General features: G+C 35.5%; 36 protein-coding genes (1 of these 36 running past the window's edge). 17 read left to right on the top strand and 19 right to left on the bottom strand.

The genetic code is table 11. The annotated features are described in order from the left end of the window. From QMO11_RS12740 to QMO11_RS12695, 10 genes are all read right to left on the bottom strand, one after another. Nucleotides 1–447 carry the 5' end (the start) of an aldo/keto reductase gene (locus QMO11_RS12740; protein ID WP_282037637.1) on the bottom strand. The gene continues 1020 nt to the left of window position 1, outside the view, so the window shows 447 of its 1467 coding nt (coding positions 1–447); its start codon is at nucleotides 445–447; its stop codon lies off the left edge, out of view. 210 nt (nucleotides 448–657) lie between these two features. After that, on the bottom strand, nucleotides 658–1896 hold the full coding sequence (locus QMO11_RS12735; RefSeq protein ID WP_282037636.1) for a TraB/GumN family protein: 1239 nt from the start codon (nucleotides 1894–1896) through the stop codon (nucleotides 658–660). A gap of 10 nt (nucleotides 1897–1906) precedes the next feature. Next, entirely contained in the window at nucleotides 1907–4216 is a 2310-nt protein-coding gene (locus QMO11_RS12730; protein ID WP_282037635.1) for an ABC transporter permease, read from the bottom strand. A gap of 24 nt (nucleotides 4217–4240) precedes the next feature. After that, entirely contained in the window at nucleotides 4241–6580 is a 2340-nt protein-coding gene (locus QMO11_RS12725; protein ID WP_282037634.1) for an ABC transporter permease, read from the bottom strand. 25 nt (nucleotides 6581–6605) lie between these two features. Beyond that, nucleotides 6606–8945 carry an ABC transporter permease gene (locus tag QMO11_RS12720; RefSeq protein WP_282037633.1) on the bottom strand — a complete coding sequence of 780 codons (2340 nt, stop codon included), beginning with the start codon at nucleotides 8943–8945 and terminating at the stop codon, nucleotides 6606–6608. Between the two features lie 21 nt (nucleotides 8946–8966). Further along, entirely contained in the window at nucleotides 8967–11318 is a 2352-nt protein-coding gene (locus QMO11_RS12715) for an ABC transporter permease (protein ID WP_282037632.1), read from the bottom strand. 55 nt (nucleotides 11319–11373) lie between these two features. Next, nucleotides 11374–12075: an ABC transporter ATP-binding protein gene (locus QMO11_RS12710; RefSeq protein WP_282037631.1), complete on the bottom strand. Its 702-nt coding sequence runs from the start codon at nucleotides 12073–12075 to the stop codon at nucleotides 11374–11376. A gap of 184 nt (nucleotides 12076–12259) precedes the next feature. Then, entirely contained in the window at nucleotides 12260–13468 is a 1209-nt protein-coding gene (locus QMO11_RS12705; protein ID WP_282037630.1) for a S41 family peptidase, read from the bottom strand. Between the two features lie 758 nt (nucleotides 13469–14226). Further along, on the bottom strand, nucleotides 14227–15474 hold the full coding sequence (locus QMO11_RS12700; protein ID WP_282037629.1) for an efflux RND transporter periplasmic adaptor subunit: 1248 nt from the start codon (nucleotides 15472–15474) through the stop codon (nucleotides 14227–14229). Between the two features lie 93 nt (nucleotides 15475–15567). Further along, nucleotides 15568–16890, bottom strand: coding sequence for a TolC family protein (locus QMO11_RS12695; RefSeq protein WP_282037628.1), 1323 nt, complete (start codon nucleotides 16888–16890; stop codon nucleotides 15568–15570). A gap of 179 nt (nucleotides 16891–17069) precedes the next feature. Here QMO11_RS12695 and QMO11_RS12690 point away from each other — a divergent pair, with 179 nt between their 5' ends. The 11 genes from QMO11_RS12690 (at nucleotide 17070) to QMO11_RS12640 (ending at nucleotide 40106) form a co-directional block, all read left to right on the top strand. Next, the gene (locus QMO11_RS12690; RefSeq protein WP_282037627.1) at nucleotides 17070–18437 is read left to right on the top strand and encodes a sigma-54-dependent transcriptional regulator; all 1368 of its coding nucleotides are present in this window, start codon (nucleotides 17070–17072) and stop codon (nucleotides 18435–18437) included. A gap of 23 nt (nucleotides 18438–18460) precedes the next feature. Then, nucleotides 18461–19762 carry a sensor histidine kinase gene (locus tag QMO11_RS12685; protein WP_282037626.1) on the top strand — a complete coding sequence of 434 codons (1302 nt, stop codon included), beginning with the start codon at nucleotides 18461–18463 and terminating at the stop codon, nucleotides 19760–19762. 541 nt (nucleotides 19763–20303) lie between these two features. Further along, a complete protein-coding gene (locus QMO11_RS12680) occupies nucleotides 20304–23414 on the top strand; it encodes a SusC/RagA family TonB-linked outer membrane protein (protein WP_282037625.1) in 3111 nt (1036 codons plus the stop codon). 18 nt (nucleotides 23415–23432) lie between these two features. Further along, complete coding sequence (locus tag QMO11_RS12675) at nucleotides 23433–25331, top strand: RagB/SusD family nutrient uptake outer membrane protein (protein ID WP_282037624.1); 1899 nt, start codon at nucleotides 23433–23435, stop codon at nucleotides 25329–25331. 7 nt (nucleotides 25332–25338) lie between these two features. Next, nucleotides 25339–26967: a hypothetical protein gene (locus QMO11_RS12670; protein WP_282037623.1), complete on the top strand. Its 1629-nt coding sequence runs from the start codon at nucleotides 25339–25341 to the stop codon at nucleotides 26965–26967. Nucleotides 26968–27038: 71 nt separating this feature from the next. Next, a complete protein-coding gene (locus QMO11_RS12665; protein WP_282037622.1) occupies nucleotides 27039–27695 on the top strand; it encodes a hypothetical protein in 657 nt (218 codons plus the stop codon). 448 nt (nucleotides 27696–28143) lie between these two features. Next, nucleotides 28144–31236, top strand: coding sequence for a SusC/RagA family TonB-linked outer membrane protein (locus QMO11_RS12660; protein WP_282037621.1), 3093 nt, complete (start codon nucleotides 28144–28146; stop codon nucleotides 31234–31236). A gap of 75 nt (nucleotides 31237–31311) precedes the next feature. Continuing rightward, a complete protein-coding gene (locus QMO11_RS12655; RefSeq protein ID WP_282037620.1) occupies nucleotides 31312–33261 on the top strand; it encodes a RagB/SusD family nutrient uptake outer membrane protein in 1950 nt (649 codons plus the stop codon). A gap of 33 nt (nucleotides 33262–33294) precedes the next feature. Further along, nucleotides 33295–35070, top strand: a complete 1776-nt coding sequence (locus QMO11_RS12650; RefSeq protein ID WP_282037619.1) for a hypothetical protein — start codon at nucleotides 33295–33297, stop codon at nucleotides 35068–35070. 114 nt (nucleotides 35071–35184) lie between these two features. Then, a complete protein-coding gene (locus QMO11_RS12645) occupies nucleotides 35185–35712 on the top strand; it encodes a hypothetical protein (RefSeq protein ID WP_282037618.1) in 528 nt (175 codons plus the stop codon). Nucleotides 35713–36017: 305 nt separating this feature from the next. Further along, nucleotides 36018–40106 carry a hybrid sensor histidine kinase/response regulator transcription factor gene (locus QMO11_RS12640; protein WP_282037617.1) on the top strand — a complete coding sequence of 1363 codons (4089 nt, stop codon included), beginning with the start codon at nucleotides 36018–36020 and terminating at the stop codon, nucleotides 40104–40106. A 137-nt stretch (nucleotides 40107–40243) separates the two neighbouring features. Here QMO11_RS12640 and QMO11_RS12635 read toward each other — a convergent pair whose 3' ends face one another. Next, complete coding sequence (locus tag QMO11_RS12635; RefSeq protein WP_282037616.1) at nucleotides 40244–42103, bottom strand: sulfatase family protein; 1860 nt, start codon at nucleotides 42101–42103, stop codon at nucleotides 40244–40246. A 179-nt stretch (nucleotides 42104–42282) separates the two neighbouring features. Next, nucleotides 42283–43551 (bottom strand): glycoside hydrolase family 117 protein, encoded by a 1269-nt coding sequence (locus QMO11_RS12630; protein WP_282037615.1) that lies wholly within the window; start codon nucleotides 43549–43551, stop codon nucleotides 42283–42285. Nucleotides 43552–44169: 618 nt separating this feature from the next. Here QMO11_RS12630 and QMO11_RS12625 point away from each other — a divergent pair. The 6 genes from QMO11_RS12625 (at nucleotide 44170) to QMO11_RS12600 (ending at nucleotide 51336) form a co-directional block, all read left to right on the top strand. After that, nucleotides 44170–45183 (top strand): zinc-dependent alcohol dehydrogenase, encoded by a 1014-nt coding sequence (locus QMO11_RS12625; protein WP_075602115.1) that lies wholly within the window; start codon nucleotides 44170–44172, stop codon nucleotides 45181–45183. 154 nt (nucleotides 45184–45337) lie between these two features. After that, on the top strand, nucleotides 45338–46102 hold the full coding sequence (locus QMO11_RS12620) for an SDR family NAD(P)-dependent oxidoreductase (RefSeq protein WP_171973131.1): 765 nt from the start codon (nucleotides 45338–45340) through the stop codon (nucleotides 46100–46102). A gap of 91 nt (nucleotides 46103–46193) precedes the next feature. Then, on the top strand, nucleotides 46194–47642 hold the full coding sequence (gene aldA / locus QMO11_RS12615) for an aldehyde dehydrogenase (RefSeq protein ID WP_282037614.1): 1449 nt from the start codon (nucleotides 46194–46196) through the stop codon (nucleotides 47640–47642). 251 nt (nucleotides 47643–47893) lie between these two features. Then, nucleotides 47894–48985 carry a mandelate racemase/muconate lactonizing enzyme family protein gene (locus QMO11_RS12610; protein WP_282037613.1) on the top strand — a complete coding sequence of 364 codons (1092 nt, stop codon included), beginning with the start codon at nucleotides 47894–47896 and terminating at the stop codon, nucleotides 48983–48985. A 203-nt stretch (nucleotides 48986–49188) separates the two neighbouring features. Next, nucleotides 49189–50235, top strand: coding sequence for an aldose epimerase family protein (locus QMO11_RS12605; RefSeq protein ID WP_282037612.1), 1047 nt, complete (start codon nucleotides 49189–49191; stop codon nucleotides 50233–50235). Nucleotides 50236–50328: 93 nt separating this feature from the next. After that, complete coding sequence (locus QMO11_RS12600; protein WP_282037611.1) at nucleotides 50329–51336, top strand: L-rhamnose/proton symporter RhaT; 1008 nt, start codon at nucleotides 50329–50331, stop codon at nucleotides 51334–51336. A 127-nt stretch (nucleotides 51337–51463) separates the two neighbouring features. On the opposite strand, the gene mnhG is transcribed toward QMO11_RS12600, so the two are convergent. The 7 genes from mnhG to mbhE are packed head-to-tail and all read right to left on the bottom strand — an operon-like array spanning nucleotide 51464 to nucleotide 56991. Then, entirely contained in the window at nucleotides 51464–51793 is a 330-nt protein-coding gene (gene mnhG / locus QMO11_RS12595; protein ID WP_282037610.1) for a monovalent cation/H(+) antiporter subunit G, read from the bottom strand. Next, entirely contained in the window at nucleotides 51784–52059 is a 276-nt protein-coding gene (locus QMO11_RS12590) for an MrpF/PhaF family protein (protein WP_075602122.1), read from the bottom strand. The genes mnhG and QMO11_RS12590 overlap by 10 nt, the downstream gene beginning before the upstream one ends. Then, nucleotides 52056–52382, bottom strand: a complete 327-nt coding sequence (locus QMO11_RS12585) for a Na+/H+ antiporter subunit E (protein WP_282037609.1) — start codon at nucleotides 52380–52382, stop codon at nucleotides 52056–52058. Before QMO11_RS12585 ends, QMO11_RS12590 begins: the two co-directional genes overlap by 4 nt. 46 nt (nucleotides 52383–52428) lie before the next feature. Continuing rightward, the gene (locus tag QMO11_RS12580; RefSeq protein ID WP_282037608.1) at nucleotides 52429–53919 is read right to left on the bottom strand and encodes a complex I subunit 5 family protein; all 1491 of its coding nucleotides are present in this window, start codon (nucleotides 53917–53919) and stop codon (nucleotides 52429–52431) included. Nucleotides 53920–53943: 24 nt separating this feature from the next. Continuing rightward, nucleotides 53944–54282: an NADH-quinone oxidoreductase subunit K gene (locus QMO11_RS12575; protein ID WP_282037607.1), complete on the bottom strand. Its 339-nt coding sequence runs from the start codon at nucleotides 54280–54282 to the stop codon at nucleotides 53944–53946. Next, the gene (locus QMO11_RS12570; protein WP_282037606.1) at nucleotides 54273–54698 is read right to left on the bottom strand and encodes an MnhB domain-containing protein; all 426 of its coding nucleotides are present in this window, start codon (nucleotides 54696–54698) and stop codon (nucleotides 54273–54275) included. Before QMO11_RS12570 ends, QMO11_RS12575 begins: the two co-directional genes overlap by 10 nt. A gap of 1 nt (nucleotide 54699) precedes the next feature. Beyond that, nucleotides 54700–56991 (bottom strand): hydrogen gas-evolving membrane-bound hydrogenase subunit E, encoded by a 2292-nt coding sequence (mbhE, locus tag QMO11_RS12565; RefSeq protein WP_282037605.1) that lies wholly within the window; start codon nucleotides 56989–56991, stop codon nucleotides 54700–54702. Nucleotides 56992–57671 lie beyond the last annotated feature (680 nt).

The following is a 57671-nucleotide window of genomic DNA, read 5'->3' as shown; positions in this document are numbered from 1 at the left end:
GTTTGATACATTTCGCACATGCTCACGTTCGGGCCATCCCGGTTTACCCCAACGCATTAATGTTTTGCTGGTTAGTTTAATGTTGCGGCGTAGTTTTTTATTGTAATTGCTTTTGCCAGGTATTAAATTGAGCGTGGAAAATGCTTTGTGGTAATTTAACTGACTAGGTCCATATAGGTTAGAGGTGTCGAAGTAATTTACGCCCAAGTCAAATGCTTTTAATATGATGGCTTCGGGATTAACATCATCAGGTGTCCACTGCAAAGAAGCTTGTCCGCCAAGACCAAGGGTACTTACCTTAAAGTTGATTCTCCCGAAGTTTCTTTTTAAGGGGCTTGGTGCTTTATTGGTAAATGAAGATGCGAATGGTACAATACTTACTCCGGCAGCGACTGCTGAAGATAAACGAATAAAATCGCGACGCGATATGGGATATTTGTTTTTCATAACATACAAGTTCTAAGTTTCTCTTTAAGCATCGTTTAATTTAACTCAATTATAAGATTTAATCAAGTATTGGGTTGATGTTATAGAGGTTCTTAGGACCTATTGAATCTTTCTTTTTTAGGAGCTACATACATTCTTACTATTGAGCGGTAAAGCCCTCTTCTATCTAAATAAAAGAGGGCTAAATGGCGTCAATTATTAAATACACTACTATTTTTTGTTTGCGCCAAATGGAGTAGAGGGTGCTGAGTTGCGCACCACAATTATAGATTGCATTAAGTCGGTGGTACTGTATTGATCGTAATAAAATTTTAAAAGAATGGGCTGATATGCAAAAGGTGACTCGGGTTTATCAATATCAAAGCAAGTTATACTATTTTTAGAAGTCACTTTTTTAAGTACGTTTAAATAGACCTTTGTGCCTACTAGCCAACTATCTTGAACCCACGAATTGCTGTTTTGTAATTTAGTGTTATAGTATAATTTTTGTTTTGATTTAAATACTTTAAATGCCCCTGGTAAAAAGTACTCGGGCATCATACTTTTGCTGTTTAAATAGAAAATATTGTAGGTGTAAATGGTTTTATTTAAATCGTTTTTTAATTGTGATGCAAACCATTTTGTGCTATCTAGTTCAGCTTGATAGGTATGCGAACAACCCCAAGTGCCAATCATTTTTTTGTTTTGTAGATGTAAGTGCTTTTCCAAGGCTTTGTAGTTTTCAAAAATGCACGAGTCTCGCACCTTATCCCAATTGTTACCGGCAGCATTTGCTAGCTCTCCGTTGATGATATTATTTAATGAGTACTTGTATAAGAAAAGATCTTCGGACTTGAAGGTTTTATTTTCAGATGCAAGTAATAGTTCTTTAATGTGCGATAGTTCAGTACTATCTAGGTTATATTTGCCTTCAATGTTTTTTAGTATAGGATCCTCTGCTTGGTATTTGGCCAGTATATGTTGTATGCATTTCGCTGTATAGGTATAATTTCCGGAGGGTATATCTACTCCTATGTAGGTAATTTTGTTTTTACTTTGCTTATTAAGCGCAATGATATTTTTATAAATCAGGTACTGCTCTTTGCTCCAGGCAAATGAACCTTTTACATCATTAAACATTTCCTTTATGGCAAGCGTGTCTTCGTTTAAAATATGTTTATTTAGTTCTTCGGTGTATGCCCAATCTGTTTCGGCTATAATGTAGGTAAAATCACAGGCCTGTTTATATTCATTTATAAGGCGATTGGTAATTTTATGGTTGGCATTGTATCCATGCGATTCGCCAATGAATACAATATCGGCCTTATCAATAGCTTGTTGGTTTATTATTTTCTCCTCCTGATAGAAATCTAATTTTGAACGGAGTAGGTAGTCCACTATGGAATCTTGCGCAAAGCACGTGTTAGTTAGAAGCACTAGGCTAAACAGGAATAAGGTTGTTGTTTTCATATAGTTTTTATTATTCGTAACGTAAGGCTTTTATTGGGTTTTGTTTGGCGGCACGATAGGTTATTGTACTCACAGATATAAGGGATAGCGACATTAGTATTATAAATGCGAAAATATACACCAGCCAATTGACCGTAATTCTATATGCAAACTCTTGCAGCCATATATGCATAACTATTACAACCACCGGACAAGCCACAGCAAAGGCTATGCTTACTTTGGTAATGAAATTAATATTTAGCATTTTCATGAGCTCAGCAATATTGGCACCATTAACTTTTCTAATGCCTATTTCTTTTGTTTTTTGCTCCACAATAAAAATAGTCATGCTTAAAAGGCCAATACTACTTATTAATAAAGTTAGTAAACCAAATCCGCCAAGAATATTTGCTTCGGCTTGCTCATTAACATATAAATTGGCGCTAGCTTCTTGCATGGTTTGTAGAATGTATGATTGAGGCGAAATATCTGATAATATTTTGTTGATATCTTTTATTGCAACAGCATTGTTACCATTGGTTTTAATAAGTAAACATCCACAATAATTTGAAGGCTCGCTGTATGTTATCACCAGTTGTCTTATGGGTGTATATATATTTGCAATATTAAAGTTATCGCAAATGCCAATTACCGTGTATTTTTTATCGTTATGAATTAGTGGTGTGGTTAATGCTTTATCATACCCTCCTAAATCGAGTGCATATTTGGCATTAATAATTAAGGAATATTCTTCGTTAAATTGTGTTGGATTAAAGGCTCTTCCTTTTAAAATTTTTATTCCTGTTGTTTTAAATAAATTACTACTTGTTCTAAAAATATAACGATACTCATTTTCTTTTCCTTCAATAGAATAGCTTTCAATTGACGAAGAGAACTCTTGAAAGCTACCTTGATTAAAACTATAGGATAATATATTGGGATTTTGATTCAACTTTGCTGAAATAACATCAACATTCTGACCAATGGGATAATTGTAAGTACTGATTTGAATTAAGTTTTTGATGGAGTATCCTTTATCTGAATGAATAGCAAAACTAATTTGTTTTTGCATTATATAAGCACTTAAGGCTATAAATACTGCAATTGCAAATTGTGCTATAACCATTGTGGTATTAAATGTTTTCCCAAAGTTTTGCTTTTTATTGTAGGGGCTCTTTTTTGCGAAAGCATATAACAAATACTGATAACAAGCACAGATAATTATTGTGGTAATAGTGCAAATAGAAACTATTAAAAGTAGCTTTCCATAACCAATGGTATTGAAAAAATTCACATTCATTTTTTCAATAAAGAATGGAATGCAGAATATGGATATTATAAGGGCACATAAAGAGGATATAATAACAACGATGGAAATATCGAGCCAATAATCTATTATAATTTGTCTATGTTTTGCCCCAAGAATACGTTTTAATTTAAACTTATTTTGCCCTTTGTAAAACAGATTTGTGAGCAAGGAAAAGTAGTTGATAATAGATATCAAAAGTACAATTAGTCCTGCTAAACTAATCACTATAATATGGGTGGTTTTTGATACTTCAAAAGGAGTTTCTAGGTGTAGCTTACTGTAAGGATAAAGTGAAACTTTTACATCAAGTTTGTCTACAGCCTTGTTTAAACTTGCATTTAAGCGCTCCTCTAATTCTGTAACATTATTCGTATTTACTTTTGTAATGATGTAATCGCACCAATTGAACCAACCTTCGCAATTATTGGTGTAAAATTGCGATGTTTCAAAGTTTACAAAAGCTTGTTGCTTAAACGTTGTGTTTTCAGGAAAATCTTTATAGATGCCTTCAATGGTTAATAAGATGGAATCTTTTAAAATAATAGACTCTCCAAGCACCGAGGTAGAGCCAAATAGACGATTTGCTTCCTTCTCAGAGATAATTATGCCGCCTTTATTTTGTAATGGATTTTCCGTTTTCTGAATAAAGTGGAATGGTAGTATCTCTAAGAATTGATAATCGGCGTTACAAATATCGAGCTGATGCCAGTGTTTATTAATATTAACAGAAAAACTTTCGGGCCAGACGTTTAAGAGTGCGGTGTTTTCTAGTTCAGAAAAGTTATTACGCATATATTCAGCAGCCACTGTTGGAACTACAATATCGAGGTCATTATCAATAGTATCACTAAAAGCTAGCATATAAATATCATCAACTTCATCGATATGTTTATCGAAAGACCAATGTACATAGGCCCATGTTGTTGCCAAAGAGCAACAGCTGATACCTATTGTAAGACCAATAATGCTTATGATAGCATGGTGTTTCATACTAATTACACTGCGTAAAGATTGCTTTATTTTGGCTATCATTATAAAAGAGATAATTTGTTGGTATTACTCATAACGCAAGGCTTCAATAGGATTTTGCTTGGCTGATTTAATAGTATTTACTGAAACAGTTATGGCTACAATAATAGCGCAAAGTGCACCTCCAATTAAAAATGGCGTTGGAGACAGGCTAATTCTGAATGCAAATTTTTCTAACCACTGATTCATACCCCAATAGGTAATTGGCGTGGCAATAATTAACGATACTACTACCCATTTAAACAAACCGTGATTCAGCATTAAGCATATTTCGGTGATGGTTGCACCATTTACTTTGCGTATACCAATTTCTTTAATACGTTTTTGCATAAAAAACACCGATATGGCAAATATCCCCATGGATGCAATGATGATGGTTAGGATGGTAAAATAATAGATAGCTTTAGCAGTAGAACGTTCTGTGGTATACCAATCGTTTATAATGGCATCCATAAAACGGTATTCCATGGCTTCAATTCCAGTAAATTTTTTGTACGTATCCAGAACCATTGTCATTGTAGCATTTGGGTTTCCACTGCCTACCTCTACAAACATAGTCCATGCACCATCAGGGTTCTCAGCGCTTTCATTTCTTTGCCAAACTTTAGCCGGACCCATTTTCATGTGCATTGGTCTGAAGGTGAAATCTTCAATAACACCAATAACATCAACCGCGTCTCCGTCTTCATACTGTTTAAATGAAGTAGGTAAATCATCCAAATCAAGTTCTTTAATGGCAGTTCTGTTTAAATAAATAGCATCTTTTGAGTAGGCAGTTCCTGTTGGTGTTATCTTAAATTGCATCATATCCATAAATGCTTTGTCAAAACCAAAGACCTGAAAACTTACAGGTTTGCCATTGTATTCAAACGAGTTATTATTACCTCCATCCATCGGACTACCCGTAACAAAAGCTACGTTTTTCACATCAGGTATTTGTAACAATTGTTCTTTAAGGGCATTGTACTCTTTGGAATCCATATTTAATGGAAACTCGGCAATATTGCTAGTATTATAACCTAGGTTTTGATTTAGTAAGTAATCTGTTTGCTTCTGGATAAAAAGTGCCGATGTTATCAATACAATTACCACTACAAATTGGGTGCAAATAAAATATTGTAATAAACTTACTTTTCCTTTCTTTTTTGTTTCACCTTTTAACAGTTGTAAAGCATTTTGTTTGGTAATAATTAAAGCTGGAATAATACCTGAAATCACGCCAATACCAATAATAATACCCAATACTTGTAAAAGTAATTCAAGGCTAATTTCATTTGCTAAGTGAATGTTTGCCGACAGAATGTCGTTAATTAAAGGTTCGCATGCGCTAGCCAGAATAAAAGAAAAAGCAGTGGCAATAAATAAAGTAATAGTAGTTTCTGCAATATGACTAAATACCAATTGTGTTCGAGTGCTTCCTACTAATTTTCGTATGGCCATGTTACGTACTCTTATTTCGGCTTGTGCAATGGCTAAATTAATGTAGTTGATAATGGCCAATACCAAAACTAATATTACCACTAATGATAAAACCGAGAGTAAGCTTTTGTTTGATCTTCGAACACCATCACCTTGAATGCTGCTAAAGTACGTTTCAGATAAGGGTTCTAAACGGCATTGTTTGATATAGCCTTGTTTTATTAACCAAAAATCTTTGGCTTCTAAGGTCTCAAATATTTTCTGCCCTTGTGAGGGTAAATTGCTATGTTCTTTCTCTAATAAAAATAAAGAGAAGTTGTTGGTGCCCGGAGAATTTAAAAATCCTTCTCTCATCCAAAAGCGATCCGTATCCATAAAGTTAAGAATCACATCAGCCTCAGCAAATGATGAATCTTCCCAGTAGTTTTCGATAACACCAGTTACGGTGCAGCTATAATCATTTCTAAAACTGATGGTTTGTCCAATGGGAGATTTGTCACCAAATACCCTAACTGCATATGCTTTGCTAATAATAACATTGTTGCGATGTTGCAAAGCTGTTATCGAATTGCCTTCAATCAGATTAAATGAAAACATTTGCAGAAATGTAGAATCGGCAAATAATATATTGGTAATATGTTTTTGATTATCAAGACCAGTAACCACTGTTTCTGAAGTTCCAATACGACAACCTGATTCCACTTCAGGAACTTTCTCCGAAATCCAATCAATAATCGGTGGAGCCCATCCTGCCCATTCCATATTATGAGTTAAACGATAAATTCGTTCGCTGTTTACCTGTTGTTTGTTTACAGAGAATTCTTGCTTAAGATAGATTCCTAGCAGCAAAGCAAAAGTAATGGCAGCCGAGAAGCCAAGGATGGTAATAACCGAGTAGGTACTGTTTTTTATAAGTCTGTTGAAGTATGTTCTGAAGAATGTTTTCATGATCTTTATCTGTATTAGGTTTTATTTATTCGCAACGAAGTGCCATAATAGGATTTTGTTTGGCTACTTTAATAATATGAGTACTTACCACTGCAATTGAAATTAAGAAAGTACTAATACTTGTAACTAGGTATACCCAGATACCTATATTAGTTCTATAGGTAAAATTACTGAGCCAGTGTTCCATTAAAATGTATGATATGGGTATGGCAATTACAATGGATAGTGAAACAATTAAGCCAAACTGCTTATTGATTATTATTAGAATATCGGCTACACTAGCTCCGTTTATTTTTCGTATTCCAATTTCTTTGGTTTTGTTCTGAGCCACTAATAATGTCATACTTAACATGCCAATTAAAGCGATTATTATACACCAAATAGTTACACATTTGATAAATAGTACCATCCGTTCTTCTTGTGCATAGAGTTTGTTACTTGCTTCGTTTACAAATTCTATTTCCAGATTTGCTTGCGGATCAAATTCTTTCGCAACAGTATTAATCTCATTAAAAAGCGTCTTATAATTACAGGGTTTTACTCTTAGAAATAAGTAATCAAAATCATCAGAATTATCACTTAAATATAGTTGCAATGGACCTGTTTCGCTGTATAGTGAATTAATTTGTATGTTATTCATAACACCAATAATTTCTCCATACCCTTTATCTCCAGTACTCATTGTTTTACCCAATGCTTCATCGGGCCAGTTTATTTCAGCCACTGCTTTTTTGTTAATAATTACCTTACCCAAATCAGCATCATTCTCGGTCTGAAAAGCTCGTCCTTCTTCTATATTTATATTAAAAAAGTTTATAAACTCTTTAGAAACCACCCATGTTTTAAAATTAACAAGCTTATCGTTTATTCCGGTACCCATGCCATTGTTTACTGCACTTGGCACTTGATCGGCCAATGCATAATCTGCACAGAGTGATTTTTGTGTAATTTTATTTGTGAAAGCCTCGTGTTGCGTTTTTAAGCTCGAAGGTAATTTGACTTGAACCACCTGATCTGTACTAATGCCCGTATCAAAATTATACCAAAAGTTAAGTTGTTTACTAATTACAAAAACAGATATGGTTAACGTAACAGCCACAGTAAATTGAGTAGTTAATAGAATGTTTCGTACCAAGTAAGTTTTATTTTTAGCCAATATTTTTCCTTTAAGGCCATCTGATAGAGGAGTATTTTTAATTTGTTTACTAGCCCAGTAAGAACCTGCAATTCCAAAGCAAACAGCTCCCAATATAAAGTATATAATATAGATGAGACGATCGTTTATTTGTAGTCCCTCGATATTTAATGCGGTCTGTAATTTATTATAAAATAATTGGTGAATAAGCAGTGAGATACATAAAGATATAAGGCACCATATTATTGATTCTATAATATTAATAAATTGGCCTTTTCTTTTAGAGTTCCCAAAAAAATGAAGTAGCGAATAAGTTTGGGTTTGATAAGGAACTTGTTCTCCTTTAAAGTTTATGTAATTCATCAATCCCATAACTATTATCATAATAACAAAGACTAATAAAACACTATAAATTAATGGATTTGACGAGCTAAATACAGTGTTACTTGTATCGAAATGGATATTCTTAAAGGCGCTCAACTTAAATAAAGGATTATCCTCAACAACAGTAAGTAAAGATTTAAAGGGTTGTATATCTGCCAGAAGATGATCTATTTGTTTCGATGTTGCTGCGGGTTTTGCATCAGGCCTTAGCTGCAAAAAAGAAATAAATCCCCAAGCTTTCTCACCAGTGCGTTTACTTTCTTCTATTATAGGATGTATAGAAGTGATCATATCGAACTGTATGGTTGAGGTTTTCGGAACGTCGTATAATATGCCCGCAACAGTGTACTGCTTCTCTTTTATCCAGATGGCTTTATTGATGGAGGCTTCATCTCCAAAGAATTTACGAGCACATTGTTTGGTTAACAATACTTGATTTGGCTTATTAAATACTGCGTTTACGCTAGAGCTTGCAACCTCAAAGTTGAACATCTCTAAAAAATGCGCATCTGTATATATTAACTTCTGTTCTTGTTTAAATGATGTGTTGTCGTTATAATCTAAAGAAACTTCTTCATTCTTTATTCTTAACAGAGTAGCATTGCTTACATCTGTTAATTTTCCCTCAACTAATTCAATAATATTAATGGGTAATGCATCCTGATAAAGCGTAGTTTTTAAATGGTAAATGTTGTTTTTGTGTTGTTTATCAAAACTTAACTCATAATCAATAAATAGTGTTAAGGTTATAATTCCTACGAATGTAACTACAAGACTAATTAAGGTAAGTAGGTTTGCCTTTTTATTTGCAAGTATTTTTCGTAGTAAGAGTTTCTGAATGATCATTGTATCGTTTTTTTAGATTTGTTACTCGTAACGTAATGATTTAACCGGATTTTGCTTGGCAGTATACAATACTCTAATGGCTACAATGGTGCAGATTATAATCAGCGGAACCACAATAGACAAAATGTAGAAAAGCGGATTGATGCTTTCGTGTTTTGGGTAATTCTTGAAATATTCATGCATAATTATAGTACCTATTGGCAATGCTATTAGTGCTGCAATAAGTAATTGCTTGATGTATTTTTTCAAGTACAATGTTTGTATTGATTGCACCGAAGCGCCCATAATTTTACGAAGTGCCAATTCTTTTAAACGCTTTTGTAAGTTAAAAACGGTAATGGCGTAAATTCCAATTAGGCAAATGAAGAGGGCAATCATGCCACTGTAAGCAACGGTTTGGCGTATGCTTTTTTCTTGCACATACATTTCGCTAAATTTATCCTCGTTATACCAACTGTAGCCTTTAAATTGAGCATCGTAACGTTTAAATATTGTATCGATATTATCCTTAATGCTATTCACATTTGCATTAGGGGTATATCGCACACTCATGTGGTTCATGTTATTTCCTGTGTTCGATATGGCCATTGGTCTTACTTTGGTTGCATTTCCTTCGTAAAAGAAATCGGATACCACACCAATTACCTCAACATTCATTCTCCAATCGCCCATATCAATGGTTCGCGTGTCGTTTGGTTTAAGGCCTAGTTTATCGGCAGCTGTTTTGTTTAAAATCACCACTTTTTGATTTCCTTTGTCATTGGCATTATAGAACCGGCCCCATTCAAGGTTCAGCTCAAATAGATCACAAAAATCTTCTCGAACCCTATATTCATTTAAATCTTTATACTTTTCGCCGCTACCATTTAAACGTAGCATCTGTCCGCTGTAACCCCCACCCATAGAGTGGTTAGAGAAAGCAACCTTTGAAATACCAGGGATATTTTCCACCTCTTGCTTAATGCTTTCTAATTGATCGTCTAAGGATGCGTGTAAACCACTGTATACAATTACATTTGAAGGGTTAAGACCCAAATCGCTTTTTTGTAAAAAATGAAGGTGTTGGTTAATTCCTGATAAAGTAAATAACATTAATACTGCAGCTGCTAATTGCGTAATAATCATGGCTTGCGATAACCAACTAGAACTTGATTTGGTGTTTTTGCTTTCGCGGAATATAGCGTTGGTATTGTGTTTTACTAATGTAATTACAGGATATACCCCAGCTAATAATGTTGACAGAATAAATACAGATACAGCCATTGCAATGCCTTTAAAACTAAATAGCGTAGTTAATGGGATATCTCTATTGACCAAATCAGAAAAGAAGGGCATTATTTCGGCGGCTAGAATAAACGAGGCTATTAAAGCTATGGCATTGATTAAGCCCGATTCAGCAATTAATTGTTTGATGATAGATTTATTATCGGCACCAGAAACTTTGCGGATTCCTATTTCCTTTAAGCGTTTTTGTCCTGTGGCTAAAAATAAATTGATGCTATTAAATAGGGCAGCCAATAGTATAACGAGTGCAATAACCCCCACCATTATTACTTGCTTAATGTTACCAATGGGTTTTAGGTCAAAATCGGCTACGGTGAACAGGTGCATGCCTTCTAAAGGTTCAGCTTTGCTTACCATTTTTATTCCGAATTGTGCACCCCATTTGTCAAGAGCAGCCTGATTTGCCTGTTCAATTTTAGCAATTGCGGTATTCATTTCAACACCTTCTTTAATCAGGTAATAGGTGTTGAATTCCAAACTTTGCCACTTGTTAACCCCATTAGGCATGGGTACCATTATATCGGCCTTAAAGTGAGAGTTCTTTGGTATATCTGGGTACACTGCACTCACAAAAAAATCTTCACGATTCAGCTTCAGCGCTTCTCCAATTACATCAATCCTTCCAAAAATTTTATGAGCCATCTCTTCCGATAGCATAATAGAATTTTCATTGGCAAAGGGTTGTTTCGAAGCCAATGTAGGTTCAAATCCAAATACATGAAAGAAAGTACTATCTACTTTTATTAAAGTAAGGTCGCCATAATTTTCACCATCTTTTTCAATGTTGGCTTCAGAATTTCTTAATAACTGATAGGCACACTCTATTTCAGGCACCTTACCAGGTATCTCAGTAAAAGAGCTTCTATGGCAAATGGGAATATACTCCATGCCATCTTCCATTTGCCAGCCAATAAGCATGCGCACAATTCTATCCGAATTAGGAAAATGCTTGTCGTAGCTTAGTTCGTGGTTTACATATGAAAAAAGAAGTAAGCAAACAGTTAAACCTAAGGTTAAACCTATTGAGTTTACTGCGAAACTTAAACGGTTTCGGCTTATGATGCGGATGGTATGTTTTAAGGAAAGCATAATATTGAGATATTTGAGATGATAAATTAGGGATGCGTTGAAAGGAAGTATCTATTTATACACTTTGTAATTCAGAAACCTCGGCATTGGCTTTTTCGGTAATTACTTCGCCATCGAAAAGGTTAATTACATTGTGAGCAAAACCAGCGTCGCGGTCGGAGTGTGTTACCATAATAATGGTGGTGCCTTCTTGGTTAAGCTGTTGTAATAATTCCATTACCTCTAAACCATTTTTCGAATCTAAGTTTCCGGTAGGCTCATCGGCCAATAGCAACTTTGGGTTGGTGACTACCGCGCGGGCAATGGCAACACGTTGTTGTTGACCACCCGACAGCTGTTGCGGAAAGTGCTTGGCTCTGTGGCCGATGTTTAAACGCTCCAACACTTCTTCTACACGTTTTTTGCGCTCGCTGCTTTTCATTTTAAGATAGGTAAGCGGAAGCTCAACGTTTTCGAATACATTTAGCTCATCAATTAAGTTAAAGCTTTGAAAGATGAATCCGATATTTCCCTTGCGGAACTGCGTACGTTGCGACTCCTTAAAGCCAGCTACCTCGGTACCATTAAAATAGTATTTGCCATTGGATGGATTATCTAACAAACCAATAATATTAAGTAGGGTAGATTTACCACAACCCGATGGACCCATAATGGCTGCAAATTCGCCTTCTTTTACATGTAATGAAACGCTGTTTAAAGCCGTTGTTTCTACATCTTCTGTTCTAAATACTTTTGATAATTGCTCGGTTTTAATCATGATAGTTATTGTTTAATGTTGATGTTTAAATGTTTTGTTATTTATTCTGATAAAGTACTTTGCTTAAAATATGCCAAACTTGTAAGTGTTTGATATGGTGTATTTAATGATTTTTGTTTATTTCCAATGTGTCTAATTTATAGACAAGTGTGTAAAAATATTTGATAGGCAATTGTTGAATTCCTTATCCATCAATGGTTTTTATAAAGTTGGTAAAACGTTCTTCGCACGTATTCCCTTCTATCTCAATACTCGGAATGGTACCTATTTCTTCGTTGGAGCTACCATCGGCATTTAGCCCCATTATTCCTGGATAACGGATTACAATACCACTGTGGGGTAAAGTGAATAAAAAAGGATCAGAACCAACACCATCACCTCCTGTGGTTTCTCCCACTACTTTAGCAAAACCAGTGTTAATACAGAAGTTAGCAAATGCTTCTGAAGAGGAATATACATTGTGGTCGGCTAGTACATAAATTTTCCCCCTATAATGAATAGATTTTTTATTGGGATGTAAAGACCAACTTGATTTCTTAAACAGATAGTCATCTTCATATAATTCTTCTGGCATGTTGTATAGAGGAACACTATCAATAGGCATTCCTTCTAATTGGCCAGCAAAGTTGTAAAATTCAGCATTATCTTTAAACGCTGTGTAAGATGAATAATTCAATGTTGTGTTAGAGATATACGGTACAATATTTTGCTGCCAGTAACGCGTATCTCCGCCACCGTTTCCTTGTATATCAATAATTAGGTTTTCGTAGTTATTTAGGTTTTCGTAAAACTTGAGTAAAGCTTTTTTGTCTGCTTTTACATGCTCATACGAAAACGATTTAATATGCATTACAGCTAAGCTTTGAGCTTCAAATATTTCGAAAGTGAGGTTTGCAGTAGCTTCTGTATTTTCTGTGGTTTTTTTACTTTTCTTACTGGGGTGCAATTCTTGGTATATGTGTGCCCAATATTGATTCTTTTGTTTGGCATCGTTTTTCTTTAATTCTTGTAGATGTCTTTTGTACGATTTATGAGTCCACGATATCATTCTATATCGTGTAAACATATAATTGTAATACACAGTTGGCAATAAATCAGCGTGACCGCAATTGAGCTCATCCATAATGGCATCAATTTCTGCCAAATATTGTTTGTTGTTTTGTGTTTGGCTAATTCTAGTTTTATAAGCCTCGTAATTACCCAACCAATCAACCTGGTTTAAGCGTTTATTTACTTCGAAATACGGGAATGCCCCCTTTAGTTGAAAATATAAACTATCAAAGTCGGCTACTTTTTGTTCGGTGCTTAATGGGTTAGGGTTTGTTGCATTAACATTTGGAGATAGCACTAGGGCAATAATTGCGATAAATATAGTTCTACTGAATGATAACATAATAAATTAGTTTAGAGTGTTTATTGTTATCAATGCTATATCTGAAAATGTGCCAAATATTTAATGTGTTGAAAATTAAGGTATATGCTTTTGTGGATATTTGTATTGTGTCAATTTATTTAACACCTAGTGTAAAAATATTTGATAGCTAAGTAGGTGATTAAAGTGAGTAATTGGGAAATCCATTATCATTTGATGAAAGCTTCCCTGAACCCAAGTGAGCTCGTAACTATTTGATGATGGCTTCACTGAGCCCAAGGGAACTCATAACTATTTGATGATGGCTTCCCAGAACCCAAGGGGACTCATAACTATTTGATGATGGCTTCCCTGAGCCCAAGGGGACTTATAACTATTTGATGATGGCTTCCCAGAACCCAAGGGAGCTCATAACTATTTGATGATGGCTTCCCAGAACCCAAGGAAGCTCGTAACTATTTGAAGATAGCTTCCCTGAACCCAAGGGAACTCATAACTATTTGATGATGTCTTTACTGAGATCAAAGGGGCGAATTATTATTTGATAATTATTGTATAGCGTCATCGCGCGGTACAAAGCGATCTCAAGGCAAGCAGTTAAACATGGCGCCTTGAGATGGCCGCGTTCCTCGCCATGACGAGGCGCAAAGAATCTCAATAATTAAAATACTTATTTTTAAATTTGCCTAATGCCTAATGCCTAATGCCTAATGCCTAATGCCTAATGCCTAATGCCTAATGCCTAATGCCTAATGCCTAATGCCTACTGTCTATCCCAACTAAAACACAATCTTCTCGTTATCGCCAAACATATCGTAATTCGATGTAATAACTTGTTCACCGGGCTCTAGACCTTCAATAACTTCGTAGAAACGTGGGTTTTGTCGCCCAATTTTTATGTTGCGCTTGGTGGCAAATTCGCCAGAAGGATCGAGCACAAAAATCCACTGTCCGCCTGTGTTTTGAAAGAAACTACCACGCGGAACCAAAATGGCATCGCTAGAGTCGCCTAACTGCAAACGAACGTGATACGATTGTCCGGTTCTAATATTGCTTGGTCGTTCGCTGGTAAAAACCATATCCACAGTAAAACGTCCGTCTCTCACCTCGGGATATACCTTTTTAACGCGCAGTTGGTATTCTTTGCCGTTGCGATCAAAACTCGCCGTTAAATCGCGACGAACCCTTTCGATATAATGCTCATCAACCTTGGCCACAATTTTATAATCGGTAAGCACATTAATTTGCCCAATTCGGTTCCCTCTTGATATCGATTGTCCAATCTCGGCATCCAATAAACCCAACTGACCATCAACCGAAGCCTTTACCTCAAGGTTTTCGATGCGCTGACGCACCAAGGCCAAATTAGCCTCCATATTATCCAAGTTATCTTGCATGCGATCAACTTGTATGGCTCTGTAAATAGAATCTTGGTTGTATTGTTCCATCCTGAGGGCATAATGTTTATTGGCAATTTCGTAATCTTCCTTGGCCATTAAATAATCCTCTTGCGAGATAAGGCCATCCTTATATAATTTTTCGTTTTGCGAGTAAGCTCTTTTCTTCCTTATCACATTGTACGATACGTTAACTAGTTCCTGTTTGTTGGCAATTTTCTGCTGCTCTAAAGTCACCATGGTATTGCGCAAAAAGTTCTCTTGCTCGGCCAAATTCGCCTGACTATTTAAAATAGATAGGTTTAAATCGGGGTTCGATAAACGTAGTATCACATCACCTTTTTTCACTTCGGCACCCTCTTCAATTAATTTTTCTTCAACGCGTCCGCCTTCAACAGCATCAAGGTATATTACCGAAATAGGATCAACATGCGACATTAAACGAATGTAATCGGCAAAGTTATTTTGCGTTACCGCAGAAACCGTGAGTCTATCTTTGTTGGCTCTATAGGTGGAAACGTGTGTTGTACCAAAAGCATAGTACACAATGCTTAAAAATGTGATGGTAGCTATGGCAATATATATATGTTTTTTCTTGAGCCCATTTTTTTGCTCTATCTTTTTATCCATTCCCATTGTAGTAGTATTTTTAGTGCCTAGGCTGATGACAGAAGGCAGTAGTTTAAGTTTATCTTTTTTTCGTTAAATCTATATTTATAATAATTAGATACTCAATAAAGCATCTCCCGTGGCAAAATAACTGAGCCACATACCCTGTATGGCCAAATCGGCATTAGCCTGACTGAATTCATTTTTGGCATTTAGTAAGCGCATTTGGCTGGCAAATAATTCCGTGGTGTTGGCTAGGCCGAGCTCAAATTTCTTTTCCATTTCCTGGTAAGCTATCGAGGCATACGATAATTTTTCTTGAGCTGCATTTACCAAACGTAAAGCGGCATTGTAATTAATGCAAACCTGCTCAATATCGCGATACACCATTTGCAAAGTTTGTTCTACCTGCAACTGCTGATTGCTTTTATTTATTTTGGCAATTTTTATTTCCGATCGGTTGTTTAAGCGCGTAAAAATAGGAATGCTTAAGTAAGCCGATATGTATTGGTTATTGTTGTTTTTAAGTTGGGTTTTGTACGGGTCGTCGTTAATATCGGTATAAACCGATTGTATGCCAGCCTGCATATTAATGCTTGGCATAAAATCACCCCTTGCTGTGGAAACCTGATATTTGGCCACTGCTAATCGGGCTTCTTCTTCTTTAATTCGTGGTAAATTATTGGCTGCTAAAGTATATACCGAATCCACCATGGCTACCTCTGTTTGTAATGGAATAAAAGGAGGTTTTATGGGGCTAATTGAATCGGTATTTTTATAATTCATAACCCTATACAAGTTACTGCGTGCAAAGGTCACTTCGTTCTCGGCAATTATCAGATTGTATTCATCATTACTCAACTGACTTTTTATTTCAATGCGTTCCACTTCCGAGGCCTTACCAATTTCGAGGAATTTCTCAATGCGTTGCAATTGCTGTTCCGATAAGGACAATTGTTCTTGAGCGGCATTCTCCTTGTCAATGCTAATAATCAATTTGTAGTAACAATCTGCTACTTCTAAAATCAACTCGTTTCGGGTGTTTTGTTCCGAACTGATGCCCGCCTTTAGTGCATATTTTTGAGCTCTAAGGGTATTTTGCTTTTTTAAACCATTAAATATGGCCAAGGAACTTTGTGCGTATAAAGAGTTCTGGTAATTGTCGTCGAAAAAATAACTGTTATTATCCGGGTTGGCCGATCGCCCCATATTATAACTAGCGTTACTACCTGCATATAAATTGGGTAAAAAATCGCCTTTGGCTTGTGTAACACGATGCTCCTGAATGCGTCTGTTGTTTTCGCTCACTTGCATACTAATGTTATGCTCTTGCGCATAATTAACGCAGTCGCTCAGGCTCCATGTTTTTTGTGCAGTGCTCCATTGGTTGAGGCCAATTATTGTTAATACTGTAAGTAGGTATCTTAGATTTTGCATGAGTTCTGATTATTATTTGCCAGATCTAATACCTAAAGTGTACCAAAATCGCAAATAATAACAAATCAATTACTTATGATTTTGGCTTTATTTTAAACTGTAAAAAAAATGGACAGGTATTGTCAATTTTCTACACACTTAATTATCTTTGATACAATACTTCATATAAATCATAATCGATGCCTACTACTGGAAATATACTTATTGTTGATGACAATACAGGCGCCCTTTCGGCCCTAGAACTCTTACTCGAAGATTATTTTGATCACATAAAAACGCTATCACACCCTGATGGGATGCTCACTGCCTTAGCGAAGAAAAAGTACCATGTGGTATTGCTCGATATGAATTTTAATGCGGGTGTAAACTCGGGTAACGAAGGTTTTTATTGGTTAGATCAGATCAAAGCCAATTATCCAGACATATCGGTGGTTATGTTTACGGCCTATGGCGATGTTGAATTGGCCGTGAAAGCAGTAAAGGATGGTGCCACTGATTTTTTATTGAAGCCATGGGATAATGCCAAAATGATTATTACGCTTCGCAATGCCGCCAAGCTAACCATGCAACAAGATGAGGTAAGTGAATTGAATGAAAAGAATTCGGCCTTAAAAAAAGCTGTAATGCCCGAGGTATCTAACATCATAGGTAAGTCAAAGCCCATGGAAGAGATGAAAACACTGATTCAGAAAGTGGGTGCCACCGATGCCAGTGTTTTAATTACAGGTGAAAACGGAACGGGAAAAGAAATGGTAGCGCGTTCCTTGCATGCCTGTTCACCACGAGCCAAGCAACTTATGGTGTCTGTTGATATGGGCGCTATTGCCGAGTCACTTTTCGAAAGTGAATTGTTTGGTCATGTAAAAGGGAGTTTTACCGATGCCAAGGAAGATAGAATTGGTAAAATTGAAATGGCCGATAAAGGCACCTTATTTTTAGATGAGATAGGGAATATTCCACTCAATCTGCAGGCCAAGTTATTAACAGCCATTCAAACTCAAACCATTTATAAAGTAGGATCAAATAAACCCATTAAGGTTGATTTTAGGTTGATATCCGCCACTAACAATAATCTCAATCAAATGGTGGAGGATCAACTGTTCCGTCAGGATTTACTATTCCGTATTAATACCATACAAGTAGAAGTGCCAGCACTGCGCCAACGCGGTAACGATGTGGTGTTAATTGCCAATTATTATTTAGATAAATTAAGCAAGAAATACAAGAAGAATGATTTGAAGCTGAGTGCTGAAGCTACCGAAAGACTGAAAACGCACACTTGGCCAGGAAATGTAAGAGAGCTGGAGCATGCCATTGAGAAAGCCGTGATTTTATCCGACTCCAATGAAATTGAGTCCACTCTGTTTTCGTTCCAAAGTGCGGTGAGTAGTCCTAGTTTTGATACCGACATGACCATTGAAGAAATGGAGCGAGAGCTGATTAAATCGAGTGTCGATCAGTATGGCGACAACCTTTCTGCCGTAGCTAAAAAATTGGGTATAACCCGACAAACATTGTACAATAAGCTCAAAAAATATCAAATCTAATTTTACCCGATAAAAAACCTTCTATGTTCAAAAATGTCAAATTTGAAATAATTGCTTGGCTTGTTGGCCTAATAAGCGCATCAATAATCGCCACCATTAAATTATATCCGCATCATTACATCCTATTGATCTGCTTTATTCTTGGCATAATCACCCTTTCTGTTTGGCGTTTTTTATACTTGTTCGATGAGGGAAACCGCAAGTTGAGTTATTTTATCAATTCGGTCCGTAATAAAGATACCACCTTAAACTTCCCCGATGATTTACCCATAAAAAGCAGCGGTCAGCTCAATAAGGCACTGAATCAGCTGAACCAAATGTTAAAGAAAATACAGATGGACTCAGTGGCTGAGGAGCATTATTTACAAGCGATTATTGATCAATCGCCCACGGGGTTAATGGTGCGCGACGAACAGCAAAAAATCATACTAGCCAATAAGTCGGTGCGTGACTTATGTAAGCTGCCGAGCATTTATCACCTCAATCAGTTCGATAGAGTATCTGCTCGACTAAAGCAAATTGTTGCCAACATCACACCAGGCGATAGTAAGCTCGAGAATATCACCATCTATCAGCAAAAACAACAATTGTCGTTTCAAGCATCAGCTATCAGAATGCGCCAACGGGATTTGACTTTAATATCCATCCGCAACCTACAAGTTGAACTCGACGAAAAGGAAATTGAAAGTTGGGTGAAACTCATTAGAGTCTTAACACATGAAATCATGAACTCCTTGGCTCCAATCACATCCATCAGTCAAACCCTAAGTAACTTATCTGATCAGGATATCAGTGACGAAAAAAAACTAAGCAAAGCCCAAAAAGGTTTAAAAGTAATCAACAATCAAGCAGAGGGATTAATACAATTTGTGAATACCTACCGTTCGCTCACACAGATTCCCACACCTAAATTAGAAAGCTTCAATTTAAAAGAAGAAGTGGAGCAATGGGTGGCTTTGGGTAAGGAATATTGCCCTGATATTGTTTTTAATATCCAAGTAAAGGAAGTTCAAATTACATCAGATAAGCAAATGCTGTCACGCGTTTGTACCAACTTAATTAAAAATGCCTGTGAAGCGCTTAAAAATACCCCTTCACCACAAGTAGTTATCGTTTATAAACAAGGTAAACTCAGCATCTCCAACAATGGCCCTCAGATTGAAGATGAGGTGCTCGAGAATATATGGGTGCCATTTTTTACAACCAAGAATAATGGTAGTGGTATTGGCTTAAGTTTATGTAAGCAAATCATCAAAAAATTGAATGCTACAATTTCTGTTATCAGTAATAACGATATCACTACCTTTTCAATTCAGTTTAATTAGTGTTTTACTTTCATGTAGTCCTTAGAAAGCTTATAGGTATTTGGCTGCTCCATAAAGATCTTCTTTTAGATTAAATGTAATCAAGTAATCAATAGTTGCAACTAACGGTGTAATTAGGGCAATTAAATTCTTCGTTTCTTTTTTTGTTAGAATAAGTATTAACTAGGGTGGTTAGGCCGTTATTGACGGGGCTTTTGTGCCTTCTTAGAAGGATATTATCTTTTAAATTATTTTCAGTGTTTTATATAAATTGCAAAATGTGAATGTTTCTTAATTAGATGAATGTTTTAACTATAATAGGGTGGGTGAAGTTAATGCTCAGTGTGATAGGTATTTGTAGTGTTGTATTGTGTATTTACCGCTGTTTGTTTTTTATTACACCACCCTTGATTGCCTTGTTTACCGCTTTCATTTCAAGTCTTACTCCATATTCTATTAACATTTATTAGGATAATTTTGGAAAGTGAAATATTGTTGACCTTTCTTACTAAGGAGTTCGAGTATTTCATTAATCCGAAATTTATGTAAAAAAACAATTATTATGAAGAAACTAAGTTGTATGCTTAGCCTTTCAAATAGGTGGGTGATTCTGCTTATTTTGAGTCTTACTAGCATTGGAGTCTTTGCCCAGCAAAGTTTTATTACAGGTACAGTAACAAGTGCCGAAGATGGTTTGCCTATTCCAGGGGTAAGTGTAGTGGTTAAAGGAACTACTACCGGAACCATTACCGATATGGACGGTAAGTACAATATTAAGGTGTGGCAGGGTAAAGAATTGCTATTCAGTTTTATTGGTATGAAGAATACCACTGTAATTGCTGAAGGGGGTGTTATTAATGTAAAAATGGAACCGGAGTCAATTGGACTCGAAGAAGTAGTTGCCATTGGTTATGGTACTCAAAAGAAAAAGGAGCTTACAGGTGCTGTAGTTCAGGTTAAATCTGATGAAATTACTAAGATTGCTACCTCCGACCTTGGAGATGCTTTACAAGGTAAGGTAGCTGGTGTAAGTGTACAATCAAGTTCTGGTGCACCAGGTGAGGGATCTAATATTCAAATTCGAGGTGTTGCCACAAGTTTTGAAGGTTCTAATAATAACCCGCTTTATATTGTTGATGGTATCCCGTATGATGGAGATCCAGGATTGAGTCCTAATGAAATTGAAACTATCGATGTACTTAAGGATGCTGCATCAGCTGCTGCATATGGTACTCGTGGTGCTGCTGGGGTTATTTTAATAACTACAAAACAAGGTAAAGCGGGCGATGTTAAAGTTTCGTATAATGGATACTATGGTATTCAGAATATTACATCAGAAATGCCTTTGGTTGGTTTTGATGACTATATGTATATTGAGTCATTAAACCAAATTACACAGAGTCCTGAAAAAAATGCTGAAAATGATTTTTGGTATACTCTAGAGCAGTCACCTCACCAAATGAGTAATGATAACAGTATTATGGATGTGGTTCAGCAAGATAATGCTGCTATTCAAAATCACAGTATTCAATTATCCGGAGGGCAGAAGAATTTAACTGCAAGTGCTGTATTAAACTACTTCTCTCAAGATGGTACTTTAATTAACTCAGGTTATGAAAGAATGAATGGAAGAGCCAACCTTAATTTTCAGAAAAATAAATTAAGAGTTAGAGCTGGTTTTGGTTTTAGTGTTGATGAAAAGAAAAATGCGCCTTACGGCATTTTGTATGAAGCTTATAAATTTAAGCCTCATAGTGATATGGTTGATCCTAATAACCTATCTTTTACCAATAGTGGGACTGATGAGAATGAAATTAATAACGCAAGTAGGTTAGCAATTTTATTCTCCCAAGAAGATGTTACAAAGGGTAAAGCATTTAATGCAAATACAAATATTAATTATCAAATAGTAAAGGGCCTAAATTTAACTTACACATTTGGAGCTAACTACAAAAATACTTTTAGAAAGCAAGTTGTACCATTATTTCAAATATATGATGCCAATGGTGATTTAAGAAATCAAACAACACGTTCTAGCATTAAGAATACTTCAGGAATATCTAGTAAAATTACTTCTGAGGTGGGTGCTAATTACACTAAAAAGTTTGGTAAGCACAAAATTAAATTATTAGGAGTGTATACCTATGAAAGAATGGAATACGGTCAGCATTTAGGTGTTAAGTATGACATTCTGAATAATGGAGTAACGGTTTTAAATGGTGGTAGTACTGAGCCTAATGCCGAGTCTGGTATGAGTATCTGGACACAGGATCGTACTACTACTTTAATAGGTTTATTAGGTCGTGTAAATTATGATTATAAAGGAAAGTATTTAGTTACTGCGAGTGTTAGACGAGATGGATCATCTAAGTTTGGTAGTGATGAGCGTTGGGGGGTTTTTCCAGCATTCTCGGCAGGTTGGAATATTTCAGACGAGCCTTTTTGGTTAGGAGTTAAAGATGTTGTGAATGTGATGAAATTAAGAGCAAGTTGGGGTACTGTAGGTAATCAAAACTTTGGAGATTATTTATATTCGCCTGCAGTTACAACAGGTAAAGATTACGTATTTGGTCCTGAAACAAATGAGTATCTTGTTTTAGGGGCTACGCAGACAGCTTATGCAAACCCTTATGTGAAATGGGAAACTTCAGTTTCTTCTAACTTAGGGTTGGATGTTTATATGTTGAATAACAAAGTAAACTTTACTGCAGAGGTATATAACACTGAGAAACAAAATATGCTTTTCCCATTTCAAGTACCTGCATCTGCAGGAGTAGGAACAGGAAGTGGTTCAACGGTACCTTTAAATATTGGGGATATGAGCAATAGAGGGCTTGAACTTTCAGCAGGATACAGGCATTCTGGTAAATTTACATGGGGTATCAATGGAACTTTTTCTAAAAATATGAATAAGGTTAGCATGCCTGGTGATATTAATATATCATACTACACAGACGGTAAGCCTGTTGCAAATGGACAGAATAATTATGTGGTAACTGCTCTTGCAGATGGTTATGAGGCAGGTGCTTTTTTTATGATGCCTACTGATGGTATTATAAATACAGAAACCAAATTGGCCGAAGCTCAAAAAATTAGAGCGGATGCAAAAATGGGAGACCTTTTCTATGTGGATACAAATGGCGACGGAGAATTAAGTGATGCTGACCGTGTTTATGCAGGTAGTGGTATGCCAGATTGGGAAGCAGGTATAAATTTTGATATTGCTTATAAAGGTTTCGATTTTAATATGCAATGGTATGCGTCGGTTGGTAATGAGATTATTAATGGTAGTAAGTTAACAGCCTACTTTAGTAAAACTCATGAAGATATGTTGTATCAATGGACTGAGAATAACCCATATTCTCAAATACCTATAAATAGAGGACGTGATCATATTAATTATGCATCTTTTGCAGATATATGGGTTGAAGATGGTTCTTTCTTACGTTTACGTAATGTCATATTAGGTTATACAATTCCTAAAAAGTTAACTAGCAAAGCTAAAATATCTAAATGCCGTGTTTATTTGGCAGCACAAAACCCTATTACCATAACAAAGTATGATGGTTATGATCCTGAGATTGGTAGTAATGGACTTTCAAAAAGGGGCTTAGATGTAGGTAACTACCCAGTTGCTGCACAGTATCGTGTAGGTGTACAGCTTGATTTTTAATATTAAAAAGAACTAAAAATGAATTACAAAATATTATTACTATTATCCGTATTCGTTGGAGGCTTGTTATTTCACTCTTGTTCAGATGATGTACTAGAACAAGTGAACCCTAACAAAATTACAACGGATTCATTTTGGAAAACACAAGATGATTGTGAACGTGGTGTAAATGCCATATACAATGCCTTTAAGGATAAAAACTTAATGGCAATGAGAGCTGAAAGTAATCGTTCCGACATGGGACATAAGTATGCCAATGACAACGAAAACTCATTTTATTTAAAAACATATAACAATTCGAAGCCAGAGATTGAAGGTAAGTGGGCTGCTATTTATACGGGTATTTTTAGAGCGAATCAGGCACTAGAGGGTTTGATTCAATTTAAAGAAGAAAATCCCGAAGTTGATGAAGTTCTATGGAATAACTGGTATGCTCAAGCTTTATTCTTTAGAGGGTTATTTCATTTTTATGCTTATAGTTCCTTTAACGATGGTGAAGTGCCTATTAGAGATATAGTTCCTCAAGTGCTTGAGGATTATCAAATTCCTGTTAGTCCGGCTAAAGATGTTTTTAACTTTTTTATGTCCGATTTAAAACAAGCTTACGTAGAAAATATGTTGCCAAACACTTGGAATGATACCGATCCAGGTAGGATTACAAGAGGAGCCGTTGCTGCTGTTATTGGCCAAGCTTACTTATACGAAGCAAATTATGATTCTGCAAAATTCTACTTTGAGGATGTTATTAATAATTCAGCATATGGTTATGCATTAACTGAAGACCTAAGGGATAATGTAGGTAAAACAAATGAATTAAATTCTGAAGCTATATTAGAAATTGTTTATTCTGAAAATCTAAAGCCAGAACAACAAGCGAGTGCAGCAGATGGTGTTTCCGCAAAATATGGTGACGATGTAAGTCCAATCGAAACGCAATGGGGACAAGCTGCAATGTATCCGGCTTATTGGTTACAAATGGCTTATAAAAATGACCCTATGGATTCTACAGATGCTCGTAACCTTACACCTGAAATTGATATTATTACAGGTGAGGCAACGGACAATGAAGTGCTTAGAAAGCATAACCTGAGAGCTTCTGCCTATATTGCTTTTGTTGATGATGAAGCAGCGCAATATTATTTAGAAAGACCAGCTCTTGCCTGGGTTTTTAATAATAAGAGTACTGCTGCATTTAAAATGATGTCAAATTGTAACGAATATACCTACTTAGATTCTCGTCCGAATTCAACAACTTTTAAATCAGGTGTTAACTATAGAGTACTTCGTTTGGCTGATATTTATTTAATGTACGCTGAAGCTTTAATAGAAGGTGGAGATAATGATGGTGGTGTTGCACAAGCCTTATCTTATATTAATAAAGTTAGATATAGGTCTGCACTTCAGCTTTTTGGTACCGTTAGCGAATGGACGGATCATGGTAAAACCTATGATGGTCTTACTTATGATGCTCAAATGGTAATGGAAAAATTAATGTATGTTGAGCGTCCACTTGAAATTTCAATTCTAGGTCATGCCTCTCGTCATATGGATTTACGTCGTTGGGGAGTTTATAAAGAAAGATTTCAGGAGTTAGCAACTCACAGGTATGCTTTTGGTTCTTATCCTCAAGAAAAATGGACGGTTGAACCAGATGGAACCAGAAAATATGTTTACCCTAATAATGAGGAAAAAATTATTAATCCTGATGGTGGTAGCCCAATTATACGTTGGGGATCGATATTATACTTTGATAACTATTTTGATAATGCAGTAGGTTGGAATGGCAATCCTCCAAACGCTGGCGCTTTTGATACAGAATATGAGCAAGCTGCATCTAACTATATCGAAAGTCAGCATGCATACTGGCCTATACCTCTGGTTGAAGAAACGAGTAACCCAAAAATTTACGATAAATAGGAAAGCAATGAAAAAAATAAATTTATTATATATACTAATCATGTTTATAGCTTTTGTAAGCTGTAATGATGAGTATGTTGCGCCGAACAGTTTCACGGATGTGTCGTGGTATTCTCCTACTTTTAAGGGAAATGATTTTGATAGGTATCCTCTTCTAGGACAAAGAGATTATTTCTCAATTGTAGATATTTCTCAAGGAGAAGAGGAGCATAAATGGGAATTATTAAATGATAGTATTTTCTTTTTAGAAGGGGAAATTGTTAGAAACGATACTACACTGGCAGAAAAAGTTGCCGGAGGTGGTATGGTAGGAGATGTATCAGAAGATAAAACAGTTCATTTATATTTCCCAAAGGGAGGTATACAAAGTGTACGTCTTTATAACACTTTTGAAGAAGAGGTTACTTTTAAAGCAAAGGATACTACATTAACTTCTGTATTTGACGAAAAGTTAGGCCTGCATGTATTCGAACATATATTTACTGTTGATGTGTATCACGATGTAGTGGCTAAATATAGAGTTTACAGAGAGAACGGTGATGAAATAGATTTGTCAGGATCTGATACCATTACAATTGATATAGCCAATAGAGAAAAGTTATATTTTGCCCAAAATGTTGACTCAATTTACCACATTACAGGTGTTAACTGGCAATTTCCTAAAGCAGTACCTTCAACTTCTTCCCAAGATTCAGTTGCTGTCACTTTTTATACTCCTGGTGTAGTTAAGAATATTGCATTTACAGCATCACGCAGCGGACAGAATATTCCTCCGGGTAGCGATAGAGTAATTTTACCATTGATTATCAATGTTGGAGATGGGCCGTTTACTCCTGTTGAAATAACTAAAGGTGATGCAACAACATTAAAAGTACAATTAAGCGGGTCTCTTGATGGAAACCTAAGCTCAAGTGATTTTACAGTAGTAGCTAAAAATGCTGATTTAGGTCAGGACTTCAATATTGATGTTGCATCTGTAACTATGGAACAAGATAATTCACTTGCGGTACTTACCTTAAGTGAGTCTATATATGTGAATGATGAAGTACATGTATCTTATGTAGGAACAGGCCATAAAGCTACGGATAAGAGACCATTAGAACCAGGTACAGTTATTTTAGCACCAATTCCTCCGATAAACAATGTTAATGATGGTGGTTTTGAGGCAGGCTCAGGTAAGTGGATTTCGCCTCCTAGTTTTGAAGGTGGTAGGGTGACTGATCCTGCTAGCTATTCAACAGACTACGCTGAGGATGGAATGTATAGCATGCATGCTATAAAAACTGCCGGTGGTCAAACTGCTTTCTCTAATGGTTCTGGTTTTGTTTTAGAAGAAGGTGTTACTTATACATATTCTTTTAGCTATTACGCGATAAGTACTAGTAAAGAAGGAGGTGCATTTGAAGCACGTATATCCCCATTATTAGATAATGGCAACGTGCAAGAGTCGAAACTTGAAGGAGCTTGGAATGGTTTAAATGGTCTTAAAATTGGGGAATGGACAACTAAATCGTATACTATTGTAGGTGATGGTAAAAAGTATACAGTTGCAGTACTTTTCTATGGTGGTTCTGCTGTTGAAGTTTATTTTGATAACTTCTCTGTTGTAGCAAACAATAATCGACCAATGCCTTAAAGGGTTTAACAATAGAAAGACAATCCCATATATGGGATTGTCTTAGGTATAAAAATGTTTAAAATAAGATTATGAAAAAAAATATAAAGTTATTATTAGGTGCACTGGTTATGGTGTTCACCTTATATAATTGTAAAGAGGAAGCAGATCCAAAGCCTGATATTAGTTTAGTGCCTGTATATTCTCTTGTTAATATAGATGGTATGGCTGATCCAATCATCAATATTTATCAAGAGCAGCCAATTGTAACAGTTCGTGAAGGGAATAAAATTACATCTCTATTAGCTTCTGAATATAGTGACAGTACTATTGTTGATAGTATATTTAAATTACGTGTTACAACATGGGAAGAGATTACAATGGTAGAGAAGTTTGATGAAGTTGCAGAATATGAAATTGAAGATTATGAGCCTGAAGAATATATTTCAGATACATATCTGCGTAAATATATTATTCTCGCAGAAGACCATATGGATACTGCAGTAAATGTTGGATCGATGGATTTGTTTACTGAACATATTCATTACAATAGATATGTTGAGAAGGCGCTAATAGGCGAAGAGATTGATAATGTGATTAAGGATTTGGGCATTGTCACAGATTCAGTAGATACTGGTGATGAGATTATTGGGATTTCTTATGAATTGGCAATCTGTCAGGATACCGTTATAACACAAATGAACGAAACAAAAACTCTTGAGTTAGAAGAAAAGGAAGTGTTTTATTAACAAAATTTGCTAAAAAATTTATTAAGCTCCAATCTATTAAGGTTGGAGCTTTTTGTTTTGTATAAGTCCATATCTCTTGTTTTTTCTGATGTAAAATTAATAATTTCATACTTCTATTTATAGTAACATACGTTAGTTGGTAGTCAATTAATAATTATTTCCAAAGCCGAAAAAAACTTAATTTTTTATATTCGTATGCTGCTCAGTACATTTTCATGCCTAATAACTACGATGTATATATAAACTAGATTATTAGTGTATTTGATTTTGCATTTACCCCTGTTTGGTTAATTGTACATCCCCTCTAAATAGTGTATTTTACCACCTTATATTCAATCCCTACTCTATACTTCATTAACATTTATTAGGATAGTTTTGGCCATATGAGTTACGTTGTAGTACTGCGCATACTGCTAGTATCAGGGGTTTATTAAAATTAAATAGAATTATGGAAGAACGGAATCGAGTGTTTAAATCCTCAAGGAGGTGGATGCTTACGCTTTTTATAGCTTTGCTAAGCATGGGTGCTTTTGCCCAACAAAGTATTATAACTGGTGTTGTTACCAGTACAGAAGATGGCTTACCTATACCAGGGGTAAGTGTTGTTGTAAAAGGAACTTCAAATGGTACAATTACTAACATTGATGGTAAATTTAGTGTTAAGGTTTGGCAGGGAAAAGAGTTGGTATTTAGTTTTGTTGGGATGGAGACCCAAACAATAGTTGCCAAAGGAGGAGTAATTAACGTAGATATGCAGCCTGAATTATTTGGTTTGGATGAAGTAGTTGCTATTGGTTACGGTACGCAAACCAAAAAGGAGATTTCCGGTGCTGTAGTACAAGTAAAGTCTGAGGATTTAACTCGTATTGCTACTGCTGATATTGGTACAGCCCTGCAGGGTCAGGTGGCTGGTGTAAATGTACAAGCGAGCTCGGGAGAACCGGGTGCAGCCTCAAATATCCAAATTAGAGGAGTGAGCTCAATTGATGGTTCTAATAATCCGCTTTACGTAGTTGATGGTATTCCTCAAGATGGTAATCCTAATTTGAGTACCAACGAGATTGAAACAATGGATATTCTTAAGGATGCAGCTTCGTGTGCTATTTATGGAACTAGAGGTGCTGCAGGGGTTATTTTAATTACAACTAAACAAGGAGAATCTGGAACCTTAAAAATTAATGTAGATAGCTACATGGGGATTCAAAAAATTACATCAGGTATTGAATTGATGGGTTTTGAAGATTATTGGTACGGTCAATATATTCGTAATTTACAAGGAAATTCCAATACAACTTTGGATCATATGTGGACTCAATTACGAAACGACCCTAATCAGTTTACTCATAATACACAGTTAATTGATGTTATTCAGAATGATAATGCTCTTATTCAAAACCACAGTGTAAATATCTCTGGTGGTCAAGAGAATCTTCGTTTTAGTGTTGTTGCTTCTTACTTTGATCAAGAGGGGATATTGATAAACTCAGGTTATGAGCGTTTTAACTTGCGATCAAATATCAATTTTAGTAAGAAGAAGTGGCAGTTTAATATGGGATTAGGTATGGTTGTTGACGAAAAACAAAGCCCCCCATTCCAATTATTATATGATGCATATAAATACAAGCCATTTCAACAACCACTGGATCCTAATGATAATTCAGTTGCAAATGCAGGAACAGGAACAGATGATGGAAACATGCAGCAGCTAGGTAATTTAATGTATAAGTTTTTACAAACTGACGTTAAAAACGGAGAAAACTTCAATGGTAATTTTAATATAAAATACAACATTGCAAAAGGTTTTGATTTTAACTCGCGTTTTGGTGCTAAATATGCAAACTCAACACGTGTAGTCATTAACCCTCCAATTTATATATATAATAATGATGGAGATAGAATTGAGAACCCGCAAAATAGATCACAAATAAGAAATACTGCCGATAGAAGTACGAGTATGACATGGGAAAACTCGTTAACGTACACTAAAAAAATTAAGGATCATAAATTACGATTACTAGGAGTATTTTCAACAGAGAAGCATACCTATAGCCAGTTTACTGGTAGTAGAATGGACTTGGTGTCAGGAGATGTTTATGTGCTTAATGGTGGAACCAATGATCCAAATGCAACTTCTGGTTTTGGCCGTTGGGGGCAGGATAGAGAAAGTACTTTGGTTGGTATGTTAGGTCGTGCACAGTATGATTATAAAGGCCGTTATTTGTTTAGCGCTAGTGTGCGTAGGGATGGATCTTCTCGTTTTGCAAAAGAAAATAGATGGGGAATATTTCCATCAGCTTCAGCAGCATGGAATGTTGCCGATGAGGCATTTTGGACAAATGTTAAGAAAACTGTGAATGCCTTTAAAGTAAGAGCAAGTTTAGGTACTACAGGAAATCAAAATTTTGGTGATTATATCAACAATGCAAATATTGAAACGGGTTATGATTACCCATCTGCTAATGGTACTTTGGTTACAGGTTTGATACAGCAATTTTATGCAAATCCAGATATTAAATGGGAAACCACACAGCAAGTAAATTTTGGTATTGATATGGGTATGTTTAAAAACCGCTTATCCCTAAATGCTGATATCTACCAGTCGAATAAACGTGATATGTTATTTCCACGTTTGATGCCCTTATCTGCCGGATCAGGGCAAAATCAAACCATCACGCTTAATGTAGGCGATATGGTTAATAAAGGTGTAGAGCTTTCTTTGGGCTGGCGTAATTCAGGTAAAATTAAGTGGGGTGTGAATGGAACTTTCACGAAAAACTTAAATGAAATTACGCGTATGGCTGGCGATATGAATTCATATATCTTGTTTAACGACGGATGGGCTGTTAATAATGAACAGAAAATATCAGGTATTCAACAAGGCTATGAAGCAGGAGCATTTTTTGTTATGCCAACAGATGGTATTGTAAATACCCAAGAAAAGCTAGCAGAATATCAGCGTATAAGACCTGAGGCTAAAATGGGTGATTTAATTTATGTTGATACTAATGGTGATGGAATTATAGATGATTCAGATAGAGTTTACGGAGGTAGTGGTATGCCTGATTTTGAATTAGGTTTAAATGCGAATGCATCCTACAAGGGGTTTGATGTTTCTATGCAGTGGTATGCTTCAATAGGTAACGATATTGTCAACGGATCTAAAATTTACGCCATGCAGTATGAAACACATGCTGATTATATCTACCAATGGTCAGAGAATAATCCGTACGCTGGTATCCCGGCTCAGCGCGGGAGACAAGATATGAACGTTAGTAGTGTTGCTGATATATGGGTTGAAGATGGTTCTTTTGTACGCCTTCGAAATGTAACTCTAGGATATACTATTCCTGCGCAAAAACTAAAAAAAGCCGGAATCTCAAAATTAAGAATTTATATCGCTAGTGATAACCCGCTTACATTAACAAAATATGGAGGTTATGACCCTGAAGTTGGGGGTAATGGATTAGCTACAAGAGGACTAGATAAAGGTAATTACCCAATTGCTTCGCAATACCGAATAGGACTTCAGTTAGGATTTTAATGGATGTGTATAATGTAATACGAAATGGTTTTAAATGTCTTTCATTTTAGTAATTACAAGTAATAAATTGAACGTATGAAGATTAGATTTATATATATATTAATTGCTCTTGTTACCATAGGAACAATGAGTAGTTGTGATGATTTTCTCACCAAAGAAAATCCCAATCAAATTACAGTAGATAATTTTTGGAATAACCTTGAGGATTGTGAGAAAGGTATGGTAACTGTATACAATCAGTTGCGTCGACAAAATATGCATCAGGTTGTAGCTGAAAATTTAAGATCAGACATGGCTTATCCTGGCCTAGGACGTCCAACTCCAACTAATGCCAATAACGCAAGGTTTTATAACCAGGTATTTAGTAATACCGATGGTGCTCCTAACCAAAAGTGGGCCGAGCTTTATATTGGTATATTCAGAACCAACCAGGTTATAAAAGGATTGGAAGGAATAAAGGACGATATGTTAAGCGATAAAGATAAGCTATCGTGGAAGCATTTAATGGCAGAAGCTCGTTTCTTCAGAGGTTATTTTCATTATTGGGCAGCAAGTTCTTTTAATAAAGGAGAAGTTATTATTTATGATTTTGTGCCGGTTGACGAGTCAAAAGGAGAACATTATCAACCCCTATCTTCTGAAGAGAAGGTTAGAGAATTTTATCGCAATGATTTAAAATATGCATTTGATTCGTTGCCAGCTGTAGGCCAGTGGGAGAGATATGAATACGGAGAAAAAGCGACTCGATATGCGGCTGCTTTTGCTTTGGCTCAGAGTTACCTATCGCAACCTAGTGGTGTGGATTATGAAAGTGCTAAATTTTATCTTGCTGATATAATTGAAAGCGGACAATTTTCGTTGGCTGAAATTAATGAAAATATGACAACCGATGGAGAAAACAATGTTGAGTCAATTCTTGAAATAGCCTATGATAGAGACTTAAAGCCTGAGTCTGGTAATTATTCTCCAGCAAATTCAACTTACAGTAATTATGCGCAAATGATTTCTTCAATGGGAGGTTGGCGTAATATTTATCCAAGCTGTTGGTTAACTATGGCATATAAGGGCGATTCTTTAGATATTAACGATCAAAGAAATATGCATTATTATGAAAATGAAAATGGAGAAATCAAAAATGTGGTTAAACCATATTCATTAAGAACTTCATACTCTATTGCTTTAGCTGATGATTCTTTAGAGTATTATGGAGGACAACCTGGTGCCGTAAGTAACTTTCAATACGACCAAGGTACATCACTTTTTAGAAAATTAACGAATTGGGATATTTGTGAAAATGAGAATGAATTAAATGCCCGTTCAGGTGTGAATTACCGCTTAATGCGATTAGCAGATGTGTACCTAATGTATGCCGAATGTTTAATAGAAGGCGGTTCTAATGGCTCTAATACAGCAGAGGCTATTAAATACATTAACAAGGTAAGGTATAGAGCGGGGTTGCGTTTATTGGGCGAGGCTTCTAATGGCGAGTGGCCTGAATTAGGAAAACCAGGTATTCACCCCGAAACAAATCAGGACACAACCATTTATACGTACTTTGGTAATATTATGGATTATAGAAATATAAGGGGGCAAGAAAATCCGAATGAACCAATTATTGATGCAGACTCAGGAATTGATCAGCGCGTATTAGTTGATATCACAGATCCGAAAGTATTAATGGAGTGGTTAATGTTTGTTGAGCGTCCCTTAGAGTTATCAATAGAAGGAATGGATACGAGGTTAATTGACTTACGTAGATGGAGTAATAATCTAGCATGGTTTGATTTGGGAGATTACTTTAAAACCTTAGCAAGTAATACCTACCAAGGTGATAATTTCGCCTTTACAAATCCAAACAATGGAAATTCAGGAACTCGATATAATGCACTTTTGTTTCATGGAGTAAAAGATCCTAAAAAACAAGTTTTTGTTGATTACGAGCAGGCTGCCAATAATTATATTGAAGGAGTTCATGCTTATTGGCCAATTCCAACGCAAGAAATTATTGCTAATCCAAATTTATAGAAACATTCTATTGAATAATTAAATAATAGAACGATGAATAATATACATATATTTACTTACATATTTCTGCTTGCCTTATTGGTAACAGGGTGTAAAGATGAAGAGTATGCACCAATTAACCATTTCTCAGATGTTGCATGGTTAAACTCGGGAGATAAACAAAAAGATAACGGAAATGAATTTAATATTGCTATAGGCAAATACCATTCGTTTTCTGATTTGTCTCAAGGTGCCCTAGAGCATTCGTGGTCCTTTCCTGGTGGCTCTGATATTAATTGGTTAGATGGAAGAATCACGCGAGAGGATACTGATTATACTCAATTTATTGTAGAGAGCAACGATACCTTATCTAGAGAAAATACAATTCACCTGCTTTTTAATAAACAAGGTTCTTACCCTATTAGATTGTATAATGAGTTTAAAGATTCGGTTAGCTTTAACGGAGGTTCCATTGAAAACCCAATCGGATATTCATCTTATTATAATAAAGAAAAAGATGTGTATGTTGTTGATACCTCTTTTGTTGTAAGAGTGTATGGTGATATTTGTCCAGCTGTTGAAGTTTGGCATATTAAAGAGTCAGGTGAAGAAGTGTTAATACTTGACTTATCATCAGATACTATAGTTGATGAAGAAGACATGGAATCATGGGACACATATACTATAGAAGGTGGAGATTCTATTAAGTATGTAGATAAAACCTTAGAGTATGGTGAAGGGTGGCCAACTAAAACAGATTGGATATTAGAAGGAGTGTATCCTACTGAAATAATTGGGAAAACTATTGCGATACAAAAATATAATTCACCAGGAATATATACATCTCAGATTAGATTAAAAAGGGAAAGTTCTACAAATCAATTTCCTGAAACGGATAAGTTGAGCTATCTACCGTTTAAACTTGAAGTAACTCCATCAACTAAACCATTTGGTGTTTCAGGGCAAATTACAGAGTTAGAGGATGAATCAATTCAAATCGAATTAACTAGCGATGCCTCAGAATTTTCAGGAGAAGAAGGTAATTTTATCGTTACAGTGAATAATCAAGTTTTAGATTCACCCATAACAATTCCAGTAAAAAGTGTTAAGCGTAACGACCATACTAAAACAAATATATTGTTAAAATTAGAAGATCCGATCTATAATAGCGACGAGATTACAATTCAATATCTTGGAGGTAATATAACCTCTACAGATGGACGTGAATTAGGCGAATTTACTGAATCTGTAAAGATGAATATGGATTATTTAACAGCCGACAAAAATGTTTGGGGTTTTGAAAGTGGGGGACCATATTTACCCAAAGAAGAAAGCTCAAATACGCAATGGGGAGCTAGTTGGAATTTAGATAACAAAGGAACAGGAACCTATACCACAGATAGAGCCTACAGCGGAAACTATTCAATGAAACTTACCACAGGAGAAGGTTATAAAGAATGGGCAATAATGGATAGTCCTGAGATATTAGGAATGAAACAGGGAAAAACTTACAATATTGTTTATAAGTATTTTAGAGAGAGTGATGATAACTTTCATCATATCCAAGCATTTATGAATTCAAGTGAATTAGAAGGTTTTAGTATTCCTGGATCTTGGCATAATAATTTAAATGTTATTGGTGAATGGACTGAATGGAACTATTTTAAAGAAATAGGAACGGCCTTTGCTTTTACCAAGGCTTCAAGTAATCGCTTTTTAACATGGCGTGTTGCTAATCCGGCTAACTCAGGTGCAGGTCCTTTAGGAAGTGCAAGCATTTATTTTGATGATTTTGAAATTTATGAATGGGAACCACGTCCCAATCCTTAGAAAATAAATATATAGAATGAGAAATCAGTATGTTTTCTCATTCTATATAATTTGCTATTCCTGATTTTGAGTAAAGTGATAGCAATATTAATTTGTAATTTAAAGATAAAAGAGATGAATAAAGTTATAGCATTATTCACAATAGCAATTGTATTTATTGCCTGTGAAAAGAATCCTACAATAGATTATGAAAAGCCAGATATTCACCTAACTGAGGTGTTTCAGATAGTTGATGAAAATACCGAAGTTAACATTTATAAGCATAAACCACTTATTATTCAAACAATAGGTGCCGCTGTTACAAAAGAAGTGATTACCGAAAGAAGTGAGCTTGATGATGCCTTACCTTTTAATTTCACACTAATTTCAGAGGAACAAAAAGACGAGCGAATAATTAGAGAATTAGAGATAGAAGATGAAGAGGGGAATGTAACATTGGAAGAAACTATAATTGAAGTACTAGCAACTTATACATATGCTTACGTAGTAGTTGGTGATAAAGAAAGTAAGACTGGTCAGGCAGTAATTACAACTACTAAAGTAGAGTTGGTAGGTAAAAATATTTCCTATGAAGAAGTATTAGAGCCTAATACAACCCTCATTATAGATGGAGATATGTCAATTAAGCAGGTGTTAAATTAACCAGTTTTAATTGTATAAAATTATATCTATGTTACTTAAACTACCGTTGCAAAATGCTTCGGTAGTTTTTTTATTTGTAATAAATATTAGCCTTTCTTACAGTACTCTTTTTTTCAATATAAACACTTTAGGTGATTTTGTTAGGTGCTTAATATCGGTAATCTTTTTTCCTACTAATTAATGTGTAAGTTTAAATAGTTTTATAATATCTTAGGACTTGTATTTTCTTTTGTAATGAATGTTAAAAAATATGTAACTTTGAGTAGTTCATTACCGTTATTAGATTCAAGTTTAAATATACATATATGCGATATCATCTATTACTTTTAGGGGTGTTTTTATTCCTATCTCAATTCCTAAATGCCCAATACTATAGCTCTAAAAATCTTACCACACGTACCGGCTTATCCCAAAATGATATAACCTGTATTTTGCAAGATTCCTATGGCTTTATGTGGTTTGGTACCTATGATGGATTAAATAGATATGATGGACTAGATTTTAAAAAATACAATAAAGAAATCAATGGCTTATCCAGTGGCTTAATTACTGCAATAGATGAAGACAAACAGGGTAATTTATGGGTGGCCACCATGAACTCTGGTATCAATAGATTAAATTTAAAAACGGGCGCTATTGAAGAGCTCCTCTCAGCAGATGATTCGCATAATAAACTAATAAGTAATAATATTCGCGATTTAATATGTGATGATAATGGAACCATTTGGTATGTTACTGCAAAAGGTGTGGGTAATATAAAAATAGTATCAGGCAGGTCTGAAGTGAATAATGAAATATCGTGTCCTGATAATATTAACTTTTCGGAGTCTCAATTCCAGAAGGATAAAGAAGGGGGCATTTTATTAATGGGAAGGTACAATCTACTTTATCTCGATGGCGAAAAGTTTAAGAGTCGATTAAACGATAAGTATGCTATATTTAAGGGCGTAGCCCAGTATGCTGATCAAACAATAATGGCAGGAACACAAGTTTTGTATGGCGTTAATATTAAAAATGGTATTTGGCAAAAACAAGTTTTTGATCGGGTAAATAACTATATAACAAGATTAATTGTTGACGAAGTGGGAAGTATTTGGGTAGGAACCAAAAGGGGGTTACTTAAATACTCTTACAATGGCTCTGAAAAGCAATATGTTTTTGATGAAAATTTTGAAGAAGAGAAACATAAATTAGGCTTAGCAGAAGTTGAAGTTAAAGATTTATTTATTGACCAAACAGGAATTATCTATATTGGTACCTACGGAAAAGGAGTTATTAAACTAAATCCTAGAGGGAAAAAATTCCGACATTATTTAGCTTCAGGTGAAGGGAGTTCTGGAAAGATTAGAGGAGTTTTTCAGGATTCAAAAAGATCTATTTATATAGGCGATCACAATGGGGCAATATATGAGTATAATAAAAAAGCATGGTTAAGTCGTAGTGGAGAGCCAACTAAAACAATTCAAACAAATACCGGTATATCATGCTTTGCCGAAGTATTTTCAAAAGATAAAAAGAAGCGTTCTATTATTGCTGGTGGTGAGTATAATAACTCATTAGTAAATGTAGCTGGTGAGAAGTTGACCTTTCCTGAGATAAAAACAAATGTATTTTCAATTGTTCAAGATGATTATGGCTTCCTTTGGGTGGCATCTATCCAAACGGGTATTTATAGGTTCGACCCCTATGATAATTCCAGTCTTCAAAGAATTAGAGCTGGAATAACAGAATTTGAACTTTCATCTAATGTAATTCGAAGTTTTTGTTTTGATGATAAAGGTAATTTATGGATAGGAACAGAAAAAGGTATTAATATTATTAAAAACGAAGAGCTTCAAAAAGAGAATCCTAAGATTGTAAAAATTAGGGAAGACCTTGATAAAGAAAACGCACTTAGTTACGATTATGTTATTCCAATAATCCAAACAAAGAATAAAGATATTTGGATAGGTACTATGGGTGAAGGACTAAACAAATTCATCGGATTTAAAGATGGAGAAGCCCAATTTGAAGTATTTAAAGAAGAAGATGGACTTATAAATAATGTGATTCGGGCCATAGTTGAAGATGGAGCTGGGAGCCTGTGGATATCAACTAACCAAGGAATCAGTAAATTTGATGTATCGAAAAAAACATTTGAGAATTACGACGTTAATAACGGATTGCAAGATTATGAGTTTTGTGATTTATCAGCTTGCATGCTTAAAAGTGGCGAGTTAATTTTTGGAGGAGTTAATGGTATTAATGCCTTTTATCCTGAAGAGATTAAAAAAGATTGGAGTGCTGCAACTCCTGTGTTTACTAAGTTATCAGTACTCAATAAAGAAGTGAATGTTGGAGATACCTTGTTCGGAAAGGTAGTTCTATCCAAGGATATTAACTTGGTAGATGAAATCACCTTGCAAAATAGTTTTAATAGTTTTTCGGTTCAATTGGCTTCGTTGCATTATGCTTTACCGGCGGGTAATAAATGCAAATATATGTTAGAGGGTTTTGATACAGACTGGGTTGAGGACTATTCAGGCGCTGTTGCTAAGTATACAAACTTAAAAGCGGGCAATTATACTTTAAAACTCAAGGCTTCTAACGGAGATGGGGTTTATAATGACTATGTAAAAAAGCTTAAGATCAGGGTTGAACCGCCTTTATTGCTTACAAGTGCAATGTTTGTAGTATATGGAATAATTTTCCTTTTGTTATTGATGTTTTTCCGTAAGTTTTCTGTAATCAACATAAAACGTAAACACGAACTCACCATTTCAGAACTTGAGAAAACAAAAAGGGAAGAGTTAACTCAAATGAAGTTTGAGTTTTTTACAAATATATCTCACGAGTTTAAAACGCCTTTAACTTTAATTTTAAACCCACTAGAGAGTTTGTTGGGCATGAAAGAAGTAACATCTAATAATAAGATGAATACCTATCTTCATGTAATGCAGCGTAATGCAAAATCGCTTATACGTTTGCTCGATCAGTTAATGGATTACAGGAAGGTTGAAACTGGGGCCTTGAAATTAACTATTGGAGAAGGAAATATCCAAAAGTTTTTGAAACGCATTCATGAATCATTTTTACCAGTTGCGTTAAATAAAAAAATAAACTTTCAGTTTAATTCACACCTTGTTCAAGATGATGTTTGGTTCGATGATGATAAACTAGAAAAGGTTATAAATAATATATTATCGAATGCATTCAAACACACTTCTAGTGGTGGGAAAATAGATTTAGAGTTAATTGACGACGGAGGGGAATTTCTTACCATCCTAATTTCTGATGATGGCGAGGGTATTAAAACTGAAGAACAAGAGAAAATTTACCAACGCTTTTTTCAGGCATCACAGCCAAGTGATATTAAGAAAAAAGGAAGTGGAATTGGCTTGGCTTATACAAGAAGTTTGGTTGAGTTAATGCAAGGAACAATTGAGTTTAAGAGTAAGGCTAATGAAGGTACAGTTTTCTTTGTGAAAATACCGAAAAATAAAAACTCCTTTGTAAAGGATAGTTACAATGTTAAAGAGGCGGTTTCAAATTTTGAAATTATTGAAAAGGATAACCAACCTATTTTAGAGGATAATAAAACAATAGAAATTAAACCAGCAAGTAATAATGATAAGTTAGAAACCTTGTTGATTGTTGAGGATAATGAAGAGTTGTGCGCATGGTTGGTAGATACTTTTGCTGATGATTATAACGTTTATAATGCGTACGATGGTGAAGCAGGTCTTGAACAATGTCAGCTGGTAAATCCTGATTTAATAATTACAGATGTTTCTATGCCTAAAATGAATGGTACAGAGATGACGAAATTGATTAAGGATAATCAGGAAACATCGCATATTCCAATCATTATGCTTACGGCGTATACAACTGATGAACATCAATTAAGTGGCATTGAGCATGGGGCTGATTTGTATTTAAAAAAGCCATGTAATATTCATTTATTAAAGGCTCATGTGGCTTCTATCTTAAAAAGTCGTCAGGATTTAAAATCAAAATTTAGAGAGAAAATAGTTGTTAATCCATCAGAATTGGCTCCGTCAGGTAAGGATGAAGCTTTTCTATCTACTTTGTTACAAGTTGTAGAGAAAAATATTTCTAATACAGATTTTACGGTAAATCAATTAGCTAAAGAATCCGGTTTTAATCAGGTAACAATAAATTCGAAGTTATTTGCGCTTACAGGACAAAAGGCTCGTAGCTTTATTCGATCAATCCGCTTAAAGCGTGCTTGTCAATTGCTTGAGCAAGGTGAATTATCAATAGCAGAAGTGACTTATGATGTTGGATTTAACGATTTAAGATATTTTAGAGAGTGCTTTACTGCGGAGTTTGGAATACTACCTTCGAAATATGCAAAGAGTAAAAATGGTGCAGATGGTCAATCGGAAGATTAGTATCTAAGAAGATAAATCGTTTAAACGATAATTTAACAATTAGTATAAACAACAAAGCCCTTCGATACATGGAGGGCTTTGTTGTTTATATAAGGTAGAGATAACGTTAATAGCTGGCTGCCCTTCTTATTATGGTGTTAGAGTAATCCTAGGTAGGTAAATCTCCATTGAACCATTTTGTCTGATTTTACTGTTTCGCTAACCTTATTAATATCAAGATTAAACTTGTAGTTTGTATAACCATCTTGTAACATTACAATGGAATTCGCAATAAGTAAAGCTTCATTGGCATCTTTCGATTGATAAAGAGCCTCTGTGATCACTTTAGTAGGGTTTGTTTTTTTGCATAAACCTAAAAATTCAGCAGCTCTAACTCTATTGATTAGTACAGGATCAGCCTTGGTTATTTTTGAAGCGATTGCGTATAAATCTTTAGCCTCAGTTTTAAATTTGCAGCAAACATTTAGTGCCCAATAGCGCTCCCATATATCCTTAGATTCTAGCTTCGCTTTTAAAGTGTTCTTTATCGCATCATAATCTTCATACATTAAATTGGCAACGTCGAGATATTTTGCAATATCTTCTTTATGATCTTGTCCAAATTTAACCGTATTATCAAAGGCATTATTTATTAAATAATACTCAGGATACAGGCTTAAATCTGGCATTCCTTTCATTTGTTTATTTAACAAACTGCGAAGCTGTACCAATTTAGTTTTATAGTTCGGGTCATTGGCTAAGTTGATCGTTTCAAAAGGATCATTATTTAAGTCGTATAAGGCTTCACAATCTTTAGTCTCAAAAAACTGTGACTGTACTTTGTTTAAATCCTTTTCCGCGTATAATTGCGCCCACTCTTGGTAACCCAATTGCTTATAACGATAGTTATTCATTAAACCATCGTAATTAAATGGTTGAAAGTTTCTGATATATTTAAAATTACCTTTTCTGATAGCTCTAACCATATCAAATTTTTCATCAAAACGATCAGCATAGCTGAAGCTATAATCTCTGTCAGATAATGATTCTTTGGTAATTTCCTTACCCAAAAATGGTTTTCCGTCCATACCTTCAGGTGTTTTTATTCCTGCTAAACTTAATACTGTAGGTCCAAAATCGATAAAGTTTACAAATTCATCAACATTGCCTCCTGTATTGGTATGAACAAGATGCTGATACTTTTCAGGAACATAAACAACTAAAGGTATATGTAACCCTGTTTCAAAAATATACCCTTTGCTTCCTGGTAATACGCCACCATGATCGCCAAAGTAAAAAATAAAAGTATTTTCTAATAAGCCATCTTTTTCTAATTCGCCAACAACATCACCCACTTCGCTATCCATCTGCGTAATTTTATCGCGGTACCAAGCGTTGGAGTATTTAAATAAATCAGTGTGTGGATGATTGGGTTGTACAAAACAATCTTCAGGGTTGGTTTTTGTTTTAATCGTTTTGTATTGCTCCTCTGTAAAGTGCATTCTACTCTCATGGGTTGTCATGATGTTGAACATAAAAAAGAAAGGTTGTCCTTCCTTTCTATCGCGCCAAGTTGCTTTTTTAGAAGAATCGTCCCAAACGGAGTCAGATTTAATAATGTTGTAATCTTCCTTGTAGCAGTTTGCAGTATAGTATCCTGCCTCCTTTAAATAGGCCGGAAACATTTCAACACCATCAGGCATAGGTACCGTTTTTATTTTTCTATGGTAGTGTGAAGCTACACGTGGACCATAGCAACCAGAAATTAAGGTTGATCGAGCGGCACTACAAACGGCAGCATTCGAAAAGGCATTATTAAAAGTAATACCGTGTTGTGCCAACTTTTCAATGTTTGGTGTTGTTATTCCATTTTTATCAAAGAGCTCCATGTAGTGTTTGGAGTTGTCTTCTGATGTAATCCATACAATATTAGGTTGTTCAGGAGTTGCATCTTTTGTGTTGCAAGAGCTTAACTGTAATGCTATTGCAACTAGCATGAGAATTGATAATGTTTTCATGAAAGGTATTTTTCTTAATATTTTAGCTTGTTTATATTGAATGCAATATACTTATTAACTAGTTTAATTATAGGTTACTAATATTGTAAATTAACGGGGTGGAAAGTAATAATAACCAGAAGCGACACTAGAAAGTACCTAGTGTCGCTTAATTAATTTGTAAATTGATAAAACCTAGACTAATTAAAATTGCTGATATCAATTAGTTTTCTATTTTCTTTATTGATTCTAGCTTTTTGTTTCTTGCTCAATCCCTGACGATAATATACATCAGGTTTGTGAATTACTCTGTGTTGTTTCATTTCAGGATCGTTAATATCCTGGCTTAAGTCACAATCGAAACGTACCAACATTGAATGAAAAGTATCCCAACCATTAATATTAATAAAATGAGCCATGCCCCATGTAATACCTCGTCCATCTTTAGTATCAACAAAAGCATCTGGCACAAAGGGAGCAGCCGCATATGGCATTAGTTCGCTTATGGCAGCAATCTCAAAGTTAATACCATCTTCAGCATACTGTATGGTATTGTGTTCCGGACCATCTTTATAAACCAATGCTGCAATTCCTGATTTAAAAGGGAAAAGAGATGTTTCGTGGCCTGATGTAATTACTGGGTTAAGTGGGTTTTTTTCAAATGGCCCCAATGGATCATTAGCAGTAGCTAAACCTTGCATTCGTACTTTATGTGGTTTCTCATCGAAATCAGACTTGTAGTATAAATAGATTTTTCCCTTGTAAACCAATGGGTATGGATCATGAATAGAATATTGATCCCATTCGCCTTCGTTACCATTGGGGATAATTACTTTATTAACAGGAGTCCAAGGTCCATCGGGTGATTCTGACCATGATGCTGTAACAGGGCAGTCATCTCCTCTTGTGCCACTAGCTTGCATAAAGCCTTGGTAATATAAATAGTATTTTCCTTTCCAAAATAAGATATCTGGTGTAGATACAGATCTCCATCCAATATTTGGTTTTGGTGGTCGAGGTACTGCTACTCCTTGTTCCTCCCATGTTATGCCATCTTTACTTGTTGCATACCATATTTCTGCCAAATCCCAATCTGATGATGGGATGGTATCGTTACAAGCTTTAGCTCCCATTGGTGGAGTTGGAGTGTGGCGGTGTGTATAATACATATAGTATTTGCCATTGGCAAATATGGTTTTTGAGGGGTCGCGTCTACTAATGGTACCATCGTTATTATTATAATCGAACCCCTTTACCTTAGTATATTTAAACTGACTAAATAACTCGTTATTTTCTGGGCGTGGCGAAGCATAGTTGTCGTAAATTCGTTCCATTGCACTGCTCATTTCCCTGTTGGGTTTTTTCTCTGGTACGTGAAATGGAAAAGCACCTTCATCTTGTGGCGACTTGTTATTATTACAGCTGAAAAGTGTAATGGATAATACTATTAAAAGAATGTTTATTTTCATATCTATTATTTTATAAAATCAAGTATTAAGAAATGTAAATTGAGTATCATTCAAGTGAATTTGTTTTTCATAAATGTATCCTGAAACTTTCATTTGAGTGATGTGTCCTTTCTATTTTTAAGGTGGACGTTTTATAAAATAAATACCAGAATATTAGAAAAACCTTCAATTAGTAAGAAATACACTTTTTACTAGACAATATTTGAATTATTGAGTCTCCTAGTACAATATCCATTTACCCTCATAACATTGATGTTATAAACACTTTGGGCGTATTCACAACTTTTATAAGGATGGGCTTTATTTGATAATGTGTACAGGTGGCATAAGTTACCTCCTAATTACCTTATAGTGTCGAAGTGTTTTTTACCCCCTGAGATGTATTCTTTTTACCCCTATTTGGGCAAGTACTAATGTTTAATTTTGAAGAACATTAAGTATGCTTATTGAATTTTGCATCTGTAAACGTATGTACGAATACATAAAATACGTGTACGGATGATACCTGTACCTACAAATACATTTATTATCATCTCAAAAGTTTACTTGAATAAATTAGTAATCAATAATGGAGTTTAGTGTTGTTTTTTTATCAGCACTGAATGTTATATAATCAATATGAAAGCAACTTTATACGAAGGAAATAAATCCTTCTCAGTAGTCGAAAAAGAAATAGAAGCACCTGCAGCAGGTGAAGTAAGAATTAAAGTAGCCTATTGTGGTGTTTGTGGTACTGATGTGCACATTTACCATGGTATGATGGATCAACGTGTGGATATTCCACAAATTATTGGGCACGAAATGTCGGGTACAGTTGATGCCATTGGCGAAGGTGTTACAGGTTATAAAGTTGGAGAAAAAATTACGGTTCGCCCTTTGGATAACCGTGGTGAAACAGCTTCTGATAAAGGGCACGGACATATTGCCAAAGCTTTAAAGTTTATTGGTATCGATAGTCCTGGTGCCATGCAACAATATTGGAATGTTCCGGCTTTTACTTTACACAAATTAAAAGAAGAGACTGATCTTAAATTAGCCGCTTTAATTGAGCCACTTTCAGTTGCTTGTCACGATGTGCGCAGAGGTCGCTTACAAAAAGGCGAAACTGCTGTAGTTCTTGGTGGTGGTCCAATCGGATTATTAGTTGCCATGGTTGCAAAAAGCAAAGGTGCTAATGTGGTGATTTCTGAGGTGAACGAAATTCGCATTAAAATGGCCGAAGAAATGGGATTTGAAGTAGTGAATCCTGTTAAAACAGATTTAGTAGAATACGTTGAAAAGAAAACAAATGGCGGTTTAGCCGATGTTGTTTTTGAAGTGGCAGGTGTTCAACCTTCATTAGATGTAATGACTGAAGTGGCTGGTATCAGAGGACGTATTGTTATGGTTGCCATTCATGGCGAGAAAAAACCAATCGATTTATTCAAATTCTTTTGGAAAGAGCTTGAATTAGTTGGTGCTCGTGTATACGAAAAAGAAGATTACGAAGAGTCAATCGAGTTAATTACTAAAAACGAATATCCTTTCGAGAGTATTATTACGGATACGAAACCATTGGATCAGATTCAACAGTTATTCGAAGATATTGATGCTACTCCAACAGGAATGAAGTTCTTAGTGGATTGTCAATAATCAGTTAGTAGTTTTTAGCTATTAGTTAGTAGTGATTTACAAACGATATTGCGTCTTCGCGATGCAATAACAAATAACAACAAAAATAATCAAGAATGTAAGGCATTTTAATACTTGTGTCTTGATACTTGATACTAAAAAATAAACAATGAGCATTTTAAATAAATTTAGCGTAGAAGGTAAAGTTGCCTTAGTAACAGGATGTAAAAGAGGAATTGGTATGGGAATGGCCGTGGCATTAGCTGAAGCCGGAGCTGATATCATTGGTGTGAGTGCTTCTCTTGAAAAAACAGGTAGTGCTGTTGAAAAAGCGGTAACTGCTTTAGGTCGTAAGTTTACGGCTTACACATGCGATTTTTCTGATCGTACATCTTTATACGCATTTATTAAAGAAGTAAAAGCAGAAAATCCAGTTATCGACATCTTGGTAAACAATGCGGGTACTATTTTAAGAGCCCCAGCTGCAGAGCATCCAGACGAAATGTGGGACAAAGTAATTGAGGTAAATCAAAATGCACAATTTATCTTAACGCGTGAGATTGGTAAAGAAATGGTAGCTCGTGGATCGGGTAAAATTGTATTCACCGCTTCGTTATTAACATTCCAAGGTGGAATTACCGTTCCTGGTTATGCTGCTAGTAAAGGTGCTATTGGCCAAATGACTATGGCTTTTGCCAACGAGTGGGCTTCAAAAGGAGTTAACGTAAATGCAATTGCTCCAGGTTATATCGATACTGATAATACAGAGGCTTTACGTCAGGATCCAGTTCGTTCTGAGCAAATTTTATCACGTATTCCAGCAGGAAGATGGGGTAAGCCTGAGGATTTTGCAGGACCAGTTGTATTCCTTTGTTCTGAAGCAGGATCGTACATGCAAGGAGCTGTAATGCTTGTTGATGGCGGCTGGATGGGGCGCTAATTTTATAATTCTTGGCTAGTAGTTGATGGCTACTAGCTATATTTTTTATTTAACTATTGGCTACAGGCTAATTACTAAAAAACTAGATAAAATGGATTTAAATTTTAAACAATATATCAATGGGGCTTGGGTGGAGCCTTCAAACGGTGCTACTGCCGATGTTTTAAACCCGTCTACCGACGAAGTTGTTGGTACAGTTGCTAATGGTAACGAAGAGGATGGTATCAAAGCTCTTGAAGTTGCTGAAAAAGCACAAAAAGGATGGGCTAAATTACCTGCTCGCCAGCGTGCCGATATCATGTATGCTTTTGTAAAAGAGATAAAAGCAAATCGTGAAGAATTAGCTACTGTGTTAACAAAAGAGCAAGGGAAACTTTTTAAAGTAGCACAATTCGAAGTTGATGTTTGTTGTTCATTTATTGAGTATGCTTGTGAGTGGGCCCGTCATATCGAAGGGGACATCATTCCTTCGGATAATGAAAATGAGCAAATTTGGATTCAAAAAATACCTCGCGGGGTTGTAGTAGCAATTACTGCTTGGAACTTCCCACTAGCGTTGGCAGGTCGTAAAATCGGACCGGCTTTAATTGCTGGTAATGCAATTGTAGTTAAACCAACTACAGAAACTCCAATGAGTACCTTAATGCTTGGTGAGTTAGCTAAAAAAGCTGGTGTGCCTGATGGAGTAATTAATATTATTACAGGCCCTGGTCGTACTATGGGAACTGCAATTTGTAAACACCCTATTACAAAAATGGTGACTATGACTGGTTCTACGCCAGCAGGTCAGTCTATTTTTAAAGCAGCTTCAGAGAATTTAGCACACGTTCAGTTAGAGCTTGGAGGTAAAGCTCCATTTATTGCTTTCGAAGATTGTGATATTGATGAGGCTGTAGCCGGAGCATTGCATTCGCGTTTCGATAACTGCGGACAAGTTTGTACTTGTAACGAGCGTATGTATGTTCACGAAGATATTTACGATGCTTTCATGGAGAAATTCATGGCTAAAGTAAAAGAAATTAAAGTTGGTGATCCTTTTGATCCAACATCAGATATGGGTGCTAAAGTTAATAAGTCTGAGCTTAAGCACATGCACGAACTTGTTGAAGTAAGCGTTAAAGAAGGTGCTACTTTGGCTTATGGAGGAAAAACCCCAGAAGGTGCTGAGTTTGAAAAAGGAAATTGGTTTATGCCAACTATCCTTACTGATGTGAAGCAAGAGATGACTATCGTTCACGAAGAAGCATTCGGACCAATTTTGCCAGTTATCAAGTTTAACGACTTCGAACAAGTGGTAGAGTGGGCTAACGATTGTGAGTTTGGTTTAGCAGCAATGGTTTATACAAACGATATGAATCGTGTAATGAAATTAAATAGTGCACTTGATTTTGGTGAAATCTATATCAATCGGGGTCATGGTGAGTTACACCAAGGTTTCCATAATGGATACAAAATGAGTGGAACAGGTGGCGAAGATGGTAAGTATGGTTTTGAGCAGTATTTAGAAAAGAAAACTTTCTACGTACGTTTCAAAGGTTAATAGTTATTACTAACTGAAGTTGTTTAAGGTTGTAGGGGAATTTCGAGAGTGACAATTTGATTATCAGTGGCAAAGCTCAATTTTTTATTGCATAGCCATAGCTACGGAATAAAAATTAGCTGAAGCCAATGAAATCAAGGTGTTACTCGCAGATTTTCGATACAACATTAAACAAGTTCATTGTCAAGTATCAAAATGAAAGCTGAAAAAAGCCTTATGTCTTGATACTTGATACTTGATACCAATTTCAAATGTCAAAAATAAAAAATATACAAACCCAAATATTCAAAGTGCCTTTGGCCGAGGTTTTATCTGATGCCAAGCATGGAGATCACTACCATTTTGAGCTAATTACTTCTACGGTAACTCTCGAAGATGGAAGTGAAGGAACTGGGTATACTTATACAGGAGGTAAAGGTGGACATGCCATTAAGGCGATGATTGATCACGATTTTGCGCCAGTTTTAGTAGGTAAAGATGGTACTGCGGTTGAGGAATTGCACGACTTTATGTGGTGGCATATTCATTACGTAGGTCGTGGTGGTATAGATGCCTTTGCCATGGCTGCTGTAGATATCGCACTTTGGGATATCCGTTGTAAAAAAGCAGGTGAGCCACTTTGGAAAGTTGCCGGAGGTTCTGATAACACTTGTAAAGCCTATTGTGGAGGTATCGATTTGTTATTCCCATTACCAAAACTAATTAATAGCATTCAAGGTTACCTTGATAAAGGTTACAATGCTGTTAAAATAAAAATTGGTCGTGAGAATATGGAGGAAGATATGGAGCGTATCAAAGCGGTTCGTGAGCATATCGGTCCTGATGTTACTTTCATGGTAGATGCCAATTACGCTCTTACGGTTGATCAGGCTATTGCCTATGCCAACAGAATGAAGGAGTATAATATTTACTGGTTCGAAGAGCCAACTATTCCAGATGATCACAAAGGCTTTGGTAAAATTGCCGATGCTACAGGGGTGCCTTTAGCAATGGGTGAAAACCTGCATACGATTCATGAGTTTGAATATGCTATGGCAGATGCAAAATTATCATTTGTACAGCCTGATGCCTCAAATTGTGCCGGTATAACCGGATGGTTAAAGGCAGCTAAATTAGCAGCAGATCACAATATTCCGGTCTGTTCTCATGGAATGCAAGAGCTTCACGTAAGTTTAGTTTCATCACAGCCTAATGCTGGTTGGATCGAAGTACACAGTTTTCCTATTGATGAATACACCTTACGACCTTTGGTAGTTGAGAATCATAGAGCTGTAGCTCCTGATACACCAGGTATTGGTGTTGAATTTGATTGGGATAAATTAGCACAATACAAGCAAGCATAGTTTTTTAGAGACCAGGTCCTTTTAGTTTTTCATCAACTACTAAAAGGACCTTTCTTTTTATTTGTAACCATTAAGGGATGAAAGTGTGGTTTGTTTGATATTAGCACTGTTTTAGAATAGTTCAGTAATATTTTGAAAACTTCTGACTACAGCCTAACAACTAACAAACTTTTTCATATTAGTCTCTTATCTAAAATCTAAAAATGCAATCTACAAAACAGCAATTCGGAAAATATAATAATCAGGATGTATCATTATTCGTTCTAGAAAATGATAACGGAATGATTGTAAAAATAATGGACCTAGGAGCCACAATTACTCAAATAACCATTCCCGGAAAGGGCATTGAACCTGTATCTATAGCCTGCGGGTTTAATTCCGTGGATGGTTATTTATCTGATGCCTATAAAAACAATTCGCCTTATTTTGGGTGTACAGTGGGTCGGTATTGTTCTCAAATTAAGGATGCAAAGTTTTCTTTAAACGGAGAGGAATATAAACTCAATGCCAATTGTGGAGACAATAATTTACATGGTGGAACTGTAGGTTTCGATAAACAATTTTGGGCTGCAGAAGAAGTAGCAACAAAAGATAAGGTTGGGGTTCAATTTAAATTGAAAAGCCCGCATTTTAGTGAGGGTTTTCCTGGGAATGTTGAGGCTGAAGTTACTATCTTCTTAAGTAACGATAACGAAATTATAATTAATTACGCAGCAACTACTGATCAGACTACTCCGCTATCAATGACCAATCATACTTATTGGAATTTATCAGGGTTTGAGAAAACCGTAGAATCAAGTATGGTACAGGTTAATACCAATAAACTATTAGCCTTAGATGAAACAGGTGCTGTAACTGGGGAAGTTAAAGATGTATCCAATACCATTGAAGATTTAAGAGAGGCAAAAGTAGTGAACGATGTTCATTCTGCATTAGGAGATGGTTTTGAGCACTTTTATGTATTTGATAAGTACGGTGTTGATTTAAATAAGGCAGCTGAAGTTACAGAGCCATCATCAGAGCGTAAGTTAGAGGTATATACTACAGAGCCTTGTATGCTTTTTTATACAGGTAAATATACTTCTTATGAGTTAAAGCGCGATGAAAACGAAAAGTATGGTAAGTATCGTGGCTTTGCATGTGAAACGCACCGTTGGCCTAATGGTCCTAACCTAGAGAATGCACCGCAATCTTTCACTTCGCCTGATGAGGTATTTAAAAGTACCACCGTATTTAAACTGACCTTTTAGTAAGTAGAATCTATTGAAATTAAATATTTAGTCTGTAGTAAGTGTATTACAGATAGCTTAAAAATTTACAAACGAAATTAAACAACTACTGTTATGGGAATATTATTAGCAATTACAGCTGGTATTATGCTTGGTTTTTGGGCAATGCCCGAAAAATATATTAAGAATTATTCTTTTGAGAATGCGTGGGGATTGTGCTATGTTTTTATGTTGTGGTTAATTCCGGGCATAGTTGCTTTCTCAATGATCAACGATTTTGGTCAGGTTCTGTCTGACGTTGGTACGCCCGTACTCATGAAAATGTTAATCCCTGGTTTCCTGTGGGGTGTAGGTATGATGTTGTGGGGTAAAGCCATTAATTACATCGGTATGTCGTTGGGTTTCTCCATCTTTATTGGTACAATTATTTGTGTAGGTTCACTTTTGCCTTGGTATCTTTCAGGTGTGCCAGAGAGTGGTGAAGTGGTAAAGATACTTATTGGTATTGCAGTTATTTTAGCTGGTATTATATTTAATGGTAGAGCCGGTATTTTGCGCGCTGCTGCCGAAGCTGAGGGTGGCAATAAAGGTTCATCATCAATGATAACAGGTATTTTAATCGCAGTTATAGGAGGTATTTTATGTACTGGTTTTAATGTTGCATTAGAAATTACTGCCAATGGAGTTGCTGCTAAAAATATTATTGGTGAAATGGTTGTGAAGAATGGTAACGAAGCTTGGTTATCTTCAGTAGCATCAATGTTTATCGTTTATGTTTCGGGTGGAGTTTTTGTTGTGCCTTACTTCATTATCATGCTTAGCAAAAAGAAACTTTGGGGTGGCTTTAACGTACCTGAAGCAGGTAAAAATATTTCAATGACGGGCTTAATGGCTGCATTAAACTTTACTGCATCTATTATTTTTGCTTATTCATCATTCTTATTGGGTGAAAACGGAGGGTCAATAGGTTATGCAACCTTTAACACACTTTCGGTTGTGGCAGCGGTTAGTGCAGGTGTTTTTACTAACGAATGGGCCGGTGCTCCTAAGGCATCAAAAACCTCACTTTATCTTGGCTTAGCAGCCATGATTGGAGGTGTGATGATTATTGCATTTGGATAGTCTGAAATAAAAAATAAAAGGAGGGTATGAAAATATTCTACTTGTGAGCTAAGAGCTTGTTCAGTATTGAGCAAGCTCTTTTTTTTGTGGTGATATATTGTGTGCTAAATAGATCAAATATCAATGGTTAGTTCTTCTTTCTATCTCGTTCTAAATCGTCAATTTCCATTTTATCCCATTTTTTAACCTTTAGGCGATGCGCTGTTGCGGCAATGGCATGTGAAGCAATAGGTGTTGTTAAGAAAATAAATACAATAATTACAATAGCCTTAATGCTTGTTTCCATATCGGAAAAGTAAAAAGCAAATGCCATAAGCATTAATAGTGCACCTAATGATGGCGCTTTGGTTGCAGCATGCATGCGCATAAAAATATCAGGGAAGCGGTTTAGTCCAATCGCTCCTAAAAGCATTAATAGGCTGCCTACTGCTAGAAGTATTATAATTACTATTTCCATTTTTTCTTTTCGTTATGGGTTAAATATCTCGACATAGCAACAGTTCCTACAAAAAGGATGAGTGTAATAATTAAAATTACATCAATGTAAATGCTATTGTCCTTTATTATTCCAATACATATTATCAAACCAAGCATTATAGATCCTATCATATCCAGTGATATGATGCGATCAGGTGTTGTTGGACCTTTTACTAATCTAAACACGGTAAGTATCATTGCCAATAACAATACTGCCATTATATAGTATATTACGCTTGTTATCATTTTAAAAACTTTTTTAGTCGGTTTTCTAATGCCTTAATCTCACTCACAAAGCTTTCTCTATTCTTCACATGCATGGCGTGCACGTATAGCTTACTTTTGTCATCTGATAAGTCTATAGATAAAGTGCCAGGTGTCATTGTAATCAAGTTTACAAGAGTTAAGATACCTGTATTCGACTTTAAGTCGATGCTTACTGCAACTATACCTGGAGGATCAAAGTTGAATTGAGGACTTAAAATAGTCTTTGCGATAGTCCAGTTTGACTGAAGTAACATTAGAAAGTAGTAGGGTATGAATAATATTAAATGTAAGATTCGAAGCATATCAATTTAATTTTAATATTCTGATAAAAAGCACATTTGTGCTTGCTTATATATGAAGCACAGCATTTATATAGGCATCAACGTTAAGTAATTGATCGGCAGCAGTGGCACAGGTGTCGATAATAAACTTGCTGCCAACAGTTAAGCCGATAGTAATTAATACTAATATTACTGAACTAGCAATTAATTGCTTTGGTGCTTTACCAAATTTAAAGCCTTGGTTTATTATTTCCTCGGGGATGGGTTTGGCATAAGATTCATTCCAAATTTTAACCATCGAAAATAAAGTCAGAAAACTGACAAATAAAGCACTGGCTACGTGAATAAATTCTTGCGATTCAACACCTGCTTTTAAAAGCATAAACTTTCCGAAGAAGCCAGATAATGGAGGTATACCCACAAGCGCCATAGCCGAAATAAAGAATAAAACTGCTATAAAAGGTTTGTGTTTCATTAGTCCGCCACTTTTCTTTAAATCGAAGGTGCCAGTAATTTTGTAGGCTATTCCACTCAATAAAAACAAATTGGTTTTTACAATACAGTGTCCAATAATATAGAATATAGCTCCTGTTAAAGCTAATTTAGTAAATAAACCTAAGCCCAATATCATGTAGCCAATTTGCGATACAATATGGAAACTCAATAAGCGGCGCACCTCAAATTGTGATGTGGCCATTAATACACCGGATATCATGGTAGTAGAGGCGATGAATAAGAACATTTGCGTAAAAAATGTATCTCCTGGTACGTGTATTAAAGCATAAAACCGAATCATAGAATATACACCCACTTTTGTTAGTGTACCCGAAAACAGAGCTGAAATAGGTAAAGGTTGTGTATGATAAGAATCGGGCAACCAAAAGAAAAATGGGAATATGGCAGATTTAATTGCAAAGCCCATTAATATTAATGCCGAAGGGGCAAATATATCTAATTCAGGTCCCATATCGCGAACGCGATAAGCTAGGTCAGCCATATTTAGGGTTCCTGTTTTTCCGTATAATAGGGCTATGCCAGCTACAAAGAAAAAGGATGAAACCAAATTCATCGATACATACTTCAGTGTTCCTTTTAGTTGTTTTTTATCACTTCCGTATGAAATTAATACGAACGAAGAAAGTAACATTACTTCAAACCACACATACATATTAAATAAGTCGCCGGCAACAAAGGCGCCGTTCATACCCATTTGTAAACCAAAAATTAAGGCGTAAAAAACAGGCGTGTTCAAATTATTCTCGCGCCAAGCTAAAGAGTATAAACTCACCAGCGCAACCGTAATAGATGTTAAGGTAAGCATGATAGCTGAGAATGTGTCGGCAACAATGGTAATGCCAAATGGGGCTTCCCATGCTCCAGCTTGAGCTACAATTATACCTTCCTTAAGTACTGTTGTAAGAATGCTAATGGCAACGCCAATAGTTATAATATTACCCGATAAAAATACGGTTTGTTGTACCTTTTTAGAGGCTTTAGCAACCGATAAAGAAAGGATAATAAAAAGAAGTGGAATTATAATAGGTGCAAATACAATCATTATGAAAGCAGTCTCTAAGTTGTGTTATTTTAATTGATCTAAATCGTTTTCTCCTGTTACTTCGTGTGTTTTGCGAAGTAAGGTGAGTAAAAAAGCCACAATGCCAAAGCTAATTACTATGGCCGTTAATATTAAGGCCTGTGGTAATGGATCGGCTAAGCCCTGCTTGCTTGCTTCTGCTCCAATGTTTAAAAACGAAGGTTGTGCATTTGGCGTTAAGCCTGATGACATGAATATTAATAAGTTGGTGGCGTTTCCTAAAAACAATACCCCAAATATGATACGCACCATACTACGACGCAGAAGAAAGTATACTCCAACGGTATATAATACAGCTACTACAATTGCTAAAATTAACTCCATTTTCTGTCCTCCATTAATAAAAGAATAACCATAACCATTACGCCAATCACAGCTAAATACACGCCAATATCAAACAGTAATGGTGTGCTTAGATCGATAGTGCCCAATATGGGAATGTTTAATTTAAACCACTGAGCATGTAAAAAGCTTTCTCCAAATATTAACCCCAGTATTCCGCTCCCAAGTGCAAGTATTAAACCAACTATTCGAAGAGGGGCTATCGTGCGCAATGTTTTTGATAAAAGAGGGAGGGAGTAAAAGGCAATTGTATAAATCACAATTCCTGCGCTGGCTAGTAAGCCGCCAATAAATCCTCCTCCGGGAGCATTGTGTCCGCGTAATAAAATAAACACGGATGCTACTAACATAATTGAGCGTATAAACTTAGCCGCTAATTGTAATAATGTAGTATTCATATTAATGTGTTTTTTTTATTTTTAATAATGAATAGATACCTAAGGAAGCCAATACTAATACAGTAATTTCACCCATTGTATCAATACCTCTAAAGTCTACTAGAATAACATTAACAATGTTTTTTCCATGCGCTATGCTTAATGAGAACTCTTCGAAGAATGTTGATATTTTATTAGTACTTGGGTTGGTAGCTGACATAAAGGCAATAACTCCCATTGCAATACCAAAGGAACTGGCAATTAATAAATCACGAATTGCACCTTTGGCTTTCGTATATGTTACTAGTTTAGGTAATTTCGGCAATACCAATACCATTAATATAACAGTGAGTGAGTCTACTAATATCTGCGTTACAGCTAAGTCAATTGCCCCGTAAAATAAATAAATGGCCGACATTGCGTAACCTACTCCTCCTGTTATGGTAATTACAGAAACGCGATGTAAAGATGCGGGTAATGATAAAAATGATAAGGCTACAATAATGATACTAATAATGGCTAATGCCCAACTAATAGAATCGTATTGTATACTATAGTCAGAGTGCCATGTTTGGCTGATGATATACCATAAAAAAGCAGCAGTAAATATAAAAATAGTAGATAAATAATAGCGTTGGTATCCGTGTTGTACAAAATCAACTATTTTTTTGTTGAAGCCAATAAAGCCATCGATGATCTTGAAAAATTGATCAGAGAAATTAAAGACAAATACTTTATGGTATACCTTGGTGAAAAACGGAATAGTGCTTCTATGGTAAATAAATAGCATTACCCCCATGGCTACTGTTGCTATACTTAATAGCAGCACGTGATTAAAGCCATGCCAGAGGTGTATCTCAAAGTCGAGATGATCTGGTTTTATAGCTGTAATGGCTGATTGTAAATAAGGTTGTATGTATTTTTGAGGTAATAAGCCAAATATTAAACTTAGAGAGGCTAAAAAGAAAGGTCCAATAGCCATTGATATCCCAGCTCTGCTCGGTTCCTTGGGCCATTTGTGTTCTTTCCTGAAAAATACCATGTGGGCAACATACAAAGAAATGAAAACCATAAATACGTTTCCTAATACACTAAAGAAAGTCATGTATGGTGCTACTTCCGGAATCTGTAGTTTGGCCTCGTAAATCATTTCTTTACCTAAGAAACCAATTAAAGGAGGTAAGCCTGCCATCGAAAGTAATACTAATACACCAACAATTGTAATCAAGGGCATTTTTGTCCATAAGTTTCCAAGTAGTCGTATGTCGCGTGTGCCAACTTTTTTATCGATAATACCTGCTAACATAAACAAGGCACCTTTATATAACGAGTGCACCAATAAAAACATAAATGCAGCTTTAATTGATAAATCGGTATCAATACCAATAAGCATTACTAAAACCCCTAGAGAACTAATGGTTGTATAAGCAAATATCTTTTTTAAATCTGTTTGTACGCATGCAAAAAAAGCTCCCAATAGAAAGGTGATACTACCAGAAATAGGTAAAACAGTTTGCCATAATTCGGTTGAGCTAAATATTGGCCCTACACGTAGTAATAAAAATACGCCAGCCTTTACCATTGTGGCCGAATGGAGATAAGCACTAACCGGAGTTGGTGCCGCCATGGCATTGGGTAACCAAAAATGAAACGGAAATTGTGCCGATTTTGTAAACGCCCCTAATAAAATAAGGATTAAGCCAGCACTTGAATATTTGCCTGAAATTATTGTATCTGCATTGTTTATCCAATCCTGAATTTCGTATGAGCCTGCTTCTGCACCAATGATTATTACCCCTCCAAGAATTGCTAATCCACCTATTCCTGTAATTAGTAATGCCTGTAAAGCTGATTTGCGAGAGTCTTCTTTATCGTGAAAAAAACTAATGAGTAAGAATGACGAAATACTCGTTAGTTCCCAAAATACAAATAGTAATATCATATTACCTGCACTTACCAACCCTAGCATCGCTGCCATAAAAACAATTAGGTAAGAGTAGAAGCGAGATTTGCCTTTATAGTTTTTCATATATCCATTGGCATAGGCAAATATATAAATGCCCATTCCTAATATAAGGTATATGAATAAGGAACTTAATCCATCAATGTAAAAATTGATATTTAACCCTAATTCAGGGAGCCAACTGTTTGACTCTACAATATTTCCTTTGTTAAGAACATCTAAAGAAATAAAACTAGCTAATAAGGTAGTCGGTATTAATGCTACAAGCCATCCTTGAATCTTTTCAGCTTTGGCAAAAAGAAAAGGAAGTAGGCTTGATAAAAATGTGATAAGAATTGCACTTAGAATCATTATGAAATCTCTTGTTCGAGCTATATAGTTATAGTGTAATTAAAATGCTTGTTTATTCAAGGTGTAAAATAAGCAATTCCCTAGCAATAATAGTACCATAATTCTCTAATTCTTCATATAATGTTGATATCTTGGTTTCTTTAATTCGTGATTAAGTTAGGTAAATGTGATATTAATAAATAAAACATATACTAATTAACTGATTACGAGCTTTTTTGTTTTTACATTGGGCGTTCCCCTCCTAATACTATTCTATTATCAGCACAAATCCCTTTTCTCGGGTCATGCTTTCCGCTATATCTTTGTTTCGCCATAACGGGCTCACAAAGGATGCCGCTCCAATCATTAACGCATCTCTTTGTATACGTTCTGTAAAAACCATAAAGTATACAGGAAGGAGTCAGCTTTGGTAAAAATACAAATAAAAGCCATATTAAACACAGATCAAACTCACGTTAACGTGAGTTTGATCTGTGTTTAATATGAGTTAAATCTGAAATTATACCGAGTAAGACACAACCTAGTTCTTATTTAGTATAGAATACCATTCTCTATACTAAGTAAGCGTCGTTTTTTCTGAGGTTCAAAAAAAGAGAAAAAAACTTTTTCGACTTAAAACATTGATAAACTATTCTTTAGTTATTATCTTCGTATTCTTGCCTAAAAAAACTTTGAAGTAG

The organism is Saccharicrinis aurantiacus, assembly GCF_947489045.1.
Lineage (GTDB): Bacteria > Bacteroidota > Bacteroidia > Bacteroidales > Marinilabiliaceae > Saccharicrinis > Saccharicrinis aurantiacus.
The sequence above is the reverse complement of the archived record's forward strand: the minus strand, read 5'-3'. Positions and strand labels throughout refer to the sequence as shown.

Bases quoted from the DNA above. Each gene is read 5' to 3' on its own strand.
- QMO11_RS12735 (WP_282037636.1), bottom strand. From the start codon at position 1,896: ATGAAAACAACAACCTTATTCCTGTTTAGCCTAGTGCTTCTAACTAAC.
- QMO11_RS12730 (WP_282037635.1), bottom strand. From the start codon at position 4,216: ATGATAGCCAAAATAAAGCAATCTTTACGCAGTGTAATTAGTATGAAA.
- QMO11_RS12725 (WP_282037634.1), bottom strand. From the start codon at position 6,580: ATGAAAACATTCTTCAGAACATACTTCAACAGACTTATAAAAAACAGT.
- QMO11_RS12720 (WP_282037633.1), bottom strand. From the start codon at position 8,945: ATGATCATTCAGAAACTCTTACTACGAAAAATACTTGCAAATAAAAAG.
- QMO11_RS12715 (WP_282037632.1), bottom strand. From the start codon at position 11,318: ATGCTTTCCTTAAAACATACCATCCGCATCATAAGCCGAAACCGTTTA.
- QMO11_RS12710 (WP_282037631.1), bottom strand. From the start codon at position 12,075: ATGATTAAAACCGAGCAATTATCAAAAGTATTTAGAACAGAAGATGTA.
- QMO11_RS12705 (WP_282037630.1), bottom strand. From the start codon at position 13,468: ATGTTATCATTCAGTAGAACTATATTTATCGCAATTATTGCCCTAGTG.
- QMO11_RS12700 (WP_282037629.1), bottom strand. From the start codon at position 15,474: ATGGATAAAAAGATAGAGCAAAAAAATGGGCTCAAGAAAAAACATATA.
- QMO11_RS12695 (WP_282037628.1), bottom strand. From the start codon at position 16,890: ATGCAAAATCTAAGATACCTACTTACAGTATTAACAATAATTGGCCTC.
- QMO11_RS12690 (WP_282037627.1), top strand. From the start codon at position 17,070: ATGCCTACTACTGGAAATATACTTATTGTTGATGACAATACAGGCGCC.
- QMO11_RS12685 (WP_282037626.1), top strand. From the start codon at position 18,461: ATGTTCAAAAATGTCAAATTTGAAATAATTGCTTGGCTTGTTGGCCTA.
- QMO11_RS12680 (WP_282037625.1), top strand. From the start codon at position 20,304: ATGAAGAAACTAAGTTGTATGCTTAGCCTTTCAAATAGGTGGGTGATT.
- QMO11_RS12675 (WP_282037624.1), top strand. From the start codon at position 23,433: ATGAATTACAAAATATTATTACTATTATCCGTATTCGTTGGAGGCTTG.
- QMO11_RS12670 (WP_282037623.1), top strand. From the start codon at position 25,339: ATGAAAAAAATAAATTTATTATATATACTAATCATGTTTATAGCTTTT.
- QMO11_RS12665 (WP_282037622.1), top strand. From the start codon at position 27,039: ATGAAAAAAAATATAAAGTTATTATTAGGTGCACTGGTTATGGTGTTC.
- QMO11_RS12660 (WP_282037621.1), top strand. From the start codon at position 28,144: ATGGAAGAACGGAATCGAGTGTTTAAATCCTCAAGGAGGTGGATGCTT.
- QMO11_RS12655 (WP_282037620.1), top strand. From the start codon at position 31,312: ATGAAGATTAGATTTATATATATATTAATTGCTCTTGTTACCATAGGA.
- QMO11_RS12650 (WP_282037619.1), top strand. From the start codon at position 33,295: ATGAATAATATACATATATTTACTTACATATTTCTGCTTGCCTTATTG.
- QMO11_RS12645 (WP_282037618.1), top strand. From the start codon at position 35,185: ATGAATAAAGTTATAGCATTATTCACAATAGCAATTGTATTTATTGCC.
- QMO11_RS12640 (WP_282037617.1), top strand. From the start codon at position 36,018: ATGCGATATCATCTATTACTTTTAGGGGTGTTTTTATTCCTATCTCAA.
- QMO11_RS12635 (WP_282037616.1), bottom strand. From the start codon at position 42,103: ATGAAAACATTATCAATTCTCATGCTAGTTGCAATAGCATTACAGTTA.
- QMO11_RS12630 (WP_282037615.1), bottom strand. From the start codon at position 43,551: ATGAAAATAAACATTCTTTTAATAGTATTATCCATTACACTTTTCAGC.
- QMO11_RS12625 (WP_075602115.1), top strand. From the start codon at position 44,170: ATGAAAGCAACTTTATACGAAGGAAATAAATCCTTCTCAGTAGTCGAA.
- aldA (WP_282037614.1), top strand. From the start codon at position 46,194: ATGGATTTAAATTTTAAACAATATATCAATGGGGCTTGGGTGGAGCCT.
- QMO11_RS12610 (WP_282037613.1), top strand. From the start codon at position 47,894: ATGTCAAAAATAAAAAATATACAAACCCAAATATTCAAAGTGCCTTTG.
- QMO11_RS12605 (WP_282037612.1), top strand. From the start codon at position 49,189: ATGCAATCTACAAAACAGCAATTCGGAAAATATAATAATCAGGATGTA.
- QMO11_RS12600 (WP_282037611.1), top strand. From the start codon at position 50,329: ATGGGAATATTATTAGCAATTACAGCTGGTATTATGCTTGGTTTTTGG.
- mnhG (WP_282037610.1), bottom strand. From the start codon at position 51,793: ATGGAAATAGTAATTATAATACTTCTAGCAGTAGGCAGCCTATTAATG.
- QMO11_RS12590 (WP_075602122.1), bottom strand. From the start codon at position 52,059: ATGATAACAAGCGTAATATACTATATAATGGCAGTATTGTTATTGGCA.
- QMO11_RS12585 (WP_282037609.1), bottom strand. From the start codon at position 52,382: ATGCTTCGAATCTTACATTTAATATTATTCATACCCTACTACTTTCTA.
- QMO11_RS12580 (WP_282037608.1), bottom strand. From the start codon at position 53,919: ATGATTGTATTTGCACCTATTATAATTCCACTTCTTTTTATTATCCTT.
- QMO11_RS12575 (WP_282037607.1), bottom strand. From the start codon at position 54,282: ATGGAGTTAATTTTAGCAATTGTAGTAGCTGTATTATATACCGTTGGA.
- QMO11_RS12570 (WP_282037606.1), bottom strand. From the start codon at position 54,698: ATGAATACTACATTATTACAATTAGCGGCTAAGTTTATACGCTCAATT.
- mbhE (WP_282037605.1), bottom strand. From the start codon at position 56,991: ATGATTCTAAGTGCAATTCTTATCACATTTTTATCAAGCCTACTTCCT.